This window comes from Bradyrhizobium sp. AUGA SZCCT0222 (assembly GCF_018130205.1).
Classification (GTDB): Bacteria; Pseudomonadota; Alphaproteobacteria; order Rhizobiales; family Xanthobacteraceae; genus Bradyrhizobium.
In genome coordinates this window covers 1-57,203 of sequence record NZ_JAFCLX010000039.1, presented here as the reverse complement: position 1 = coordinate 57,203, position 57,203 = coordinate 1, and the positions used below count along the sequence as shown (strand labels likewise).

At 62.4% G+C, this 57,203-nt stretch carries 53 protein-coding genes and 1 pseudogene (1 of these 54 running past the window's edge); 20 read left to right on the top strand and 34 right to left on the bottom strand.

Translation table 11 applies throughout. From position 1 onward, the window contains the following. Together JQ629_RS27560 and JQ629_RS37275 are read right to left on the bottom strand one after the other, a co-directional pair. A protein-coding gene (locus tag JQ629_RS27560) for a formylglycine-generating enzyme family protein (protein ID WP_502753376.1) crosses the window boundary here: on the bottom strand, positions 1-45 show its start. Its footprint begins 939 nt before the window's first position; the window shows 45 of its 984 coding nt (coding positions 1-45); its start codon is at positions 43-45; the stop codon falls past the left edge of the window. A 24-nt stretch (positions 46-69) separates the two neighbouring features. Continuing rightward, positions 70-561 (bottom strand): hypothetical protein, encoded by a 492-nt coding sequence (locus JQ629_RS37275; protein WP_249135308.1) that lies wholly within the window; start codon positions 559-561, stop codon positions 70-72. A gap of 457 nt (positions 562-1,018) precedes the next feature. On the opposite strand from JQ629_RS37275, the gene JQ629_RS27550 reads away from it, so the two are divergent. Both JQ629_RS27550 and JQ629_RS27545 read left to right on the top strand, forming a co-directional pair. Continuing rightward, entirely contained in the window at positions 1,019-2,023 is a 1,005-nt protein-coding gene (locus tag JQ629_RS27550; RefSeq protein ID WP_212415291.1) for a SphA family protein, read from the top strand. A gap of 17 nt (positions 2,024-2,040) precedes the next feature. Continuing rightward, positions 2,041-3,060, top strand: coding sequence for an AraC family transcriptional regulator (locus JQ629_RS27545; RefSeq protein ID WP_212415290.1), 1,020 nt, complete (start codon positions 2,041-2,043; stop codon positions 3,058-3,060). Here the strand turns inward: JQ629_RS27545 and JQ629_RS27540 are convergent. Continuing rightward, positions 3,057-4,937: pseudogene (locus JQ629_RS27540) on the bottom strand (putative bifunctional diguanylate cyclase/phosphodiesterase); the annotation flags it as partial. The gene JQ629_RS27545 and the pseudogene JQ629_RS27540 overlap by 4 nt on opposite strands. Before the next feature lie 455 nt (positions 4,938-5,392). On the opposite strand from JQ629_RS27540, the gene JQ629_RS27535 reads away from it, so the two are divergent. Continuing rightward, entirely contained in the window at positions 5,393-7,138 is a 1,746-nt protein-coding gene (locus JQ629_RS27535; RefSeq protein ID WP_212415289.1) for an ATP-binding protein, read from the top strand. A gap of 333 nt (positions 7,139-7,471) precedes the next feature. Here the strand turns inward: JQ629_RS27535 and JQ629_RS27530 are convergent, their stop codons facing one another. Continuing rightward, positions 7,472-8,809, bottom strand: coding sequence for a carboxymuconolactone decarboxylase family protein (locus tag JQ629_RS27530; RefSeq protein WP_212415288.1), 1,338 nt, complete (start codon positions 8,807-8,809; stop codon positions 7,472-7,474). Between the two features lie 105 nt (positions 8,810-8,914). Here JQ629_RS27530 and JQ629_RS27525 point away from each other — a divergent pair, with 105 nt between their 5' ends. The 8 genes from JQ629_RS27525 (at position 8,915) to JQ629_RS27490 (ending at position 15,716) form a co-directional block, all read left to right on the top strand. Beyond that, positions 8,915-9,844, top strand: a complete 930-nt coding sequence (locus JQ629_RS27525; RefSeq protein ID WP_212415287.1) for a LysR family transcriptional regulator — start codon at positions 8,915-8,917, stop codon at positions 9,842-9,844. A 214-nt stretch (positions 9,845-10,058) separates the two neighbouring features. Beyond that, positions 10,059-10,637 carry a peroxidase-related enzyme gene (locus tag JQ629_RS27520; protein ID WP_212031709.1) on the top strand — a complete coding sequence of 193 codons (579 nt, stop codon included), beginning with the start codon at positions 10,059-10,061 and terminating at the stop codon, positions 10,635-10,637. 130 nt (positions 10,638-10,767) lie between these two features. Next, on the top strand, positions 10,768-11,130 hold the full coding sequence (locus tag JQ629_RS27515) for a hypothetical protein (protein WP_212415301.1): 363 nt from the start codon (positions 10,768-10,770) through the stop codon (positions 11,128-11,130). A gap of 180 nt (positions 11,131-11,310) precedes the next feature. After that, positions 11,311-11,604, top strand: a complete 294-nt coding sequence (locus JQ629_RS27510; RefSeq protein WP_192740419.1) for an acyl carrier protein — start codon at positions 11,311-11,313, stop codon at positions 11,602-11,604. A 9-nt stretch (positions 11,605-11,613) separates the two neighbouring features. Further along, positions 11,614-12,087 (top strand): 3-hydroxyacyl-ACP dehydratase FabZ family protein, encoded by a 474-nt coding sequence (locus JQ629_RS27505; protein ID WP_212415286.1) that lies wholly within the window; start codon positions 11,614-11,616, stop codon positions 12,085-12,087. Further along, entirely contained in the window at positions 12,080-13,282 is a 1,203-nt protein-coding gene (locus tag JQ629_RS27500) for a beta-ketoacyl-ACP synthase (RefSeq protein WP_212415285.1), read from the top strand. Before JQ629_RS27505 ends, JQ629_RS27500 begins: the two co-directional genes overlap by 8 nt. Positions 13,283-13,385: 103 nt before the next feature. After that, positions 13,386-14,663, top strand: coding sequence for a beta-ketoacyl-ACP synthase (locus JQ629_RS27495; RefSeq protein ID WP_212415284.1), 1,278 nt, complete (start codon positions 13,386-13,388; stop codon positions 14,661-14,663). A gap of 117 nt (positions 14,664-14,780) precedes the next feature. Beyond that, entirely contained in the window at positions 14,781-15,716 is a 936-nt protein-coding gene (locus tag JQ629_RS27490) for a lipid A biosynthesis lauroyl acyltransferase (RefSeq protein WP_212415283.1), read from the top strand. Between the two features lie 276 nt (positions 15,717-15,992). Here the strand turns inward: JQ629_RS27490 and JQ629_RS27485 are convergent, their stop codons facing one another. The 15 genes from JQ629_RS27485 to JQ629_RS27415 form a co-directional block, all read right to left on the bottom strand. Then, positions 15,993-16,667 (bottom strand): hypothetical protein, encoded by a 675-nt coding sequence (locus JQ629_RS27485; protein ID WP_212415282.1) that lies wholly within the window; start codon positions 16,665-16,667, stop codon positions 15,993-15,995. Positions 16,668-16,886: 219 nt separating this feature from the next. Next, positions 16,887-17,807 (bottom strand): pyridoxal-phosphate dependent enzyme, encoded by a 921-nt coding sequence (locus JQ629_RS27480; RefSeq protein WP_212415281.1) that lies wholly within the window; start codon positions 17,805-17,807, stop codon positions 16,887-16,889. A gap of 143 nt (positions 17,808-17,950) precedes the next feature. Continuing rightward, complete coding sequence (locus tag JQ629_RS27475) at positions 17,951-19,057, bottom strand: polyamine ABC transporter substrate-binding protein (RefSeq protein WP_212415280.1); 1,107 nt, start codon at positions 19,055-19,057, stop codon at positions 17,951-17,953. A gap of 5 nt (positions 19,058-19,062) precedes the next feature. Continuing rightward, a complete protein-coding gene (locus tag JQ629_RS27470) occupies positions 19,063-20,232 on the bottom strand; it encodes an aminotransferase (protein ID WP_192740427.1) in 1,170 nt (389 codons plus the stop codon). Between the two features lie 25 nt (positions 20,233-20,257). Beyond that, complete coding sequence (locus JQ629_RS27465) at positions 20,258-20,605, bottom strand: rhodanese-like domain-containing protein (RefSeq protein WP_212415279.1); 348 nt, start codon at positions 20,603-20,605, stop codon at positions 20,258-20,260. Between the two features lie 150 nt (positions 20,606-20,755). Next, entirely contained in the window at positions 20,756-21,211 is a 456-nt protein-coding gene (locus JQ629_RS27460; RefSeq protein WP_212415278.1) for a GNAT family N-acetyltransferase, read from the bottom strand. Between the two features lie 64 nt (positions 21,212-21,275). Continuing rightward, positions 21,276-23,207 (bottom strand): potassium transporter Kup, encoded by a 1,932-nt coding sequence (locus JQ629_RS27455; protein ID WP_212415277.1) that lies wholly within the window; start codon positions 23,205-23,207, stop codon positions 21,276-21,278. Between the two features lie 153 nt (positions 23,208-23,360). After that, complete coding sequence (locus JQ629_RS27450) at positions 23,361-25,259, bottom strand: potassium transporter Kup (RefSeq protein WP_212268906.1); 1,899 nt, start codon at positions 25,257-25,259, stop codon at positions 23,361-23,363. 160 nt (positions 25,260-25,419) lie between these two features. Then, complete coding sequence (locus tag JQ629_RS27445) at positions 25,420-26,247, bottom strand: OmpA/MotB family protein (protein WP_212031722.1); 828 nt, start codon at positions 26,245-26,247, stop codon at positions 25,420-25,422. 33 nt (positions 26,248-26,280) lie between these two features. Continuing rightward, positions 26,281-27,054 (bottom strand): motility protein A, encoded by a 774-nt coding sequence (locus JQ629_RS27440; RefSeq protein WP_212031723.1) that lies wholly within the window; start codon positions 27,052-27,054, stop codon positions 26,281-26,283. A gap of 285 nt (positions 27,055-27,339) precedes the next feature. Continuing rightward, complete coding sequence (locus JQ629_RS27435; RefSeq protein ID WP_212415276.1) at positions 27,340-28,308, bottom strand: tripartite tricarboxylate transporter substrate-binding protein; 969 nt, start codon at positions 28,306-28,308, stop codon at positions 27,340-27,342. A gap of 53 nt (positions 28,309-28,361) precedes the next feature. Further along, a complete protein-coding gene (locus JQ629_RS27430) occupies positions 28,362-29,081 on the bottom strand; it encodes an RraA family protein (RefSeq protein ID WP_211996613.1) in 720 nt (239 codons plus the stop codon). 142 nt (positions 29,082-29,223) lie between these two features. Further along, positions 29,224-30,108 (bottom strand): CDP-alcohol phosphatidyltransferase family protein, encoded by an 885-nt coding sequence (locus JQ629_RS27425; RefSeq protein ID WP_212415300.1) that lies wholly within the window; start codon positions 30,106-30,108, stop codon positions 29,224-29,226. Between the two features lie 79 nt (positions 30,109-30,187). Next, positions 30,188-30,892: a phosphatidylserine decarboxylase gene (locus JQ629_RS27420; protein ID WP_212269531.1), complete on the bottom strand. Its 705-nt coding sequence runs from the start codon at positions 30,890-30,892 to the stop codon at positions 30,188-30,190. A 58-nt stretch (positions 30,893-30,950) separates the two neighbouring features. Then, positions 30,951-32,897, bottom strand: a complete 1,947-nt coding sequence (locus tag JQ629_RS27415) for an ABCB family ABC transporter ATP-binding protein/permease (protein ID WP_212415275.1) — start codon at positions 32,895-32,897, stop codon at positions 30,951-30,953. A gap of 213 nt (positions 32,898-33,110) precedes the next feature. Between JQ629_RS27415 and JQ629_RS27410 the strand changes: the two genes are divergently transcribed. Both JQ629_RS27410 and JQ629_RS27405 read left to right on the top strand, forming a co-directional pair. Continuing rightward, positions 33,111-33,716: an LOG family protein gene (locus JQ629_RS27410; protein ID WP_212269529.1), complete on the top strand. Its 606-nt coding sequence runs from the start codon at positions 33,111-33,113 to the stop codon at positions 33,714-33,716. A gap of 21 nt (positions 33,717-33,737) precedes the next feature. Continuing rightward, positions 33,738-34,139 (top strand): RidA family protein, encoded by a 402-nt coding sequence (locus JQ629_RS27405; RefSeq protein ID WP_212415274.1) that lies wholly within the window; start codon positions 33,738-33,740, stop codon positions 34,137-34,139. A gap of 45 nt (positions 34,140-34,184) precedes the next feature. On the opposite strand, the gene JQ629_RS27400 is transcribed toward JQ629_RS27405, so the two are convergent. From JQ629_RS27400 to cysS, 4 genes are all read right to left on the bottom strand, one after another. Then, on the bottom strand, positions 34,185-34,562 hold the full coding sequence (locus JQ629_RS27400; RefSeq protein ID WP_212415273.1) for a VOC family protein: 378 nt from the start codon (positions 34,560-34,562) through the stop codon (positions 34,185-34,187). 105 nt (positions 34,563-34,667) lie between these two features. Next, the gene (gene cimA, locus JQ629_RS27395; RefSeq protein WP_212415272.1) at positions 34,668-36,266 is read right to left on the bottom strand and encodes a citramalate synthase; all 1,599 of its coding nucleotides are present in this window, start codon (positions 36,264-36,266) and stop codon (positions 34,668-34,670) included. Continuing rightward, positions 36,263-36,772: a GNAT family N-acetyltransferase gene (locus tag JQ629_RS27390; protein WP_212415271.1), complete on the bottom strand. Its 510-nt coding sequence runs from the start codon at positions 36,770-36,772 to the stop codon at positions 36,263-36,265. The genes cimA and JQ629_RS27390 overlap by 4 nt, the downstream gene beginning before the upstream one ends. Before the next feature lie 114 nt (positions 36,773-36,886). Further along, entirely contained in the window at positions 36,887-38,515 is a 1,629-nt protein-coding gene (gene cysS / locus JQ629_RS27385) for a cysteine--tRNA ligase (RefSeq protein ID WP_212415270.1), read from the bottom strand. Positions 38,516-38,802: 287 nt separating this feature from the next. Here cysS and JQ629_RS27380 point away from each other — a divergent pair, with 287 nt between their 5' ends. Further along, entirely contained in the window at positions 38,803-39,111 is a 309-nt protein-coding gene (locus JQ629_RS27380; RefSeq protein ID WP_212415269.1) for a hypothetical protein, read from the top strand. Positions 39,112-39,279: 168 nt separating this feature from the next. Continuing rightward, on the top strand, positions 39,280-40,482 hold the full coding sequence (locus JQ629_RS27375) for a DUF2865 domain-containing protein (RefSeq protein ID WP_212415268.1): 1,203 nt from the start codon (positions 39,280-39,282) through the stop codon (positions 40,480-40,482). On the opposite strand, the gene JQ629_RS27370 is transcribed toward JQ629_RS27375, so the two are convergent. The 3 genes from JQ629_RS27370 to JQ629_RS27360 are packed head-to-tail and all read right to left on the bottom strand — an operon-like array spanning position 40,483 to position 44,022. After that, positions 40,483-42,234, bottom strand: coding sequence for an NAD+ synthase (locus tag JQ629_RS27370; RefSeq protein WP_212415267.1), 1,752 nt, complete (start codon positions 42,232-42,234; stop codon positions 40,483-40,485). A gap of 44 nt (positions 42,235-42,278) precedes the next feature. After that, entirely contained in the window at positions 42,279-42,632 is a 354-nt protein-coding gene (locus JQ629_RS27365; protein ID WP_212207353.1) for a diacylglycerol kinase, read from the bottom strand. 1 nt (position 42,633) lies between these two features. Next, the gene (locus JQ629_RS27360) at positions 42,634-44,022 is read right to left on the bottom strand and encodes a class II 3-deoxy-7-phosphoheptulonate synthase (protein WP_192740448.1); all 1,389 of its coding nucleotides are present in this window, start codon (positions 44,020-44,022) and stop codon (positions 42,634-42,636) included. Between the two features lie 221 nt (positions 44,023-44,243). On the opposite strand from JQ629_RS27360, the gene JQ629_RS27355 reads away from it, so the two are divergent. The 3 genes from JQ629_RS27355 (at position 44,244) to JQ629_RS27345 (ending at position 47,765) form a co-directional block, all read left to right on the top strand. Then, positions 44,244-45,146, top strand: coding sequence for an alpha/beta hydrolase family protein (locus JQ629_RS27355; RefSeq protein ID WP_349631329.1), 903 nt, complete (start codon positions 44,244-44,246; stop codon positions 45,144-45,146). A gap of 950 nt (positions 45,147-46,096) precedes the next feature. Beyond that, positions 46,097-46,540 (top strand): hypothetical protein, encoded by a 444-nt coding sequence (locus JQ629_RS27350; protein WP_212415265.1) that lies wholly within the window; start codon positions 46,097-46,099, stop codon positions 46,538-46,540. Further along, a complete protein-coding gene (locus JQ629_RS27345; RefSeq protein WP_212415264.1) occupies positions 46,533-47,765 on the top strand; it encodes an HlyD family secretion protein in 1,233 nt (410 codons plus the stop codon). Before JQ629_RS27350 ends, JQ629_RS27345 begins: the two co-directional genes overlap by 8 nt. Before the next feature lie 65 nt (positions 47,766-47,830). Here the strand turns inward: JQ629_RS27345 and JQ629_RS27340 are convergent, their stop codons facing one another. From JQ629_RS27340 to gatC, 6 genes are all read right to left on the bottom strand, one after another. Continuing rightward, on the bottom strand, positions 47,831-48,094 hold the full coding sequence (locus JQ629_RS27340) for a hypothetical protein (protein ID WP_212266315.1): 264 nt from the start codon (positions 48,092-48,094) through the stop codon (positions 47,831-47,833). A gap of 1,479 nt (positions 48,095-49,573) precedes the next feature. Then, positions 49,574-51,058: an Asp-tRNA(Asn)/Glu-tRNA(Gln) amidotransferase subunit GatB gene (gene gatB, locus JQ629_RS27335; RefSeq protein WP_212415263.1), complete on the bottom strand. Its 1,485-nt coding sequence runs from the start codon at positions 51,056-51,058 to the stop codon at positions 49,574-49,576. Continuing rightward, on the bottom strand, positions 51,055-51,348 hold the full coding sequence (locus tag JQ629_RS27330; protein WP_249135304.1) for a hypothetical protein: 294 nt from the start codon (positions 51,346-51,348) through the stop codon (positions 51,055-51,057). Before JQ629_RS27330 ends, gatB begins: the two co-directional genes overlap by 4 nt. Before the next feature lie 2 nt (positions 51,349-51,350). Continuing rightward, positions 51,351-52,826, bottom strand: coding sequence for an Asp-tRNA(Asn)/Glu-tRNA(Gln) amidotransferase subunit GatA (gene gatA, locus JQ629_RS27325; RefSeq protein ID WP_212415262.1), 1,476 nt, complete (start codon positions 52,824-52,826; stop codon positions 51,351-51,353). Then, on the bottom strand, positions 52,823-53,035 hold the full coding sequence (locus tag JQ629_RS27320) for a hypothetical protein (protein WP_212388221.1): 213 nt from the start codon (positions 53,033-53,035) through the stop codon (positions 52,823-52,825). The genes gatA and JQ629_RS27320 overlap by 4 nt, the downstream gene beginning before the upstream one ends. Before the next feature lie 77 nt (positions 53,036-53,112). Then, positions 53,113-53,400 (bottom strand): Asp-tRNA(Asn)/Glu-tRNA(Gln) amidotransferase subunit GatC, encoded by a 288-nt coding sequence (gene gatC, locus JQ629_RS27315; protein ID WP_212388218.1) that lies wholly within the window; start codon positions 53,398-53,400, stop codon positions 53,113-53,115. 399 nt (positions 53,401-53,799) lie between these two features. Here gatC and JQ629_RS27310 point away from each other — a divergent pair, with 399 nt between their 5' ends. Further along, positions 53,800-53,967, top strand: coding sequence for a hypothetical protein (locus tag JQ629_RS27310; RefSeq protein WP_212415261.1), 168 nt, complete (start codon positions 53,800-53,802; stop codon positions 53,965-53,967). 27 nt (positions 53,968-53,994) lie between these two features. Here the strand turns inward: JQ629_RS27310 and JQ629_RS27305 are convergent, their stop codons facing one another. Continuing rightward, positions 53,995-55,068, bottom strand: coding sequence for an NAD(P)H-dependent flavin oxidoreductase (locus JQ629_RS27305; protein ID WP_212415260.1), 1,074 nt, complete (start codon positions 55,066-55,068; stop codon positions 53,995-53,997). Positions 55,069-55,094: 26 nt separating this feature from the next. Next, positions 55,095-56,078, bottom strand: coding sequence for an NAD(P)H-dependent flavin oxidoreductase (locus JQ629_RS27300; protein WP_212415259.1), 984 nt, complete (start codon positions 56,076-56,078; stop codon positions 55,095-55,097). Between the two features lie 105 nt (positions 56,079-56,183). Here JQ629_RS27300 and JQ629_RS27295 point away from each other — a divergent pair, with 105 nt between their 5' ends. Further along, positions 56,184-57,065, top strand: coding sequence for a LysR family transcriptional regulator (locus JQ629_RS27295; protein WP_212415258.1), 882 nt, complete (start codon positions 56,184-56,186; stop codon positions 57,063-57,065). Positions 57,066-57,203 lie beyond the last annotated feature (138 nt).

Genomic DNA, 57,203 nt, shown 5'->3' with positions numbered 1-57,203 from the left:
CGACGGCTTGTCGCCCTGCCGGACGTCGGTTTGCAGCAGCGTCATGGCACTGACTCCTGACGTGCGCGGTTACGGGCAAACGTCCCAGAAGCCCTGCGTCTTGCTCGGATCGGAGTAGTACCAGCAGTAACCCGGCGCCGGCGGTGAGCCGGCATAGGCTGCTGCGGAGGCCGCGGCGACGAATCCGATCGCCGCACCGGCAGCGATCGCGCCGCCCGGACGCCAATAGTAATTGGCCGGACGGACCCAGCGGCCGGGACGCGCGACACCCGGACCCATCACCGCACCTCCACGCACCACGGTCCGACTGGCAGCGTTGCCTCGCGGACCGACGACGGTGGTCCGGCGTACAGAGCCTCCGGCTCGCGCGCGGACTTCAGTCACCAGACTGTCTTGCGTGAGTTCTTGCTTGAGTTGCTGCTGCAGCGAACCGGAGGGCACGATGACGGTCGCCGTTACCGGCGAAGGCGTCAGAACAACGAAGGCGGAGAAGGCCAGCGCGTAGAGCATTTCGTTGCGAGCGTTGGCCAGATCGACAAAGCGGGTTCTCGTTGAACGCATAGGCGGACCCTTTTCTTATTGCGGCCGCTCGCGTCAGGGTTGCGCGCGGCAGACGTAGATCAGTCAGCCCCTCTTCCCTTTTTCCGCCCAATTTTTGGCGCGGCTCATTGGCGCACAGCCTCAGCCTCTTCAAAGGCTTACGAGACACGAAGCATTGGCGCACTTGCAGGCTAAACGAATCTCGAAGCTCTGTGATGTGCAGTTTGTGCCAATCTGCATCGGCTCGATTTCAGCCTTAATGGACAACTTCGCAAATCGATCAACGCATTGACCGAACTGCATGTCGTACTGTCCAAAACTTTAGACAAATATTCTCGCCGGCTCCCGAGTCTGCGCTGAGCGTCTTTGCATCAGAGCAAACCTGATCACAGCGGATCACTGAAATTCATTGTGATCGCGCGGGAGTTGTGGCTAGATCGAGTCGGGGATGGGGCATCGCTTCCTTGGGGAGTTGTCGATGCGCTATGGTTTGTGTTCGTTGCTTCTCGCTGCGGCAACGCTCCACGCGTTCGAGAAGCGCGCGGAAGCCGCCGAGGCCGCGACCGGCATCTACCTTCTTGGTTCGCGCTCCGTTGGAGCCGGCATCACGCCGCCGCCGGGCCTCTACTTCAACGACGATACTTACTTCTACAGCGGCAAGATCGGCGGCGGGCGTACGCTGCCGCTGGGTGGCCTGCTGGTCGCAAATGTCTCCGCACAGAGCTGGATCAATCTGCCGACCACGATGTGGGTCACGCCGGCGAAGATTTTCGGCGGTGACCTTGCCGTCTCCCTCACCACGCCGTTCGGCGAACCGCGCGTCAACGCCAATCTCCTGGTCAACTCGCCGCGGTTCGGGCCGATCGGCGTCAACGCCACTGATGCACAGCTCGACGTGAGCGATTTCTTCGTGAACTCGTTCATCGGATGGCACGCCGGCAATTTCCACTGGCAGCTCGGTGTCGGAGGCGTCATTCCATCCGGCACCTATGTGCCTGGCCAGTTGTCCAACGTATCCCTGAACCGGCCTGCCATCGACGTGTTCGGTGCGATCACGTGGCTTGATCCCGCGATCGGCTGGGATCTCTCCGCAGCCGCAGGGTTCACGTTCAGCAAGGCGAACACCGCCACCGACTACAAGACCGGCAACGAATTCCACCTCGAATGGGCCGCGACCAAATATCTGACCAAGGAATTCACGATCGGCCTGGTCGGCTACTTCTATCAGCAACTGACGCCGGACAGCGGCACCGGCGCGCTCCTCGGTGCATTCGAAGGGCGCGTGGTCGCGCTCGGCGGATCGATCGGCTATATGTTCGAGATAGGAAAGCTGCCGGTATCGACACGCATCAAGGTCTATCGCGAGTTTGACGTGCGGAACCGCATGGAAGGCACCGCGGGTTTCTTCACCGTGGCCGTCCCGCTCGCGATCGACAGCAGCAGCCAAGCTGCGCCCCTGAAGCCAATCAAGGCAAAGTTTTAGCAGCGGGATGCCGAACCATGAGCGGACAGCTTGCGGTCAACACCTCCAGTCTGGACAGTTTCGAAGGCCTTCACAACGCGATCAGAGGATCGCATGTCGAGGTGACGCAACTCGGCCGCGGAAAGTTTCGAGGCTCATTGAGCCATGTCGGGATCGGAGATTTTTCGCTCAGCATCGGCTCGTTTTCCGTCGGCGTTCGCACCCAGCGCGTCTCGACCGATGACAAGCTCGTTGTCGGGATGCTGCTGAATTCGGAAGACCGGGTCACCCACTGGTCCTTCGATATGCGTCCGGCGGATGTCCTGATCATGCCGCCCAGCACCGAGCATGACGGAATTTTTCATGGCGCCTCATCCTATGCCGCGATCCGTCTCGATCTTGCCGAGGTCATGTCGCTGTTCAAGGGTGAACCAAGATTGAGCGACCCCGCCGCATGGCTCAACAAAAATGTCTATCAGGCGGACCCTTCGATCGGGATTGCGGCGACGCACCGATTGCCACTGATCATTTCCCGGTTGGCACGGCAACAGAGCGCCTTGTCCGATGCCGTCGCCGATTTCTGGAAGCGCTCGATCATCGATGCCGTCACCGGAACCATCGCGCAATCATTACCGCCTGACACCAGAGGGCTTCTGCCCTCGGCGACGCAGCTGGTCGGGAAAGTCGACGACTATCTCGAAGCCGCCGGCCTTCGCCCCGTGCACGTTTCCGAAATCTGCGCCCATCTCAACGTGTCACGACGGACTCTGCATCGCGCATTCTACGACGTTTTCGGTTTGGGACCGATATCGTTCCTGCGTCACAAGCGGCTTTGCGCCATTCATTCCGTTCTGAGGGAAAGCAATCCTGCGACGGTCACCGTCGCGCAGGTGGCGATCCGGCACGGCTTCATCGAGCTTGGACGCTTCTCTCACTACTATCACTCGCTGTTCGGGGAGTATCCTTCGGAAACGCTTGGCGGCCGCGGGTTCCGCGCGCGCAAGGAGATCGATCAAGATTTTTCCGAAGCGGTTCCGATGAGGACTAACACCAATTAACCGGCCGCTTCCGCGAAACCCGCCGGCGTCAAATTCCCAGATACCAGCTTGCCGCGGTGCGAGAGCAACAGCCGCCGTATGTCCGCGGCTGGTATCGCGGGGCTGAACAGAAATCCCTGTATCTCGGTGCAGCCGAGAATGTACAGCAGGTTTCGCTGCTGCTCGGTCTCGACGCCTTCCGCTGTCGTCGTCATGTCGCTCGCGGCCGCAATGTTCACCACCGCCTGGACGATCGACGACGACGCGCCTGCGCCGGCCAGATCCCTGATGAAAGAGCGGTCGATCTTGATCTTGTCGAATGGAAACCGCTGCAGATAGCTCAGCGAGGAATACCCGGTGCCGAAATCGTCCAGCGCGATGCGTACCCCCAGCTTGCGCAACTGATGCAGCATCTGAAGCGCGCCGTCGTCGTCGCGGATCAGCACCGCCTCGGTGATCTCGAGCTCGAGCCTGGATGCGGCGAGGCCCGAGGCAGCAAGGGCCGCCGCCACGTTGAGCGCCAGCGTCTGGCTCCGGAACTGAACCGGTGAAACGTTGACCGCGACGCGGACCTCCGCCGGCCAGCTGGCAGCCTCGGCGCACGCCGTGTTGAGCACCCAGTGCCCGAGTTCGTTGATCAGGCCGGTCTCTTCCGCGACCGGAATGAACTCCGCGGGCGAAATCATGCCGCGTTCGGGGTGGCGCCATCGCAGCAGCGCTTCGCAGGAGGAGACCTTGCCGTCCTCCAGATTGAGCACCGGCTGATAGTAGGCCTCGAGGCCGCCATCTGATATCGCCTGACGCAATTCGAGTTCCAGGACTCGTCGCGCCTTGGCGCGGGCGTCCATGCCGGCCTCGAAGAAGCGGTAGGTCCGCCGTCCGTCGCCTTTGGCGCCGTACAACGCGAGGTCCGCGTTCCGGAGCAACTGGTCGAGATCGAGCCCATCGCCGGAGGCGAGCGCGATGCCGATGCTGGCATCTGTCGTGATCAGGTGTCCCGCGCACTCGAACGGCGCCCTGATCGCCGCGTAAATTCCTTCAACAAGTTGAGTGGTTTCCGTTTGTTTCTTGATACCGGTTTGAATCACGGCAAACTCGTCACCGCCCAGCCGGGCCGCCACATCTGTATCCTTCAGACACAAGCGCAGCCTTTCGCCTACGCCTTTGAGCAACTCATCGCCGATCGCATGGCCAAGGGCATCGTTGACGCTCTTGAATTCGTCGATGTCGATATAGAATACCGCCAGCTGTTCGCCCGGTCGGACCGCCTTCAGCGCCTGCTCCAGTCGCTCGCGAAACAGGAGCCGGTTGGGCAGGTCGGTCAGCCCGTCATAATGCGCCAGGTGGGCGATTTTCTCGTCAGCGCGGGTGCGTTCGGTGATGTCCTCGATCGTGGCCACCCAGCCACCCGCATTCAGCGGCCGGTTGACGATCTCGATCGCCCTGCCGCCGGGCGCTTCCGTGAGTTGCCGCGTGGCTTTGCCGAGCGACACGGTGCGGATGATGGCATTGCAGAACGCGTCGACATCGCCGTCAAAGGAGCCGGTTTCTTTGCGGTGTTCGATCAAGCGATGCATCGTGCAGCCGGGCTTCGCTACATCCGGCGACAGGCCAAACATATCGATATAGGGCTGGTTACAAATGACGATGCGCGCCGATGCATCATAGAGAACAAGACCTTGCGGGATATTGTTTACGGCAATTGTGAGCTGGCGCCGTTCGGCCGCGAGCCGCTGGTCGGACAATCGATGACGCCTCAGCAGCAGAGCGACGACGAGTGCGAGGATCACGACGAGGGCAAGCAGTACGCGTTCGCGAAGCTCCCACGCCGATGTCGCCATCCCAGCCAAGATCGCCACCGCGATCAGGACAGCACAAAGCGCCAGGCGCCTCACCGTCCCGGTCTTCTCTACAGGATTCGCAGAATCGCCCGGCATGCCGCTATCGAAAGTCACCTGGTCCGTCCCAGCGTGACATCGTTACGCACGACAAATGGAAGGCGGGTTACAACATGCGGTTAGCAATCGGTTACCGCGATACGCGGACTGATACTTGATCTCGAGTCCGGTACCGGACGTTGCCGGCCCCAGTCAAATCCGGGCCTCTCCCCCGACGTGGTAAACGAATGATTAATCCAGAGCCGATCGCACGTGCGCGCACAAATGCAGAAAAGCGCTGATTTTCCTGCACAACTGGCGTGTCGTGGCCGTGGCAGGCGCCTGTTGCAAAACGAAGCCCGAGCGGGATGCGACAGATTTAGCCAATCTGGAACGACGCCGGTTTAACCGTTTCGCTAGTCCCGGCCGCCCATAATGCGGCCAGACCAATTTCATGACATGCCAGGTTCAACATCGTGACATCCTTCGGACGTGTGATTTCGGTGCGCGGCTCCCTCGCCCGGGTCGGACTTCTTGCGGTAAGCCAGATGGCTACCTCGGAAGTACGCGCCACTGTCGGCCGCTTCATCAGCATCCGCTGCGCAACTTCCACCATCGTCGCCATGATCACCGACGTAACCTGCGAGGATCTGCCGAGCTCCGATAATTACATTGCCAGCGCGGGCGTCGACCTGCTCGGCGAAATCCTCGGCGGCGATCGCCCGAAATTCCAGCGCGGCGTCACCAACTATCCGACCATCGGCGATGCCGTCGAGCTGATCACCAATCAGGAACTCCGCACGGTCTACGCGCCGACCGGATCAGACCAGATCAATGTCGGCACGCTGCAACAGGACCGCTCGGTCATCGCCTATGTCGACGTCGAGGAAATGCTCTCCAAGCATTTCGCGGTGCTCGGCTCCACCGGCGTCGGTAAATCGACCGGCGTGTCGCTGCTGCTCAACGAAATCCTCAAGTCGCGGCCGAACCTGCGCATCTTCCTGCTCGACGTCCACAACGAATACGGCCGCTGCTTCGGCGACCGGGCGTTGGTGCTCAACCCGCGGAACCTGAAACTGCCGTTCTGGCTGTTCAATTTCGAGGAGATCGTCGACGTGCTGTTCGCCGGCCGCCCCGGCGTGCCCGAAGAGCTCGATATTCTCGCCGAAGTCATTCCGATGGCGAAGGGCATCTACACCCAATACCAGAACGCCGACCGCGTCGGCCTGAAGCGGATCGATCCCAAGGCGATCGGCTACACCGTCGATACGCCGGTGCCGTATCGCCTGGTCGATCTGATTTCGCTGATCGACGAACGGATGGGCAAGCTGGAAAACCGTTCGTCGCGCATCATCTATCACAAGCTGATTTCGCGCATCGAGACCGTGCGCAACGATCCGCGCTACACGTTCATGTTCGACAACGCCAATGTCGGCGGCGACACCATGGCGGAAGTCATCAGCCACCTGTTCCGCCTGCCCGCCAATGGCCGGCCGATGACCATCATGCAGCTCGCCGGCTTCCCCGCCGAAGTCGTCGATTCCGTGGTGTCGGTGCTGTGCCGCATGGCATTCGATTTCGGCCTCTGGAGCGACGGCGTCTCGCCGCTGCTGTTCGTCTGCGAAGAGGCGCATCGTTACGCCGCCGCCGACCGCAATATCGGCTTCGGCCCGACCCGCAAGGCGGTCTCGCGTATCGCCAAGGAAGGCCGCAAATACGGCGTCTATCTCGGCCTGGTCACGCAGCGTCCGGCCGAACTCGACGCCACCATCATCTCCCAGTGCAACACGCTGTTTGCGATGCGCCTTGCCAACGACCGCGACCAGGCGCTGCTGCGCTCGGCCGTCTCGGACGCCGCCGCCAATTTGTTGTCGTTCGTGCCCTCGCTCGGCACCCGCGAAGTGCTGGCCTTCGGCGAAGGCGTGGCACTGCCGACCCGGCTGCGCTTCAAGGAAGTGCCGATCCACCAATTGCCGCGCAGCGAGGCCACGATTGCGACCGCGCCGTCGGTCGCCGCCGGCCACGACATGCATTTCGTAAGCGCCGTGCTGGACCGCTGGCGTGGCGCGACCTCGCATCGCGACGTCCCCAACGATCCCATGATCAGCGAACGGCCGGCCGCACGAACGCTGGAACCGCGCCCGGTCGAGGCGCCGATGCTGCAGCCGTCGCTGGGGCTAGATCCCGATCGGTTCTCGCTGCTGAAGAAGCCGCTGCGCTAACGGCGCTGCGGTGCCGCGAGGCGATGGGTTTCCCAAGCGTTCAACCCATTGGGGCTGATCGGACAGGCGAAGGCCGACCCGGCACCCTCCAAACCAAAATATCGAAAACAACCCCATGCAAAGAAAGGAACCCTATGGAAACAAAAGGGGTTCGCTGGCAGGGATGCTGGCCCACAAAAACATTTTGACACGTCGGGCAAATCACCGGCACTACTGCATCATCACGCAATCTGCAAAAATCATCGTGCGGCGATCCATCATTTCATTTCTTTCTAATTTCCAGTCTACAGCTCGGTGGTGGAAGATGCTCTTGGACTGCTGCCCACTTGCTGGTTAGCCGCGCTTGGCGAACTCCTCGGTTGCGATGCGAACTGCCTGCTGCGTCGTTGGATAGCCGCAATAGGCGGTTAGGTTTATGAGCGTTTCCAATACCTCTTCCCGCGTCGCGCCGACGTTCAAGGCGGCGTTGATATGCACGCGAAGCGGAATCTCGGTCGTGGCAGACCCAATGGCCGCCAGCGCCGCGCAGGCGCTGAGTTCTCGGGACTTCATGTCGATGCCACTCCGTGAAAATATCTCGCCATAAGAATGCTCGACGATCATTCGGCCGAGATCCGGGGCGACATCATCGAAACTGCGGACCACGGCATCGGCCGACGAACCGGAGGTTTTCGCAAGGGTCGCCCGGCCGCGTTGCAACCGGTCGGTGCGGCTTTGGGTCTCAATCGGTAGGGCTATATCCGCCCCCATCCCTTGCGATCCGGCAGCGAAGACAGTTTTGGCGACGGAGAAAGCGTTGAGCGCTGACGGGAAACCCCGATAAACGCTAAGCTGGATCAGTACTTCGATGATTTCCTCCCGCGTCACGCCGTGGGCAAGCGCACCCGCTATATGAAGTCGGAGCGTGGCCGCGCGATTGCCGCTGGCCGCAAGGATGGCGATAATGGCGAGCAGCTTGGCCTTCTGGTCGAGGCCGTCGCGCGCCAGCATCTCGCCAAAAGCGAATTCGATGGAAAGTCGGGCCAAGTCGGGTGAGCCGGCGGCAATGCCGTCGAAATAGGCCTGCACATCGCCGCCACAAAGCCGTTGGATTGCCGCCAATCCGGCCTGTCCGCGAGTCCGCCCATCGTCCGCAGCAGGTTCGATTGGTTCGAACGTGATCTTTCGCTCGGCGAACACGGCGCGAACGATGCCGATCGCGTTGATGGTGGGCGGGAAGCCGAGCAGCGCGACCGACACAAACATCAGCTCGACGAGTGCCCTGGGTTCGCCGCCGGCGTTGAGGAAGCCGGCCACATGAAACTTCAACTGAGGCTGGGCGCTTCCGTCGGCAAGGAGCATTGAGATAGTGCACAATTGTCTTAGCGGCAGTTCGAGGCCCGGACGCGACAGGACGTCTCCATAGGGATACTCGACAGTGAAGCGTGACAGGTCAGCGGATATCTCCGCGAGACTGTTGATCGGTCCGTCGAAGTTCTCTCCGCCAATCCGGCGCAAGATTCCGATCCCGCGCGAAAAACGATCCTCTTTGGATGTTTCGGTCATGGCATAGGCTTTCTGACTGATCGCAGCGAGCAAACCTGCCGTGGCGAAAAGACCTGCCTCAAATAGACTACGGCGAGATCTGCCTGTGCGTTGCATCTCCACTGCTGCGGTAGTGCGATGTGACATCGGCAATCTCTGATTTTAAGCGACCTGAACTAACGGGATGATGATCTTGGGAAGACAATCACGCATAGCTCGCAATGAATCCAATTCATATATATTATGGTCGTTATGAAGGTTCTTCATTTACACAGGATCGATCTCAACCTCCTCGTCGTGTTCGATGCGCTCATGGCCGAGGAACACGCCACGCGAGCGGCCGAACGGATAGGCCTCACACAGCCGGCGGTAAGCCACGCCCTCAATCGCCTGCGCGCTCTGTTCAGTGATCCACTATTTGTCCGCTCGCCGCGTGGCATGACGCCGACGCCCGCGGCTCTGGAGGCTGCTCCGGCGATCCGATCCATCCTTGAGCAAGTTGAAGGTGTCCTGCTTGGCGGCCGGGTATTCGATCCGAAAGAAAGCACACGGCAATTCGTGCTTGGCCTATCGGACTACGCGGCTTTCGTGCTTCTGCCGCGCCTGACGGAGCGCTTGGAGCGGGAGGCCCCCGGCGTGTCGCTCATCGTGCGCAACACCAGCCGAGGCGTCGGCCTCCCGATGCTTGATGACGGGATAGTCGAACTGATTGCCGGAAACTTCCCAGTGCCGCCCTCGCATATGCGCGAGGAACTGCTCTACGAAGAGGATTTCGTTTGCGCTGGCCGGGTCGGAAATCCTGCGCTCGACCGTTCGCTGGACCTCGAACGCTATCTTTCGCTCCGTCATCTTCAGGTGTCGATGAAGGGTGAGCCGCACGGCTATGTGGATGCGGTTCTGCGCGGCAAGAACTTGAAGCGAAACGTAACGGTCACCGTCGGTCACTTCCTGATGGCACCGCATCTAGTCGGCACATCCGACCTCGTGGCAACGGAGCCTCGGCGTTTGTTCGGTCCACTCGCCGGGAGATTACCCCTTCAGCTCTCGCCGCCGCCGATCGATATCCCGTCGTTTCGAGTGGTTCAAGCTTGGCATGCGCGAAACGATGCTGATCCTGGACACAAATGGCTGCGGCAGGTTGTAAGAGAAATCGGACAGTTGGTGGACTGCACCCATAAGTGAGACACGGTAATTTCTGTGACAGGTTATCCTGGAGGGAATTAGGAATTACGGAGACAGCGAACCCACCTGCCGGGATCAAGTCCGGGCATATAGCTCAGCAGGAGACGCTGTGTTTTGACGCGTTTTCTCGAAGCGGTATCCACTTCGCTCGAAAACGCTCTATATGGTTCAGCCATCAGCGCCGCATCACGCGGCCAGAAGCCGGAACCATTCCATGACGCAGCCTGTTGCAAAGCGATTTCCTACCCCCTCCCTCGACAAGCTGCCGGAAGATATCCGCACCCGTATCCTTGCCGTGCAGGAGAAATCGGGCTTCGTCCCCAATGTCTTTCTGACTCTGGCCTACCGTCCCGACGAATTCCGCGCGTTCTTTGCCTATCACGATGCGCTGATGGAAAAGGACAGCGGCCTGACCAAGGCCGAGCGCGAAATGATCGTGGTGGCGACGTCCAGCGCCAACCAGTGCCATTACTGCGTGATTGCCCACGGCGCGATCCTGCGCATCCGGGCGAAGAACCCTGTCATCGCCGACCAGATCGCCGTCAACTACCGCAAGGCCGACATCACACCGCGCCAGCGCGCCATGCTCGACTTCGCCATGAAGGTGAGCCAGGAGGCGAACACGGTTTCCGAACAGGATTTTACCGAGATCGCCGGCCACGGATTCTCCGACGACGACATCTGGGACATCACGGCGATCTCCGCGTTCTTTGCGCTGTCGAACCGGCTGGCCAACGTTACCGCGATGCGGCCGAACGACGAGTTCTACATGATGGGGCGGCTGCCGAAATAGCCCGCGGTCGTCATGCGCAGGTTCCATGACACTCTGCGGGGATAGGCCTGCGGGCATGCGCACCAACATTTTATGTTGGAAGCACGGCCGGCATGCTAAACAGCACCATAACCTTTGCGGACCGACTGCAGTGAAGCCCCAGCTGCCCATACAAAGGGATGACGAGCACGTCGTGGTCAAATTCCGGCCGCGCACCTCGGCCCATCCCCCCAGCCGGCGGGACGAGCCCGCCGCGGCCAATGCCCAGCCGCCCGCCCCGACCAATGGCCAACCGGCGGCAAACGATCTGTCCCGCTACGAACGGTCCCGTGACGAGCCGGACGACTTCCGTCATCGCATGCTGGCCAACATTGCGGCCCTGGCCTTCACGATGGCGCTGACGGTGATCGGTATATGGCTCGCGATCAGCATTGCCGATCTGCGCAAGACCCAGGATTGCGTGCTGATGGGACGCCGGGACTGCGCCCGGATTTCCGCGATGCCGCACAGCTAGAAGGCAGGCCTAAACGGCCGTTTTTGCCTATAAATCGGTCCACGGTGGGGTTGCCAACCTCCATTGAACTCAGGGCTGCGCTCCGATATACGGGCTCTCGACTCCGGCCGGGGGAAAAACGCCGCGCCCGCCTCCTCCTAGCCGTCCCGGATTTATCTCCAGTATATCAAAGGCTTAATGATGTCTTCTACATTCGATCAGATCGCCAACATTATCGCCGAGACTTGCGACATTCCGCGCGACACGATCAAGCCGGAGAGTCACGCTATCGACGATCTGGGCATCGACAGCCTGGACTTTCTCGACATCGCCTTTGCCATCGACAAGGCGTTCGGGATCAAGATGCCGCTCGAAAAGTGGACCCAGGAGGTCAACGACGGCAAGGCCACGACCGAACAGTACTTCGTGCTGAAGAACCTCGCCGATCGGATCGACGAACTGGTCGCAGCCAAGAACGCGGGCACGGGCGCGTAACCGCCCACCATGAATCTTGATTATTTCCAGCTGATCGATCGGATCGTCGACCTCAACCTCGGCGAACGGACGATTGTGGTCGAAGCCCAGGTTCCGGAAAAGCACACCATTTTCGAGGGGCACTTCCCCGGCTTTCCAATCATGCCCGGCGTCCTGCTGACCGAAGCGATGGCGCAGAGTTCGGGCTGGCTTTTGCTCGGCGTGCTGAAGTTCGAGCGCATGCCGTTCCTGGCCATCGTCAAGGAAGCCAAGATGCGGGGTTTCGTCAGCCCCGGTCAGTTGCTGACGATCGAAGCCAAGGTCGAGCACGAAGGTTCCGGCTTTGCGGTCACCAAGGCCAAGGGCCGCATCGGCAAGGATCTGAAGTGCAGCGCTGAAATAACCTTCGGCCTTACCCCATTCCCCGACCCTGCGTTTCGCGTCCACATGGACGCGATGGCCGAAAAGATCGGGTTCCCCATGCAGGTGCTGAAGCATGACTGAACCCACGGCATCGGGTGCCAAGGAAGTCTGGATCACCGGCATCGGCATCGTGTCCTCGCTCGGTGAGGGACTGGACGCGCATTGGGATGCGCTGAACCAGAAGCGCATCAATGTCGACGACAAGCGCTTCGCGCCTTACATCGTCCATCCCCTCGCCCCGGTCAGCTTCGACGCCCAGATCCCGAAAAAGGGCGACCAGCGCCAGATGGAAGCCTGGCAGCGCATCGGCACCTATGCCGCGGGGCTGGCGCTGGATTCCGCCGGCGTCAAAGGCAACCAGGAAATCCTGGGACGGATGGACATGATCGTGGCAGCCGGCGGCGGCGAGCGCGACATTGCCGTCGACCTCGCGATCATGAACGCCGACGCCAAGGGCAATTCGAGTCCGGCCTTCCTCAACGAACGGCTGATGAATGATTTGCGGCCGACACTGTTTCTGGCCCAGCTCTCCAACCTGCTCGCCGGCAACATCGCCATCGTCCATGGCGTGTCCGGAACCTCGCGCACTTTCATGGGCGAGGAAGCAGCCTCCATCGATGCGGCGCGGATCGCACTGGCGCGGATCGAATCCGGGCAGAGCGAGATCGCGCTGGTCGGCGCCGCGCATAATGGCGAGCGCCCCGATCTGCTCATCCTCTATGAATTCGGCGATTTCAATCTGACCGAGAAATACGCCCCGGTGTGGCAGCGCGACGACAAAGGCGGTTTCGCGCTCGGCTCCGCCGGCTGCTTCCTGGTGATGGAATCCCGCGAGCACGCCGAAGCCCGTGGCGCCAAGCCCTACGCCCGGCTGACCAAGGTGGTCGCCGACCTCGCCCAGCGCAAGCAACCCGGCGCGGTGACGAAATCGCTGGAAGCGCTGTGGCCGAAGCTCGGCGTCACCGGCGATGCCGGCAACCTGATTACCGGCGCGACCGGCGTCGGACCGGTGACGTCGGAAGAAAAGGAATTCCTGCGCCAGCATCCCGGCTTTGCCGTGCGCGCGACCGGGACGATGTTCGGCCACACGCTGGAAACGCAGTTTCCGCTGGGACTGGCGCTGGCGGCACTGTCGCTGTCGCGCGGCGCGCTGTTTCCGCCCAACGATCCGACCGGGCTCGAGGTTGAAAAGCCTGGTGTGCCGGACCAGATTGTGGTGCTCGGGGCCGGTCACTGGCAGGGCGAAGGCATGGCGCTGGTCGAGGCCATCAAGTAGCGCGTGATCCGGAGCCACATCGCTGTTCGGGCGGGATCACGCCGAGACCATGAAATGAGCGCGCGAGCGCTTGCAGTTGCGGCGCAGCATCGACGGGGGAAACATGTCAGCACCACGCGATAAATTCGGCAGGCCGATCGTCGTCGTCACCGGCATGGGCGTCGTGACGTCGCTTGGCGCCGGCAAGAAGGACAACTGGACGAGGCTGACCGCCGGCGAATCCGGCATTCGCACCGTGACGCGCTTTCCGATCGACGGCCTGAAGTCGACGATGGCGGGCACGGTCGACTTCGTCAGTGTCGATCCCGTCTCCTCGACGGGACTGACCGAGCAGCTGGCTAAACTGGCGACCGAGGAAGCGCTCGAACAGGCCGCCATCGGCGGCAAGGCCGACTTCCCCGGGCCGCTGTTCCTCGCGGTGGCGCCCGTCGAGGTCGAGTGGCCGCAGCGGCTGGAACTCGGGCGCGCGATCGGAAAGACCGATTTCGGCTATGAAGACGTGCTGCGCGTCAGCGGCGGCGGCCGGTTCTCGGCGTTCCATCACCGTTTCATGTTCGGCTCGGTGGCAAGCCATCTGGCCGAGACCTACGGCACCAAGGGCTCGCCGATCTCGCTCTCCACCGCCTGCGCATCCGGCGCGACCGCGATCCAGCTCGGCGTTGAAGCGATCCGCCGCGGCGACGCCGATGCGGCCTTGTGCGTGGCGACCGACGGCTCGGTCAATCCGGAAGCCCTGGTGCGGTTCTCGCTGCTGTCGGCGCTATCGACCCAGAACGATCCGCCGCAAGCAGCTTCAAAACCATTCTCAAAGAACCGCGACGGTTTCGTCATGGCGGAAGGCGCCGGTGCGATGGTGCTGGAAAGCTATGAGTCCGCAACGGCGCGCGGCGCAAGGATATTGGGCGTCGTCGCCGGCTGCGGCGAACTGACCGACTCCTTCCACCGCACCCGCTCCAGCCCGGACGGCAAGCCGATCATCGGCTGCATGCGCAAGACGCTGGCGGATGCCGGCCTCGAGCCGGAGCAGATCGACCATATCAACGCGCATGGCACCGCGACGCCGGAAAACGACAAGATGGAGTACAACACCACCGCCGTCGTGTTCGGCGATCATTTGCCGAAGATCCCGGTGTCGTCGAACAAGTCGATGGTCGGGCACACGATTTCAGCCGCCGGCGCGGTCGAGGCCGTGTTCTCGCTGCTGACGCTCGAGCATCAGCGGATTCCGCCGACCATCAACTACGAGGTTCCGGATCCGGCCATTTTGTTCGACGTGGTCGCCAACGAAGCGCGCGACGCCCGCGTCACCGCCGTGATGTCCAACTCGTTCGGCTTCGGCGGGCAGAATGCCTCGCTGATCCTGACGCGTGAACCGGCCTAGCAGCTGCGCGAGACTGGTTCTGATTGCATCAGAACCAGTCTTCAGTCATTTGGCTTGACGCGTTTTCTTTACGCGAACCGGTCCCCACTTCACTTGAAAACGCTATAGCTTTTCGTCATGAACCGCCTGCTCCTTCGCACCAAGGCGCGCCTGCGCGACGCCGCCAAGCCAGCCACGGAAGCCGCCGTGGGCGCGCTGACGATCGCCCTGCTGCGCACCACGCGCTATTTCGATCCGGACAAGACCGCCAATTTCTTCGGCCGCGTCACGCGCTTCATCGGCCGCAGGCTGCGTGAGGACCGGATCGGCCGCGAGAACCTCACGGCCGCCTTCCCGGAAAAATCGCCGGAAGAGATCGAGAAGATCCTGGCCGGCGTCTGGGACAATCTTGGCCGCATCGGCGCCGAATTTGCCCATCTCGATCACATCTGGGATTACGACGTCGATCATCCGGACAAGCCGAGCCGCGTCGAGTTCGGCCCGCGGACCAAGCAGATCTTCGATACGCTGCGGGACGACGGCAAGCCGGCCATCATCTTCGCGAGCCATCTCGGCAATTGGGAAATACCGGCGCTCGGTGCCGTTGCGCACGGGCTCGATTGCGCGATCCTGTTCCGGCGGCCCAACAGCGAATCCGCCGATCGCGCGATCGAGCGGATCCGCGCCGTCAAAATGGGCACGTTGATTCCGGCCGGCCGTGAGGCGCCGCTCAAGCTCGCCGAAGCGCTGCAGAACAACCAGCACGTCGCGATGCTGGTCGATCAGTATCTCGGCAATGGCGTCGATGTCACCTTCTTCGGCCGCAAGACCAAGGCCAATCCGACGCTGGCCCGCCTGGTGCGCCAGGTCGAATGCCCGATCCATGGCGTGCGCATCATCCGCCTGCCCAACCATCGCTTCCGCGCCGAACTCTCCGAAGAGGTCAAGCCGGTGCGCGACGCATCGGGGCAGATCGACATCGCCGGCACGATGCAGGCCGTGACCTCTGTCATCGAGGGCTGGGTGCGCGAATATCCGGACCAGTGGCTGTGGCTGCACCGAAGGTGGCGGTGAGTGATCTGCGGTAGCCTGCTTAGCCGCCGAACACCAAGCCGAGGTTCCACGCCTTCATCGCGACGGTCGCCCCCAGGACAAGGATGATCTGCAGCAGCGTGCGCGTTGAAAAGAACGTGAGGATGTTGGTCATGAGATGCTCCCGGCGGCAGCTATAGAATCTGCCTCGGGTTCCGGCAACAGTAGCGCACCAACATCCGGGATCTTACGGCATTGCCCGATATCGCTTTGCTCATCGGGGCTACGGCTGCACCGCCGCTGCCGGCCAGACGGGCCTCAGGCGTTGATGTCCGCATAGACGCCGGACCCCTGCGGAACTGAATAACCCGTGTGCCGCTGCGCGATGGCCTTCTGCCCTTCCGCCTGCATCGCCAGGAAGGCGGCATCCAATTGCTGACGGGTATAGCTTGTCGATGCGCTCTGACGTGGCCGCCATGCGGATTGCGAGATCGCTGTGGAAGCCTTCTCGATCGCTCCGCCTACGGCCTTCGCGATGCGCTCCGCGCGAGATTGCGCCAGATCAGGGCCACCGTTCAGGCCGGGCGGGTCTCGCAAGTCTCCGACCGTTGCCGCGGCGGCGTTCGTCATCACCGACGACCCGCCGTTATAGAGGGTGGCAACCACCTTGCCGTTGACCTTGACGGTCGCATAGATATTTTGCGGCGCATTGTCGGGCACTTCGGTAGCGACGGCAGAGCTAGCGGCTTGCGTCGCCAACCACATCATCGCCATCCGGTCGCGCAGCTCGGGATTGTCCTCGATCGAGACGGCCTTCAGTCCGGATGTGTCGAGCTTCTTCAGGTCCGAAACCGGAATGCCCGGCTTCGCCGTTCCTGTTGCGCTTGAGTCCGCCTCGGGCACGGCTAACGCGTCGGCCCGTGTCAACACCGTCGTCGATGAGGTTTGCGCGGGACGCAAATAGCTCCCGGCACCAGCCATACTCGTAATCATGGATACACCCTTCCGCAGCATTCAGGGTGAAGGCAATCGCTATGCCACGCGGAGATGATTGAAAAGACTGGTGTTCCCACTGCCAGACTGGATCGTACTCCGGAAAATCTTGCCGGCAGCGGCAAGCCTTTCCACCTTGGATGAACCGGTGGCGCCGCCACGTCGAGCTTTCTAAGTTGGGCCTAGCGGCGCTGGCATCCTCTCTCCATCGCCAAAGGTTTACATGTTTCCTCCGCAAGCAATGACCCACACGCGCGAATGCTCGCTGCCGATGGCGCCTGCGAGGACGGCGCCCATCGCCAACCCGCCGCTCGGCTCTGCCCGGATGCCGCATGTCCCGTGAAGCAGCGCGGTTGCGCCCTGCACAAGTTCGTCATTGACCGCGCACACCCGGACGTTCGACTGCTCCAGGATTTCGAATGCGCGCGTCCCGATCTGACGCGAGCGCAGCGCATCGCATATCGTAACGCCCGAAGGTTCGATCCGGACCGGCATCCCCGCTTCGCGCGCCCGGGTATATCGTCGGTGGGTGGCCGGCTCGACAACATAGATCGCAGCGGAAATAGACCGCGACCGCAGGGCAAGAGCGACGCCCGCGGCAAGCCCGCCCCCGCCACAGGCAACGACCACCGCATCGGAAGCCGTACTGCTCGCCTCAATGGCTGCTGCCACCTCAGAACCAAGCGTATAGCTTCCCGCAATCATCTCGATGTCTTCGAAGGCATGCAGGTTACGCCAACCGCGTCCTCGCGCTTCCGCCTGTGCACGTGCAGTCAACTCCGACCGCTCGGCGATCTTTATTTCAGCTCCGGTTCTCCGCGCCTGTTCTCGTTTGAAATCCGGTGCGTCGCTGGGCATAATCAGACAGGCTGGTTTGTCGAGCACCTGAGCCGCCAAACCAACCGCGATCGGAAAATTTCCTGCTCCGGCAGCAACAACACCTCGCTCGGCGTTTCCTACCCCAAGTACGGCACCACGAAACTTGAACGATCCGCTGCGTTGAACGGTCTCGTCCTTGACGTGGATCATCCGCCCGACTTGTGCGTCCAGCACGGGCGAGGATCGCACCGGAGTCTCTAAGACTTGGCGAGCAATGAATTGGAGATCGCCGGGGGAAGGAACGATCAACGGACCAGGCATTTTCGACTTAGCGGCAAATGCGAATGAACATCACCGCTTATCAGGCAGATTCACATATCTGTCTAATCAGCTGTTGTGACGGTCCGATTTTTCTCGTGAAAGCTGACCTGGAATATTTCGCCGCGCGATCGTGCCTGCAGATCCTACTTCCCCGTCTTCACCCGGGTCCAAAGCCGGTTGATGACGCGCTGGGTCGCGGGATCGCGGGCGTTGATCACGAACAGCTTTTTCTGGATCGCCTCGTCCGGATAGATGTTCTTGTCATTGAGGATTTTCGGATCAACCAGCTTCTGGCTCGCCAGATTGCCGTTGGCGTAGGACAGGAAATCCGAGTTCTTGGCGGCGATCTCCGGCCGGTAGAGGTAATTGATCAGCTCATAAGCTTCCGCGACGTTCTTGGCGTCGGCCGGGATCGCGAGATTGTCGAAGAACATCTGCGCGCCCTCCTTCGGAATCGTGTAGCCGATCTCGACATCGTTTTTGGCCTCCGCCGCGCGACTGCGCGCCTGCATGATGTCGCCCGACCATCCCACCACGAAGCAGATTTCACCCGACGCCAGCGCACCCAGATACTCCGACGAATGAAACTTGCGGACATAGGGCCTGATCTTTGTGACGAGATCCGCGGCCTTCTCCAGATCGGCCTGCTTGGTCGAGTTCGGGTCGATGCCGAGATAGCTCAAGGCAGCCGGCAGAATGTCGTCGGCGGAATCCAGCATGTGGATGCCGCAGTCTTTAAACTTGGCGAGGTTCTCCGGCTTGAAGACGATATCCCAGCTGTCGATTTTGGCGTCAGCGCCCAAAATCTTCTGCGCCGTTTTGACGTTGTAGCCGATCCCGGTGGTGCCCCACATGAAATTGGCGCCGTAATTATTGCCGGGATCGTAGGTCGCGAGTTGCTTCGTCACCACCGGCCAGGCGTTGGCGAGGTTGGGCAGTTTCGACTTGTCGAGCTTGAGGAAAACCTTTGCCGTGATCTGACGCTGCAGGAAATAGCCGGTGGGAACGACGACGTCGTAACCGGATTTTCCAGCGAGCAGCCGCGTCTCCAGCGTCTCGTTGGCGTCGAAGGTGTCGTAAGTTACCTTGATGCCGGTTTCCTTGGTGAAATCCTCCAGCACGCCAGGCGCCATGTAGTTCGACCAATTGTAGAAATTGACCGTGCGCTCTTCGGCTCGGGCCGGCGACAACAACAGGATCGCGGCAACCGCGCCAATGAAACCAACAACATTGCGGGTCCGGTCGTGCATCTCGTCTACCTCTTCCGGCGATGCACCGCGTCCGACAAACGCTCCAGCGCCGTGTCCAGGGTGGCGTCCTTCTTGGAGAAACAGAAACGCACCACCGACGTCACGGCATCCTGTTCGTAGAAGGCCGACACCGGAATCGCGGCGACCTTGTAGTCGTTCACGATGCGATGGCAAAATTGCACGTCGGTCTCGTTGAGTCCGAGCGGCGACAGGTCGACGGTCAGGAAATAAGTGCCTTGTGATTTAAGGACGGGAAAGCCGATGCTCTCGAGCCCCTTCGTCAGGCGATCCCTGCTCCGCGCCAGCTCCTTGCGCATGTCGTAAAAATACTCGGCCGGCTTGTCGAGACCGTAGGCGACGGCGGCCTGCAAATTGGGCGCGGTCGTGAAGGTGAGAAACTGGTGCACCTTCGCTGCCACGCGCAGCAGCGGCGGCGCGGCGCAGACGAAGCCGATCTTCCACCCCGTCAGCGAAAAGATCTTGCCCGCGCTGCCCACCTTGATGGTGCGGTCGCGCATGCCGGGGATCGTGATCAGCGGGATATGCTCGCGGCCGTCGAAGGTAACGTGCTCCCAGACCTCGTCGCAGATCGCGATGGTGTCGAACTCCTGGCAGAACCGCGCCAGCAATTCGAGGTCCTCGCGCGGATAGACTACGGCGGCCGGATTGAGCGGGTTGTTGAACAGCACCGCCTTGGTCTTGTGATTGAAGACGCTGCGCAGCATCTCCTCGCTGAGCCGCCAGTCCGGCGGCTCGAGGCGCAACAGCCGCGGGATGCCGCCGGCCTGCCGGATGATGGGCAGGTAGCTGTCATAGACGGGCTGGAAGCAGACGACTTCATCGCCGGGTTCGACGACGGCAAGAATGGAAGAGGTCAACGCCTCGGTGCCGCCCGACGTCACCATCACTTCGCTCATCGGATCAAGCGAGAGGCCGTGCCAGCGTCCATAGTGCGACGCGATCGCCTGCCGCAGCTCCGGAATGCCCATCATCGACGGGTATTGGTTATAGCCGTTGATCGACGCGTCCGCGGCCGCGCGCCTGATATCCTCAGGCCCGGGATCATCAGGAAAACCCTGGCCGAGATTGATGGCGTTATTGTCGCGCGCGGCTTGCGACATCGCCTCGAAGACGGTGACGGGAAGGTCGGCGAAGACCTTGTTCATGGAGGTCATTTTTTCAAAGCAGTCCCTGGAAAACTCAACCGCCGGCCTTGGTCTGCAATCCCGCAGCCTTCCAGCCAATGATGCCGCCCGCCAAATGCTTGTCATAGGGAAGCCCCGCGGCCTGCGCCGCCAGCGACGCCGTCACCGAGCGCTTGCCGGAACGGCAGGCGAAAACCACCTGCTTGCCCTTGGGGTCCGGAATGGCCGCCGGATCGAACGACTGCAGCGGAACCACCACGGCGCCAGGATAGGCTTCCACGGCGACCTCATTCGGCTCGCGCACGTCGACGAGCAGATAGCGTCCCTCCGCCATCCCCTTTGCGACATCTTCCGGCATCAAATCGTGCACCTGATGGTCCGCCACGTAATATCCTCCCGACATCCTGCTTTGAGGGGTCCCGCCCGCCAGCCGGGCGCCAAAGTCGCCTCTGGCGCGGCGAAAATCAAGCGCTGCGAACGGTTTAAAGGGCCATCGAAACGCGGTCACGCGGCCCCCGCGCATGGCGCCATTTATTCTCTCGCGGCGGTGTTTTCAGGTCGGAAGTTGCCTTGCTATCGGCCAGGCCCCGACCGGCGTTTGCGGACCGGTCACCCTGTACCCCCGTCGCAGGTAGAATCCCTTGGCATTTGTGCTTGCTTCGGCGCGAACCACCTCAAAGCCGCGTCCACGCATCAGCGCTTCGAGCCGGTCAAGTAACCCGGCGCCGACGCCCTGCCCGGCATATTCGGGGGCCGTATACAGCCCCTCAAGGACGTCGCCGTGGATGGCGCCCCACCCGGCCACGACGCCATCCAGTTCGGCAATCCATATTTCCAGGTCGCGAAGCTTCCGCTCCATGCCCGCGACGGTGAGCCGGCCCGCCCACGCCTCGGCGTTTGCGACCGGCATTTTCGGCGGCGCCAACTCAAGGATCGATCGTCGCCGAATCTCGAACAGAAGCGCCGCGTCGTCGAACGTAGCCAGGCGGTGAATGGCAGCAGCAGCCATGTGACGTGTGATCCAGCGGCGGGACACGAGTCCCGCGCGCGGACGTTATAGCAGGTCACAGCGCCTAGATCGTCACCTGCGTTCCCACCTCGACCACGCGCCCGGTCGGGATCTGGAAATAGTCGGTGGCGTCGTTGGAGCTGCGGCTCAGCGCGATGAACAAATGATCCTGCCAGCGCGGCATGCCCGAATGCGCGGCCGGCTTGAGCGCACGGCGCGACAGGAAAAACGACGTCGCCATGATGTCGAACTGCCAGCCGAGCTTGCGGGCGAGCGCCAGCGTTCTGGGCACATTGGGCTGCTCCATGAAGCCGAACCGCAGCGTCATCTTGGAGAAGGTCTCGCTCAGTTGCTCCATCCGGATCCGTTCGGAATCATCGATCCGCGGCGTCGGCGCGGTTTCGATGGTGAGAATGACGTTCTTTTCGTGCAGCACCTTGTAATGCTTCAGGCTGTGCATCAGCGCGGTCGGCGCACTCTCGGGGTCGCTGGTCAGGAACACCGCCGTACCGGGGACCCGCTGCGGCGGCCGCTTTTCCAGCATCGCCGCCAGTTCGACCAGCGGGAATTCCAGCTTGCGCGATTTCTCGAACAACAGCCGGCTGCCGCGCCGCCACGTATACATCAGCAGCATCACGATGCCGCCCAGCGCCAGCGGCACCCAACCCCCTTCGAACACCTTCAGCAGATTGGCCGCAAGGAAAGTGAGATCGAGGAACAGGAACGGCGCGATCAGCGCGGCGGCCGCCACCGCCGACCATTTCCAGACCCGCCAGACCACGACAAAGCCCATCATCGCCGTGACCACCATGGTCCCGGTCACGGAAATTCCATATGCCGAGGCCAGCGCGCTGGAGGAGCGGAATAGCAGCACCAGCAGAATCACCGAAATGAACAGCAGCAGATTGATGCGCGGAATGTAGATCTGGCCGGAATGCGACTCCGAGGTATGGCGGATCTCAAACCGCGGCATCAGGCCGAGCTGGATCGCGGTGCGCGTCAGCGAATAGGCGCCGGTGATGACGGCCTGGCTCGCGATCACGGTCGCGAGCGTAGCAAGCGCCACCATCGGGATCAGCGCCCAATCCGGGAACATCAGGAAGAACGGGTTTTCGATGGTCTTGGGATCGCCGATCAGGAGCGCGCCCTGCCCGAGGTAATTCAGCGCCAGCGACGGCAGCACGATGGAGAGCCAGGCGGTCTGGATCGGCCGTTTGCCGAAATGGCCGAGATCGGCGTAGAGCGCTTCCGCGCCGGTGACGGCGAGAAACACCGCGCCAAGCGTCACGAAGCCGATCACGCCATGATGGGTCATGAAGGAAACCGCATGGAGCGGGTTGAGCGCCAGCAGCACTTCGGGATGACGCATGATCTGCGGCAGAGCGGCAACGGCGATGACCGCGAACCAGACGCACATCACCGGCCCGAAGAACGTGGCGACCCGCGCGGTGCCGCGCGACTGAACCGCGAACAGCACGATCAGAATGATCACCGTGAGCGGCACGACGTAGTGGTCGAATGTCGAAGTGACGAGCTTGATGCCTTCGATCGCCGACAGCACCGACAGCGCCGGCGTGATGACGGCATCGCCGTAAAACAACGCGCCACTGATGATCCCGAGCAGCACGATCGCGGCGGCGCCCTTGCTGTTGCTGACGCCGCGCTGCGCCAGCGCCATCAGCGCCAGCGTTCCGCCTTCGCCGTTGTTGTCCGCACGCAGCAGGATGACGACGTATTTCAGCGTCACCACGACGACCAGCGCCCACAGGATCAGCGAGAGAACGCCGAGGACCGCCTGAGGATCGGCGCTGCTTGTGCTGCCGCTCGCCGCCACAATGGCCTCGCGCAGCGCGTAGAGCGGGCTGGTGCCGATGTCGCCATAGACCACGCCGATGCAGCCCAGCATCAGGGCCTTGAAGCCGGCGGTGCAGTGCGCTTCCCCATGCCCGTTGGCCGCGGGCGTTTCCGCCGCGGTAATCGCAATCTGGGATGACATCAGACAGGCCTCGGTTTTTGCCGCACTGCACAATCAGGAAGTGCAGGCCTATACTCCTGTCGTGAATGCATAGGTTAGCCTGAATTCAGGCCTCCGATATGCATTCAGCGCATGGGTTCCAGGGGGCTGGCAGACCGAAATTTCGTCAGGTAATCAGATAGTTACCTGAGTGCCGACCTCGACGACGCGTCCGGTCGGGATCTGGAAGTAGTCGGTGGCATCGTTGGCCGACCGGCTCATCGCGATGAACAGGTGGTCCTGCCATTGCGGCATTCCCGACTGCGCCGACGGCTTCAGCGAGCGCCGCGAGACGAAGAACGAGGTCGCCATGATGTCGAACTGCCAGCCGAGCTTGCGGGCGATCACCAGCGCCTTGGGCACGTTCGGCGATTCCATGAAGCCGAACCGCAGTCGCACGGTGGCGAATTTTTCGCTGATGGTCTCCATCTTGACGCGTTCGGCCGGATCGACGCGCGGCGTCTGTGCGGTCTCGATCGTCACGATCACATTGTGCTCGTGAAGCACCTTGTTGTGCTTGAGATTATGCAGCAGCGCCGTGGGCACGAAATTCGGATCGCTGGTCAAAAACACCGCAGTGCCCTTGACGATGTGCGGTGGACGCTTTTCGAGACTCTTGATCAGGTCGATCAGCGGCACCTCGATGCGCCTCGTCTTGGCGATCAGGATCGCCGCGCCGCGGCGCCAGGTCCAGATCATCACCGCCATCGCGACCCCGAACAGCAGCGGCACCCAGGCGCCTTCAAGCAGCTTCAACAGGTTGGCGGTGAAGAACGCCATATCAACAACTACGAGCGGCAGGATCAACGCGGCCGCTGTCGCCGCGCGCCAGTTCCACAATTTCCAGATCACGACAAAGCCCATGATGCCGTCGACGACCATGGTGGTGGAGACGGCGATGCCGTAGGCCGACGCCAGTCCGCTCGAGGTGCGGAACAGCAGCACCAGCAGGATCACTCCCAGCAGCAGCATCCGGTTGACCCGCGGCAGGTAGATTTGCCCGGCATGGGTCTCGGAGGTGTAACGAACCTCGAACCGCGGCAACAGGCCGAGTTGCACCGCCTGCCGCACCAGCGAATAGGCGCCCGTGATCACGGCCTGGCTCGCGATCACCGTGGCCGCCGTCGCGAGCACCACCAGCGGCAGCAGCAGGATTTCGGGGGCCAGCCGGTAGAACGGGCTTACGATCGCCGCCGGATTGGACAGCACCAAGGCGCCCTGCCCGAAGTAATTGATCAGAAGCGCCGGCATCACCAGATAGAACCATCCGGCCTGAATCGGCTTGCGTCCAAAATGCCCGAGGTCCGCATAAAGCGCCTCGCCGCCGGTCACCGCCAGAAACACCAGGCCCAGCGTCACCAGTCCGATCATGCCGTGCGAAAGCACGAACTGGATCGCGTAATAGGGATTGATCGCCTGCAAAACGGTGGGATCGTCGCTGATGTGGATGAGGCCCAAAATCGTCAGCGTCGCGAACCAGACCACCATGACCGGTCCGAACGCCGACGCGACGCGCGCGGTGCCGCTGCTCTGCACCGAGAACAGCAGCACCAGAATGAAGATCGTCAGCGGCACCACATAATGGTCGAGCGCCGGCGCGACGAGCTTGAGACCTTCGACCGCCGACAAAACCGAAATCGCCGGCGTGATCATGGAATCGCCGATGAACATCGAGGCGCCGACGACGCCCAGCGCCATCAACACCCAGCTGCGCCGGCCCAGCGCCCGTTGACCGAGCGCCATCAGGGAGAGCGTGCCGCCCTCGCCATGATTGTCGGCGCGCAGCAGCAGCAGCACATATTTGGCGGTCACGACGATGAACAGCGACCACAGGATCAGGGAGAGTACGCCGAGCACGATCTCGCGCGACACCGGCCCGCCCGCTGCAGCATGGGTTACGGCTTCGCGGAATGCATACAGCGGCGACGTGCCGATGTCGCCGAACACCACGCCGATGCTGCCCAGTGTCAGGGCCCAAAAGCCTGAGGTGACCTGCCCCTCATGGGCCTCGGTGGATGTGGCGCTGACAGTCATGACGCGGGAAACACGCTCTCAATTATTTGATCCGGGCGGCTATCGACGCTTCTGCGTCGCCTGTCAATCATCGCCGAGCATAGCACCGCTGGGGATGCGGCACCCAAGCAAAGCAAATTTCATCACACTATTGGAGAGGTAAGATGGTAGTTACGGCGAATTACGGCTTCAGACCTGGTGGAAGCGGTGGATTTTCGCGCATTAATGTGATGGTCACGCGACGGTTTGCCGGCAACGTCGGATCATCGGGAAACAGCGGTTGACTGTCGGCCTTGCCGGATACGGCAAAGACGTGCGACGGCGGCAGGCCTTCGCGCTCCAGGATCTGACGCACCGTGTTGGCGCGGTCAGCCGAAAGATCGAATGCGCCATAATCGCTTCGCGCCGGCAGGAAGCCTGCCGCCGTGTGGCCGACGATCGACAATCGCAGTGGCGTCGCCTTCAGCGGAACCGCGAGCTTCTGGATCAGCCGGCGGGTGCGGTCATGGGGCACCTTGGAGCCATCGGCAAACATCGACCGCCCTTCCTGATCGACGATCTCGAGATTGAGGCCCTGGCTGGTCTCCTCGAACATAATGTGTTTGGACATCTCGGTCAGTTCCGGCAGGTCCTGCAACGCCTGCCGCAACGACGCCGAAGCCAGCGCGAATTCGCGGTCGACCGTCAGCTTGGCGCCGCTCTCGCGGGTGCGGTCCTTTTCGTCCGGGGTCGGCGTGGCGGAGGCTTCCTCCGGCGAAATATGAGCGGCGCTCTTCAGCTTCGGCCGCGTCGGCAGACCGTCGGATTCGACGATGCCGGAATAGCGCACTTCAGTCTGCACGCCGAACGCTTCGCGCATCGAGCCGGCGACGATTTTCAGCTTATCCTTGTCCTGGCTCGAGAACGCGACCAGCATCACGAAGAAGGCCAGCAGCAACGCCATCAGGTCGGCGAACGTCACGAACCAGCCGTGACCGCCATGTGCCTCTTCGCGTTTTTTCTTGGCCATGCTCTATGTCCGCGCCTGGATGCTGCCTGAGGATCAGGCGGGAGCCAGTTCGCCTTCCTCGTGGCGATGTTTCTCGGGCAGATAGGCCAGCAGCATTTCACGCACCAGTGCCGGGCTCTTGGAGTCGCGGATCATCAGGATGCCGTCGATGATCAGCGTGCGATTGGTCTCCTCGTCGAGCAGCTTGCCATGCAGCTTGTCGGCGATCGGCAGACAGATCAGGTTTGCGACCAGCGCGCCGTACAGCGTTGCCAGCAAGGCGACGGCCATGAAGGGACCGAGTTTTGAAGGATCCTGCATGTTCGAGAACATCTGCACCATGCCGAGCAGCGTGCCGATCATGCCGAACGCCGGCGCGCAGTCGCCGATGGCGCGATAGATCTTCGAACCTTCGTTCAGGTGCATCAGAAAATTGTCGCGATCGCGCTCGAGGTTGTCGCGGATGAATTCGAGATCGTAACCGTCGGCGACGTAGCGGATTCCCTTGGCGAGGAACGGCTCGTTGGTATCGACCTTTTCTAACCCGACCGGACCCTGCTTGCGGGCGATTTCGGCGATACGGGCGAGTTCATCGACCAGGTCGCGCGCCGACAGACGGCTCATCGTGAAGGCGAATTTGGCGCCGAGCGGCATGCCATGCAGGATCGCGCTGAGCGGAAACCGGATCAGCGTCGCCGCGAACGAACCGCCGAAAATGATGATGACGGCGTGGATGTCGTAGAACATCCGGAAATCGCCACCCATCAGGATCAGCGTGCATAGCACGATGGCGCCGGCGACCAGGCCAATGAGCGTGGTGATATCCATTCTGAACTCCGACGCGTACGCGAACGACCCGCCCGTGCTGGACGACGGCGACGCCCATTCGGGGGCCGCGCAAACTGAACCCTACGTCGGCGCTGTTAAAGACGCGTAAAGGTTAAGCCGAGGCTGTGCCGTACAATTGCGAAGGGCCGGCGTCCCGAACGCTGAAAGACGTCCAGAATCGGCGCCATGTGCCGGATTGATGCCGTGGCGCGACTTCAACCTTTTGCTAACCATAAACCGCCGGCCGTCGCGGGACGCGAGGAGCCTTCAATTCTTCCGGTCGGTTCACTGCGCCTGCACACCGATCCCGGCGGACTTGATGATCGGCCACCATTTGTCGATCTCGGCCTTCTGGAAAGCGGCGAGGCCCTCCGGCGTCTGCTGTGCGCGCGGGGCGACGTCGAGCCCCAGCTCGGTAAAGCGTTTCTGGATCGCCGGATCGGCCAGCGCCTCGACGGTTGCCGCGTTGAGCTTGGCAATGATGTCCTTTGGCGTTCCCTTCGGCGCCCAGAAGCCGAACCAGCCCGACATATAAAGTCCGGGCACGCCGGTCTCGTCCGCCGTCGGGATATCAGGCATCGAGGCGGAGCGCGCCACCGACAGATTGGCCAGCGCCTTGATCGCGCCGGCGCGGATTTGCGGCAGCGCCACCGCACCCTGCACAACCAGAAGATCCACCGTACCCGCGACGAGATCGGTCATCGCCGGTCCTGCGCCGCGATAGGGAATGAACTGCACCTTCTGCCGGGTCAGCTTCTCGAACATGACGCCGGTGACGTTGGCAGCCGCGTTCTGGTTGACGAAATTGATCTTGCCGGGATTGGCCTTCATCCAGGTCACGAGTTCGCCAAGCGTGTTCGCCGGCAGATCTTTCTTGGCGACCATCAGCTGGGGGTTGTTGGAGATCAGCGCGATCGGCTCGAAATCCTTTTCCAGATCATAGTCGAGCTTGTAGATGATGCTGCCGACATGGGTGTCCCATTGCCCGATGTCGAAGGTGTAACCGTCCGGTGCGGCGCGAGCGACACGGCCGACGCCGATGCTGCCGCCGGCACCGCCGACATTTTCGATCACGATCGATTGGCCGAGCGTTGCGCGCATCCGCTCGGCCATGATCCGGGCGGCGGCGTCGGTGGATCCGCCCGGCGGAAAGGGAACGACGAGCGTGATGGGGCGCGACGGATAGGTCTGCGCCTCGACCTCCGCGACGCCGGCAATGACAAGCAATGACAGCGCCGCCCAAAAGGCTCTCATGACGTTTCCCCTCGTCTGTGAACGACCCCGGCTTTTGCCGGTGGCCTTTTTCGTTAGTGGATTTCGGCCGAGCGCTTCAGCGCCGCTTTCAGTTTCTCGAGCGTGAAGTCCGGGCTGCGCGCGATCTCCAGGATCGGCGTCTCGCGACGGGCACAAAGTTCGCAGGCATCCGGCACCTTGGCGGCGATGTCGTGCGGGATCACGATCGCGCCGTGGCTGTCGGCATGAATGAGATCATCGGAACGAACGGTCATGCCGGCGACGCGGACTTCGCCGCCAAAATTTTCCGCATGCACCCACGCGTGCGACGGGCCGATCGAGCCAGCCAAGGCCTGGAAGCCCGGCGCCCATTGCGGGATGTCGCGGATCGAGCCGTCGGTGATGACGCCGAGACAGCCGAGCGCCTTGTGCACGTTGCTTTGCACCTCGCCCCAAAACGCGCCGTAGCCGACGTCGGGGCCGTCGATGTCCTGGATCACCGTGATGCGCGGACCGTGGCCGGTGCCCATATACTCGTAATACTCGATGCGCCGCTTCGATGCCTCCTCGGCCGGCAGGCTGGACTTCAGGACCGAGCGGATCGTCACCGTGCGGGCATAACCGACCATCGGCGGCAGATCGGGAAACGGGCAGACCAGCGGCTTGGTGGTGTAGCCGATCAGCCGGCGCTCAGGCGCCACGATTTCCATCGCATTGCAGATCGTCGGCGTGTCGTAGCGGGCCAACGCCTCAAGCACGGAAGCCGGTAGCGGGGCGGAAGCGGACTGGGTCACTGCGTTTCTCTCCTGATTTTTGGGCCGGAATTCTGGGCAGCCGGATATCGCTAAGCCCTATAGCCGAGATTGGGTTCGAACCCAACTCGGCCGGCGCTCATGGCAGCTATCTTGGCAGATATAACGGAAGTCGCTTGGCGGCTCAGTTCAGCCGCGCCGGCCGATCGTCATGCTCGGCGTCGGCCGGAGCCGCCGGGAATACGGTTGCCGGACCGGCGGGTGCCGCGGCATCGGTGGTCGCAGCCGCCAGCGCGGCAGCGGCGTTTCGCTCATGATCGCGATAGGTTTTCCAGCCCCACGGCAGGCTCAACAGATACAGCACCGTCCCGACCGAGAGAATGTACCAGGGATAGCTCACGAGCAGCGCGATGAAGAACACCACCGAGACGAAAACCGGCAGCACCATTTCCGGCGGCACGCGCATGCGCACGGTCTTGCCGGAAAGCACCGGCAGCCGCGACACCATCAGGAATCCGATCAGCAGCGTATAGAACGCGGTCAGTAGGGCCGGCGGCTGCGGGACGCCCAAAAAGACCAGATAGATCGGCAGCATCACGGTCAGCGCACCGAGTGGCGCCGGAACGCCGGTGAAATAATTTGCCGCGAACGCGGGCTTGTTCGGATCGTCGATGCTGGCGTTGAACCGCGCCAGCCGCAGGCCGCCTGAGATCGCATACACCATGGCCGCGATCCAGCCGCCATTGCCGAGTTCATGCAACTGCCAGAAATACAGCATCAGGCCGGGCGTGACACCGAAATTGACGAAGTCCGCGAGGCTGTCGAGTTCGGCACCGAATTTCGACTGGCCCTTGATCATGCGCGCGACGCGGCCGTCGACCCCGTCCAGCACCGCGGCGAAGACGATCGCGGCAACTGCGAGTTCCATGCGGCCTTCGATCGACAGCCGGATCGCCGTCAGCCCGGCGCAGATCGCCAGCAACGTGATGAAGTTCGGCACCAGCATCCGGATCGGAATCGGACGAAACCGGCGGCGGCGCATTTCCGGAGATTTGGGATCGGGTATCATCATGGCTCGCCAATATATAGCAAGCGCCAGCCTGCACCGCCATTGTGGCGGCCGGCAGGCGCCTCAGCCATTCGGATGGTTAATCGGCGCGGAAGGTCCGCCCCTGCTCGCTGGCGCCGCCGAGATCGGCCAGCACGGTCTCGCCGGCGACCGCGGTTTGGCCCTCGGAAACCAGCGATTTGCCGCCTTCGGGCAAATAGACGTCGAGCCGCGAGCCGAACCGGATCAGGCCGAACCGCTCGCCGGCGCCGATCGTCTGCCCCTCGCGCACGAACGAGACAATACGTCGCGCTACCAGGCCTGCGATCTGGACCACGCCGATGCGGCCATGGCTGGCGGTCGAGATCACCAGCGAGTTGCGCTCATTGTCTTCGCTGGCCTTGTCGAGCTCGGCATTGATGAAGGTGCCGGGCCGGTAGGCAATACGGTCGATCCGGCCTGCCACCGGACTGCGATTCACGTGGCAGTTGAACACGCTCATGAAGATCGAGATGCGCAGCAGCGGCCGGTCGCCGAGACCAAGCTCGGCCGGCGGCAACACCTGAGAGATCATCGAGACCCGTCCGTCGGCCGGCGACACCACGACGCCTTCGCGTACCGGGGTGACGCGCACGGGATCGCGGAAGAACAGCGCGCACCAGACCGTCAGGATCGTGCCGATCCAGCCGAGCGGCGTCCAGATCCAGAACAGGACGAGGCTAGCAAGCGCAAAGCCGCCGATGAAGGGATAGCCCTCGGGATGGATCGGCGGGATTTGCGCGCGGATGGAATTGGCAATCGACATCGAGGCTCACTATTGGCTGGCCCGGTCCCGTTCTTTCGGGATCGAGCTGTATTTCAAATTATTCCGCAGCGGTGACCAGAGGATCCTGGACCGGCGGCGGGGTGCGGTTGGGCGCCTCGTTGTCGTCGTCGATCTGCGCGAGCTTCTCCCGCGCCTCCTCGGCTTCGCGCTGCCTGTTCCACATACTGGCATAAAGTCCGCCGGAAGCCAAAAGCCGGGCATGCGTGCCGCGCTCGGCAATGCGGCCCTGATCCAGCACGATAATTTCGTCGGCGCCGACGATGGTCGAGAGCCGATGCGCGATCACCAGCGAGGTGCGGCCGCGCGAGACGCGCTCGAGCGATTCCTGGATTTCATGCTCGGTATGACTATCGAGCGCCGAGGTCGCCTCATCGAGCACCAGGATCGGCGGCGCCTTCAACACGGTGCGCGCGATCGCGACGCGCTGCTTCTCGCCGCCGGACAATTTCAGTCCGCGTTCGCCGACCTGGGTCTCATATCCCAGCGGAGACAACCGGATGAAGCTGTCGATCTGCGCCAGTTGCGCGGCCTCCTCCACCTCCGCATCGCTGGCGTCCCAGCGGCCGTAGCGGATGTTGTAGCGGATGGTGTCGTTGAACAGCACGGTATCCTGCGGCACCATGCCGATCGAGGCGCGCAGCGACGCCTGGGTGACGTTCCTGATGTCCTGGCCGTCGATCAGGATCTGACCGCCGGAAACGTCGTAAAGGCGGAACAGCAGCCGCGAAATCGTCGACTTGCCCGCCCCCGAGGGTCCGACGATCGCAACCGTCTTGCCCGCCGGCACCTCGAAGCTGAGGCCTTTCAGGATCGGACGCTCGGGGTCATAGGCAAACCGCACGTCTTCGAAACGCACATTGCCCGAACCGACGACCAGCGGCACGGCGCTCGGGATATCCTTGATCTCGGGATTGCGCGACAGCACGCTGAACATCTTCTCGATGTCGATCACCGCCTGCTTGATCTCGCGATAGACCATGCCCATGAAATTGAGCGGCTGGTACAACTGGATCATCATGGCGTTGACCATGACGAAGTCACCGACGGTGTTGGTGCCGTTGCGCACGCCGATCGCGCACATCAGCATGGTCGCGGTGAGACCGAGCGTGAAGATGACCGCCTGCCCGGTGTTGAGCACCGCGAGCGACGTATAGGTCTTCACGCTGTTATGCTCGTAGCGCTCCATCGAGCGGTCGTAGCGCGCGGCCTCGCGCTGCTCGGCGCTGAAATATTTTACGGTCTCGTAGTTGAGCAGCGAGTCGATCGCCTTGGTGTTCGCCTCGGTGTCGGAATCGTTCATCTTGCGGCGGATCTCGATCCGCCATTCGGTCGCGATGTAGGTGTAGTACATATAGATCACGACCGTGACCGCGGTGACCAGCACGTAGCGCCAGTCGAACTGCCACAGCAGCACCGCCATCAACAGCGACACCTCGACGATGGTCGGGATCAGTTGCAGGATCACCATCCGCACGATCACTTCGATGCCGGTGCGGCCGCGCTCCAGCACGCGGGTCAGTCCCCCGGTCTTGCGCTCGAGGTGGAAGCGCAGCGACAGCTCGTGCATGTGTACGAAGGTGATGTTGGCGAGCTTGCGTACCGCATGCATCGCAACGCGCGCGAAGATGCCGTCGCGCCACTGCGTCAGCACCGCCATCAGCACCCGCACCGCGCCGTAGCTTGCGGTCATCAGCAAGGGTGACGCGATCAGCCACAGCGTCCAGTTCGACGGTTCCACCGGCGCGCTGCCGTGGCCGTTGAGCGCGTCGATCGCCCATTTGAAGGTGAAGGGCACCGTCAGCGTCGCGAGCTTCGCGACGAGCAGCAGCACCATCGACCAGACCACACGCATTTTCAGGTCTGCGCGGTCGCCGGGCCAGATATAGGGCCACAAATGCACCAGCGTCCCGATCAGGGTCGCCTTTTCGAGGGAGGAGCTATCGGGCAATGGCGCTTCGTCGGCTCGCGAATCAGTATCGGCCATGGATCAAGCGCCCAAAAGTCTGATGGCGCGCCCGTTCGCCGTTACATGGTTTCCATTGATCGTCATTCTGCTCGTCATATAGAGCGTTTAAACGCCGCGTACAGCCTTGAAAGGCAAAACTTTCTCCGGTTTGCCCGCATTTCGGGTTCAAAACCACTGTGGCAGTATAATCTCGGACTTGAGCTTTCTACGCTGCAGTGCCACATAAATTGCATGAACCAAATCAAAACCGTCTGCGTCTATTGCGGCTCCGGCTCCGGCTCGAACCCCCGTTTCGTCGAAGCTGCGATCGCGCTGGGCAAGGTCTTCGCCGAGAACAGTATCCGCCTCGTTTATGGCGGCGGATCGGTGGGCCTGATGGGCGCGGTTGCCAAATCCGTGCTGGATCACGGTGGCACCGTTACCGGGATCATTCCGGATTTTCTCGCCAACCGCGAGCGCATGAATCCGAACCTTACCGAACTGGTCGTCACGCCTGACATGCACGAGCGCAAGCGGCTGATGTTCGAACGCTCCGACGCATTCGTCGCCCTTCCCGGCGGCGTCGGCACGTTGGAGGAACTGGTCGAGCAGATGACTTGGCAACAGCTCGGCCGGCACACCAAACCGGTGCTGCTCGCCAACATCGACGATTTCTGGGAGCCGCTGATCGCGCTATTGACGCATATGCGCGCCAATCAGTTCATCCGCCCTGCCCTGGACGTCGAGGTCCTGAAGGCCGAACGCGTCGAGGACGTCCTGCCTCGCCTGCGCGCCGCCGCAGCCCTTGCGCCCGCGGGCACCCAGGAGATGGCGCCGGACGTCGCGCGACGGCTGTAGGTAGGTAGAAGGATTCCGGGCATGAGCACGCTGGAGCACCCTCGCCCGCAAGGACTGCTGCACAATGCGGCCTTCTCGCAAGTCGTCGCAGCCACCGGGACGCGCACGATCTACACGGCGGGACAGGTGTCGATCGATGAGCACGGCGAACTGGTCGGCGCCGGGGATCTGGCCGCGCAAACCGAACAGGTGATGCGCAATGTCGGGCTCGCCCTTGCCGCGGCCGGCGCCGACTTCGGCGACGTCGTGAAGATCACCACCTATGTCGTGAATTACAAACCCGAGCATCGGGCGATCATCGGCAAGGCACGGTCGCCCTTCTTTGCCAAGGGTGCCCCACCGGCGAGCACGCTCGTCGGAGTATCCGCGCTCGCACTGCCCGAGTGGCTGGTCGAGATCGAGGCCGTCGCAGTCGTCGACTGAGCTGACGGAGCTTCGTCGCTATCGCTGCCTGGCTTCCGATCATTGCTACAAATCGGGAAACGTCACCGCCTCGATGCGATTGCCATCGGGATCGATGACGAACGCCGCGTAGTATTTCACGCGGTCGTGCGGGCGGACACCTGGCGCGCCGTCGGAGCGGCCGCCGGCGCCGACCGCCGCGGCGTGGAAGGCATCGACCGCATCAGCTGACCGCGCGCGAAGACAGATGTGCACGCCGCTCTCCGGCGCGACCGGCAGCATGCCGGCGCGCAGGTTGATCCAGAATTCGGGATAGGTTTTGCCGAAGCCGATGGTAGCGGGGCGCGTCACCAGCTGCGTCAGGCCGAGCGCCGCAAGTGTCGGTTCATAGAAGCGCGCCGCGCGTTCGAGATCGGCAACGCCGACGGAGACGTGATCGAGCATACGGCACCTTCGATTGCTGCCTCGTCATTCCGGGGCGATGCGAAGCATCGAACCCGGAATCTCGAGATTCCGGGTTCGCTTCGCGCCCCGGAATGACAGTAAGCCTCACACCGGCGCGCCTGACTTCACCAGCTTGTAGACCACCGAATCCATCAGCGCCTGGAACGAAGCGTCGATGATGTTGGGCGACACGCCGACCGTGATCCAGCTATCGCCGTTTTCATCCTCGCTCTCGATCAGCACCCGCGTCACCGCCTCCGTGCCGCCATTGAGAATACGAACGCGATAATCGATCAGCTTCAGGCCTTCGATGTATGTCTGGTATTTGCCGAGGTCCTTGCGCAGCGCGACGTCGAGCGCGTTGACGGGACCATTGCCTTCCGCGGCCGAGATCAGCCGCTCGCCGGCGACATCGACCTTCACCACCGCAAGCGCCACCGTGACGCGCTGGCCGTTGGAATTGTAGCGCTGCTCGACATTTACGTCGAACTGCTCGACCCGGAAATATTCCGGCACCCGCCCGAGCGTACGCCGCGCCAACAGATCGAACGACGCATTGGCGGACTCATAGGCGTAACCGGCCGCCTCGCGCTCCTTCAGTTCCTCGACCAGACGCGCCAGCTTCGGATCGCTTTTCTCGTAAGGGATGCCGGCACGGTCGAGTTCAGCCATCACATTGGAGCGGCCGGCCTGATCGGACACCAGCACCTTGCGATGATTGCCGACCAGTTCGGGCAGCACGTGCTCATACGTGTGCGGGTCCTTCATGACCGCGGAGGCGTGGATGCCGGTCTTGGTCACGAAGGCGCTTTCGCCGACATAGGCGGCGTGGCGGTTCGGCGCGCGGTTCAGCATGTCGTCGAGCGTCCGCGACACCTTCATCAAGGTCGCCATCTTTTCATCGGTGACGCCGATCTCGAAGGCGTTCGAATATTCGTTCTTCAGCCGCAAGGTCGGGATCAGCGAACAGAGATTGGCGTTGCCGCAGCGCTCGCCGAGCCCGTTCAGCGTGCCCTGGATCTGCCGCGCCCCGGCGCGCACCGCCGCGAGCGAGTTGGCGACCGCCTGCTCGGTGTCGTTATGGGCGTGGATGCCGACGTTGCCGCCGGGAATGTGCTTGATCACGTCGCCGACGATGGTCTCGACTTCATGCGGCATGGTGCCGCCATTGGTGTCGCACAGCACCACCCAGCGCGCGCCGGACTCGTAAGCCGCCTTGGCGCAGGCCAGCGCGAACTCGGAATTCTCCTTGTAGCCATCGAAGAAGTGCTCGCAATCCACCATCACCTCGCGGCCGGCGGCCTTGGCGGCACTCACGCTGTCGCGGATCGAGGCAAGGTTTTCCTCATTGGTGGTTTCGAGCGCGACCCGCACCTGATAGGCCGAGGCTTTCGCGACAAAGCAGATCGCATCCGCCTTGGCTTCGATCAGTGCCGCCAGCCCCGGATCGTTGGAAGCCGAGCGGCCGGGACGGCGCGTCATGCCGAACGCGGTAAAGCGCGCATGGTCGAGCTTCAGCTTGGTGGCAAAGAATTCGGTATCGGTCGGATTGGCACCGGGATAGCCGCCTTCGACATAGTCGATGCCGAGTTCGTCGAGCATGCCGGCGATGATCTGCTTGTCATGCAGCGTGAAGTCGACGCCGTTGGTTTGCGCGCCGTCGCGCAGCGTGGTGTCGAACAGATAAAGGCGTTCGCGGCTCATTGTGGCGCTCCCGGCGCGGCCTCGGCCAGCGTCTTCTGCATCGTGGTATTGGCGAGCCATTCACCATTGATGGTGACGGTGTTGCGCTGCATGGCGACGTAACCGCGCTTGAGGAAGAATTCCTGCGCGTTGTCGCTGACGTCAACGGTAAGAATCTTGGCGCCGCGCGCACCGGCAAGCTTTTCCAGCGCATCGCACAGCATGGCGCCGACGCCCTGCCCCACTGCGCCCGGGTGCACGAAGAGCATCTCGATGTGATCGGCGCCCTTCAGGGAGGCAAACCCGACCGGCGAATTCTGCAGCGTCGCGATCAGGGTCAATTCACCGGCCCGCTTCTTGCCGAATTGTTCCTCATCATCGGCCGCCGACGCCCAGGCTTCCTGCTGCGCCTCGCTGTAATCGTCGCCGGTCAACTCCTGAATCGCGGCAACAAAAATCGCTGCCACAACAGAAGTATCCGCTGCAAGGAACGGCCGTAGTGCAGGTTTGGGCAACGACTGTCCCATTGCGTCAAAATACTCCGAACAATCTGAGCACGAGCACGACCGCAGCCACGATCACAGCCCATTTGATGAAGATGTAGTAGCGCCAGTGTTTTGGGAAAGGTGTATCAGGACGACTCATCGTGAGACCTCCCAAGTCGTTATTGGGTTGCCGTCTGCATCCTTACTGTCCTTCAAGACGACCTTCATAGCAGCAAGCTGATCGCGGATACGATCAGACTCTTTGAAGTCTTTCCGGGCACGTGCAGCGGTCCGGTCGGCGATCAGTGCGTCTATCGTTGCCGAATCCAACTCAGAAGATTTATCGAGAGGAACAATATCGACATAAGCATCACGCCGGATCACAGCCTTAATCCCGATAGCTGCTAAATCAGATTCCGCTCGCTGGATAACCTCCGGAATATTGTTGGCCGTTCCCACTCGGAAATTCATGACATACGGGATCGCATCAAATAGGAGGCGAGGCTGAACATTTGTACCTAATACGTGAGTATCCTCCAGAGCACCTATGTTCTCTCCGTTGAGCAATCCAAGAAATTCGCAATTCTGGAAAAACTCCTTGGTAAGACCTGCGGCGGGAGAAAATTGCTTTCTAAGAACGGCCACCCCATTTGGCGTGTTGAGATCATCTTCGAGAGCGTCCACAAGATCTTGCGTAGGCTGCGGCGCTACTTTTCTGAATTTCCTCTGCTGATAGTCATGATGAGCTTCCGAGCCTGAATACATGGCTGCCCAGCTTCCCATTTCTTGACGCGCCTGCTCTAGTCGAGAGACGGTCCAATCAATCGGCTGCCTATAGTGGGTCTGCAACATCGCGTACCTCATGACCGCGCCGGTCCATGAGTTGAGCAATTCCCTGATCGTGACGAAGTTGCCGAGGCTCTTCGACATCTTCTCGCCTTCGACCTGCAGGAAGCCGTTGTGCATCCAGACGCTGGCCATTCGCGGCGCATGGAAGGCGCAGCAACTTTGCGCGAGCTCGTTCTCATGGTGCGGAAACACCAGGTCGATGCCGCCGCCATGGATGTCGAACTTCTCGCCGAGATGTTTCCACGCCATCGCCGAGCACTCGATGTGCCAACCCGGGCGCCCCGGCGCCGCAATGCCTGCCGGCGACGGCCATGACGGCTCGCCAAGTTTGGCGGGCTTCCACAGTACGAAGTCGGTGGTGTCGCGCTTGTAGGGGGCGACGTCGACGCGGGCGCCCGCGATCATCTCGTCGAGCGAGCGGTTAGCGAGTGCACCATAGCGCGGCAACACCGAATTTGCGGCGTTCATCGCCTGCGGCGAGAACAGCACGTGATCCTCGGCTACATAGGCGAAACCTGCCTGCACCAGCTTTTCGATGATCTCGCGCATCTCGGCAATATGTTCGGTGGCGCGCGGTTCGACCGTCGGCCGCAATGCAGCCAACGCATCGACGTCGTCGTGAAACTGCTTTTCCGTCAGTTCCGTGACCTTGCGGATCGCATCGTTCAGCGGCAGGCTCGGAAAATCCCGCGCCGCGCGATCGTTGATCTTGTCGTCGACGTCGGTGATGTTGCGGACATATTTGACGTGGGCGTCGCCGTAGAGGTGCCGTAACAACCGAAACAGCACGTCGAACACGATGATCGGGCGTGCGTTGCCGATATGGGCGAAGTCGTAGACCGTCGGTCCGCAGACATACATGCCGACGTTCGTGGCATCGAGCGGCGTGAACGGCCGCTTTTCCTTCGTCAACGTATCGTAGAGGCGTAATGACATGGGATATCCGTACCTTACGGCCGGGCGTCCAGTGATCTCATTTTGAGAAAAGACGGCCTCAGCCAGCGAATCGCTAGCTAATAATCTCGCGGCAAATGCTGCAGATGGCGAGGAAACCGTTCATGGTTCCACCATGTCCCAGCCCGGGGGATGCCGTCAAGGCCCGCCTGCGGCCGTTTTTGAGCCAAATTCGCCACTAGACGCCCGGCAGCCGGCTCATGGTTAATCATTGTTAAGACTTTGGGCTTATCTGAGAGGGGTGATCCCTTTCCCTTATTGGGTGCCCCATGCGATTTTCATCAGCATTCATTGCCAGCGCATTTCTGCTCGCGGCCCCGTCCGCTTATGCCGACAGCCGCGTTTTCATCATTGCCAACCAGGCCGATGGCTATGGCATCGACCAATGCCTCGCCAAGGGCGACAAATGCGGCGCCCATGCCGCCCGCTCCTACTGCCAATCACGCGAATTTGCTTCCGCCTCCGCCTACCGCCGCGTCGATCCCGATGAAATCACCGGATCGGTTCCGAGGGGCGGAAACGACAAATGTAGTGGCAGCGGCTGCGACGAATACGTCGCCATTACCTGCCAACGCTGAGCCGGATCGCCGCGGCGGGCCGTTGCCGCATTGCCACACCGGCGCCGCGGAAACGACGTGACGCTGCCCCGAGAAGCGGCTATGGGATGCGGCCTTGGCCGCACCATGCCGCCTTGGCCGCGCCTTTTCGGCTATAAAGCCGCGTGGATTCGTTTCTGATGGCTGGATATGCCCCTGACGCTAACTGCTCCCTTCTCCCGTTGGATTTTGACCTGCGCCGTGCTGCTTGCTGGCATCGCCGCGACGAATTCGGCTGCGCTCGCACAAGCCGATCCCGCACAATCCAACATGGACGCGCTCGCACAAATGCCCCCCGGAGCAGCGCCGCCTCCGCAGCAGCAGGGCGCGCAAGCCAATCCGATCTGCATCCGGCTTGAAGGACAATTGGCGGCCGTCGACCGCGGTGCCAGCGGCGGCGATCCCGCCAAGGAAGAACAAATCCGCCGCTATCAGGATGCGGCAACCAAACAGCAGGCCGAGCTTGACCGCGTCACGATGCAAGCGAAGCGGATGGGCTGCGAAAGCTCCGGCTTCTTCTCGCTGTTCAACGGCCAGTCGGCGCAGTGCGCGCCGGTCAATAACCAGATCCAGCAGATGCGCGGCAATCTCGAGCAGATGACGACCAGCCTCGAGCGGTTGCGCTCAGGCGGCATCGGCGGCGCCGACCGCGAAAACCAGCGCCGTTCGGTGCTGACGGCGCTCGCGCAGAACAATTGCGGCCCGCAATACGCCGCTGCCGCGCGCAGCGGGGGCAGCTTCATCGACAATCTGTTCGGCAACAACACCATCCCTCCGCCGAGCGCCGATCTTGGTGCGCCGTCCGGCACGTTCCGCACGGTGTGCGTGCGCACCTGCGACGGCGCCTATTTCCCGGTCTCGTTCGCCACCTACCAGGCGCGCTTCCAGGACGATGAGAAGACCTGCAAGGCGCTGTGCCCGGCAACGGAAGCATCGCTGTTCACCTTTCGTAATCCCGGCGAGGACATCAACCAGGCGGTCTCGGTCAGCGGCCAGCCCTACTCGTCGCTGCCCAATGCCTTCAAATTCCGCACCGAGTTCAATCCGTCCTGCGCCTGCAAGGCCGCGGGCCAGACATGGTCGGATGCGCTGAAATCGATCGACGAGAAAGCCGCCGCCGAACAGCAGGGCGACATCATCGTCACCGAAGAGAGCGCCAAGAGGATGCAGCAGCGCGCGATGCCGCAGCAGAAGACGGCCCCCGTCGCCAAGAAAGGCACGGCACCGGCAGGCACGACGGCCGCCGCGCCCGCTCCTGCAACTCCGGCGCCTGCCGCCGAGTCAACCGGCGCGACGGACGAGAAGAAGCCGATCCGCACCGTCGGGCCGACCTTCATCCCGCCGAAACAGTAATTAGCCGTCGAACACATCAGCCGAGGCGCGCCCCGCGCGTGCGACCAGTTTCTCGTCAGGCGCCGGCAGCGCCTTGCCGTCGTCGCGAAAGCGGTTGGTGATGGGATAGCGGCGGTCGCGGCCGAAATTCTTTTCCGTGACCTTGACGCCCGGCGCCGCCTGACGACGCTTGTATTCGGCGATGTTGAGCAGCCGGTCGATCCGCGTCACCACATCGGCCGGGAAACCCGCCGCGATGATGGAAGCCAGCGGCTCCTCGCGTTCGACCAGCCGTTCCAGGATGCCGTCGAGTATCTCGTAGGGCGGCAGCGAGTCCTGGTCGGTCTGGTTCTCGCGCAATTCCGCAGTGGGCGGGCGGACGATGATGTTGACCGGAATGACCTCGCCCGACGGGCCCAGCGCGCCTTCCGGCTTCCATTCATTGCGCAGGCTCGACAGGCGGAACACTTCGGTCTTGTAGATATCCTTGATCGGATTGAAGCCGCCGTTCATGTCGCCATAGAGCGTGGCGTAGCCGACCGACATTTCCGATTTGTTGCCGGTGGTGACCACCATCGCGCCGGTCTTGTTCGAAATCGCCATCAGCAGCGTGCCGCGGGTGCGCGCCTGCAGGTTTTCCTCGGTGATGTCGCGCGGCAGGCCGGCGAAGGTGCCGGACAGAATCTTCTCGAACCCGTTCACGGCGTCGGCGATCGGCAGCACCTCGTAGCGGAAGCCCAATGCCGTCGCGAGTTTTGCCGCATCGTCGAGTGAGACCTGCGCGGTGAACCGAAACGGCAGCATCACGCCGCGGACACGCTCCGCACCGAGCGCATCGACCGCGATCGCCGCACACAGCGCCGAGTCGATGCCGCCGGAGACGCCGAGCAGCACGCCGGGAAAGCCGTTCTTGCGGACATAGTCGCGCAGGCCGAGCACGCACGCCGCGTAATCGCCCTTGTCGCCTTCGATCAGCGGCACCACCGGTCCCTTGCAGTGCCAGCCGTCAGCGCCCTTGGTCCAGACCAGCGTCGTAATGTTCTCCTCGAACGCCGGCATTTGCGTCGCGACGGACAGATCGGCGTTGAGCGCGAACGATGCGCCGTCGAACACCAGTTCATCCTGCCCGCCGATCTGGTTCAGATACACCAGCGGCAAACCGCTTTCGGTGACACGGGCCACCGCGATCGAGAGCCGCAGATCGTTCTTGTCGCGCGCATATGGCGAGCCGTTGGGCACCACCAGAATTTCCGCGCCCGTCTCGGCGAGACACTCGACGACGTTTTCATATTCCTCGGACTCCTCGAGCCAGATGTCCTCGCAGATGGGGACCCCGACCCGGACTCCCTTCACCGTCACCGGCCCCGCGGCGGGCCCGCGTGCGAACAGGCGTTTTTCGTCGAACACGCCGTAGTTCGGCAAATTGGCTTTGAACCGCAGAGCCGTGATGCGGCCATCGTCGAGCAGCGCGCAGGCATTATAGAGCTTGCCGTCCTCGACCCAGGGTGTGCCGATCAGGACAGCCGGCCCGCCGCCTGCGGTCTCGCGCGCCAGCTCCTCGACCGCCGCGCGGCAGGCCGCCTGGAACGCCGGTTTCAGCACCAGGTCTTCCGGCGGATAGCCGGTGATGAACAATTCCGGAAGCACCAGCAGATCGGCGCCGTCGGCTTTCGCCTGCTCACGCGCGGCGCGCGCTTTCGCGGCGTTGCCCGGGACATCGCCCACGGTCGGGTTCAACTGCGCCAGTGTAATTGTGAATTTCGGTTCGCTCATACGCCAATGGTGCCTTGCACACGCCGAAACTTCAATCGCCGCCTTTAGAACGCGCCTATGCGTTCGGCGATGGCAAACAGCCAGAACGCGCCGGACATCAGCAGCGCCACGCCGACCGCGGCCGAGCCCATGTCCTTGACCCGCCCGATCTGCGGATCATGGTCGGTGGTGAGCCGGTCGGCGAGCTTTTCGATCGCGGTGTTGAGGATCTCGACGACGAGGACGAAGGCCACCGCCGCGACCAGTTCCACCCGGCGCATCACGCTGGCGCCGACCAGCCAGGCCAGCGGCACCGACAGCGCCAGCGCAAACAGTTCCTCGCGGACGGCCTGCTCCGAGCGGATCGCAAAAGCGAGGCCGTTACGCGTATTGATCGTGGCGCGCCAGAGTCGCAGCAAGTCAGAAACCCGCTGCAGCCGGTATCGGTTTGACCTTGCCTGCGCGTTCCTGCTTGAGCAGTTCGGCGATCAGAAAGGCCATGTCGATCGATTGTTCGGCGTTCAGACGGGGATCGCAGACCGTGTGATAGCGGTCGTTGAGATCCTCGTCGGTGATGGCGCGGGCGCCGCCGATGCACTCGGTGACGTCCTGCCCGGTCATTTCAAGATGAATGCCGCCGGCATGGGTGCCTTCCGCCTGATGGATGGCGAAGAACGACTTCACTTCCGACAATATCCGGTCGAACGGGCGGGTCTTGTAGCCTGAATTGGAGCTGATGGTGTTGCCGTGCATCGGATCGCACGACCAGACCACGACGCGGCCTTCCCGCTGCACCGCGCGGATCAAGGGCGCCAGATGATCGCCGACCTTGTCGGAGCCAAAGCGGTTGATCAGCGTGAGCCGGCCCGGCTCGTTGTCGGGATTGAGGATGTCGATCAGCTTCAGGAGTTCATCGGGCTTGAGCGACGGGCCGCATTTGAGGCCGATCGGGTTCTTGATGCCGCGGAAATATTCGACATGGCCGTGGTCGAGCTGGCGGGTGCGGTCGCCGATCCAGATGAAGTGGCCCGAGGTCGCGTACCAGTCGCCGGTGGTGGAATCGACGCGGGTGAAGGCCTGCTCGTAGCCCAGCAGCAGCGCCTCGTGGCTGGTGTAGAAATCGGTGGCGCGAAGCTCGGGGTGGCTTTCGAGATCGAGGCCGCAGGCGCGCATGAAATTCAGCGCGTCCGAAATACGATCGGCCAGTTCCTTGTAGCGGCGTGACTGCGGCGAATCCTTCAGGAAGCCCAGCATCCACTGATGCACGCTGCCGAGATTGGCAAAGCCGCCGGTCGCGAACGCACGGAGCAGGTTGAGCGTCGCCGCCGACTGCCGATAGGCCATCAGCTGGCGCTGCGGATCGGGGATGCGCGCCTCGGGCGTGAACGCGATGTCGTTGATGATGTCGCCGCGATAGCTCGGCAGCTCGACGCCATTGATCTTCTCGGTGTTCGACGAGCGCGGTTTTGCGAATTGCCCGGCGATGCGGCCGACCTTCACGACCGGCAGCGCGCCGGCATAGGTGAGAACGACGGCCATCTGCAGCAGCACGCGGAAGAAGTCGCGGATGTTGTTGGCGCCGTGCTCGGCAAAGCTCTCGGCGCAATCGCCGCCCTGCAACAGGAAGGCTTCGCCGGCGGCGACGCGCGCGAGCGATTTCTTCAGATTGCGGGCCTCGCCGGCGAACACCAGCGGCGGAAACGTAGCCAACTGCGCCTCGACATCAGCCAATACCTTGGCATCGGGATAATCGGGCACCTGCAGCACCGGTTTGGCGCGCCAGCTATCGGGTGTCCACCGCTCGGACATGACGTTAACTCCTGAGCAAAAACCGCGACTTACCCGCGGTTACGAAGGGCCGGGTTATACACAGGGCGATGGCCAACCGCCATGAGATTTCCACCTGCCCCGTCAAGCCCTTGCGGGTGTCCCCGTCAAGCCTTGCGGGTCTCCCCGTCAAGCCCTTGCAGCAAAAGCCGAATTCGCATTTGTTAGGGCCAAATCGCGAAAAGCGAGGAAGGAAATCGCGGGTGGCCGAGCTGGGGCTGGACGACGTATTCATCGACGATATCACGCTTCCCGCGGCGGATGGCTACGCGCTGGGAGCTACGCTGTTCTTGCCGCGCGGGACCAAGCGCCACGCCGTGCTGATCAATTCGGCGACCGCGGTCCACCGCAAGGTCTATCGCGGCTTTGCCGGCTACCTCGCCAGACGCGGCTGCGCGGTGCTGACCTATGACTACCGCGGCACCGGCGACTCGCGGCAGAAGTCGATGACCGGCTACAACCAGCCGAAATCGCTGGTCGGCTTCAAGGCCTCGATGTCGGACTGGGCGGCGCAGGACGTGACCTCCGCGGTGGCCTGGATGCGCGAGCGCTACAAGGCGCTGCCGTTTGCCTATGTCGGGCATTCCTTTGGCGGCCAGGCTTTGGGCTTGCTGCCGAACAACACCGAGGTCTCGCGCGCGCTGTTTATCGCAGCCCAAGCCGGCACCTGGAAACTGATCGCGGTGCCCGAGCGCTATCGCGTCTATGCGATGCTCAATGCCGCGGTCCCCCTCACCCGCGCGTTCGGCTACACGCCAGGCTGGCTCGGGCTCGGCATGGACATGCCGAAGGATGTATTCCTGCAATGGGTCTCCTGGGTGATGAGCCCGCGCTACATGTTCGACGACAAGAATCTGGCAGCCTTGCAAAATTTTCCGAACTACAAAGGCGCGTTGCGCGCGCTGAGCATGTCTGACGATCCTTGGGCGACGCGGCCGGCGGTGGAGTTGCTGTGCTCGGGATTTACGTCGATCAAGCCCGAGATCATCACGGTGACGCCAAAGGACACCGGCGCCAGCCGGATCGGCCATTTTGGTTTCTTCCGCCCTGAGCATCGCGACACGTTGTGGCGTGGGGCGGCGGAATGGATCGAGGCGGCGCAGTAGTTGTTGATGTCGTCCCACTCGTCGTCCTGGCGAAGGCCGGAACCCATACCGCGTGACGCGCATTGTTATAGAAGGCATCTAACGTCAGCGTTCTCACCGATAGGCCGCGGCGTATGGGTCCCGGCCTTCGCCGGGACGACGAAAATTATTCTCGCGACGCGTTGCGCCCGAGCTTTGCCAGAACTTCCTCGCCCTCTCAATAAGAGGGCGCAGGGAAGACCGGGTGCGCGCTGCACCCGCGGTCCCGTGTGCGGTTTGCACTAGGTAGGCTGCACACGAGCATACAGGGCAGCGGAGAACACCCGGCCTTCCCTGCGCAATGGCTTTACGGCTTATGCCGTGATCTCCCCGGAGACGAGTTCTTGGTTGACTCCGTCGCTGCCGTTTCCGCTTGCGCTTCTCCGACAGCTTGACGCCTGCAACGGGCGCCAGGACCACACGGTTTTGCCGTACGCTCGTCCACGCCGTCGTCTCAGCGCAAACAAGCGTCCACCGCAACCCGCCCAACGTCCGTGACGACGGCCGACGCCCTTCTGAGTAGGACGGGATGGGCGAATATATGCACCTGATTTTCATTCTGGTAAACAGAAATATTTTTTATTTCGGGGCTTGACATGATTTCTGTAAAACAGAACTGATTTGCCCGTCGGGTTGTTTTGTCGCACCCTTCGCAAACAGATCGCTGTTGCGCGCGCGGCGACGCAGTTCGCAGCTGGGTAGTCAGCGTGTCCGCGGATCCGCTTCGCTCGGGCCTGACCATCGGAATTGAGCGACGAATTTCGCGTTGCGGAAGAAAAATCAGAGCTGAAACGCTCATCCGAAGCGACACGCTGCGCGCTTGCCAAGGTCCCGCTTTACGTAAAAGATGGCAGCGCCTAGCCGGGCGGCTGTCCATGCCTTCGTTCGCGCATTGCTGGCTATTCGGCCTCCTTTTCGACGTGGAGGATTGCGTGAGTGAAGCCCTTCATCCTGCCGCACCGCATCACCTGCCAGGCTTCATCACCGCACCGGGCGACACCGATGTTTTGATGATCGTTATGGGCATCTTCCTGATCGGCGCCGTCGTCGGGGTCGGCAATCTCTATCTGCACCTGCACACGCTGCCGGAGCGGATGGCGCACCGAACTCACAAGCTGCAATTCGAGATCGTTGCTGTGCTCGGTCTACTGGCACTTTTTACGCACAACCATTTGTTCTGGGTGATCGGCCTGTTCCTCGCGATGATCGACTTGCCGGACTTCATCACGCCGCTACGCAGGATTGCCGGGTCGGTCGAAAAGCTGGCCGGCGTTCCGGCTGAAGTCGAACCGGCCGAGCCGCCTGCTGAAGCTACGGCCCACGCGGCCGGCGTGAACAGCCCCGCCCCCAAGAGCGAGGTACGGAGTCATGCTTGAGATCCTCCTCTGCTCGCTCGTGACGATCTTGCCGGACTATCTCTATCGCCGCTACCGGCAGGGAAAGCGCTTCGGCCAAGAAATCACGCTCTATTCGGTCTGGTTCGAACTGCGATTTGGCATCATCGGCTGCCTGATGCTCACCGTCGCGCTGATCACGATGATCTTCTACTATCATCCGTCGACCACTTCGGCGACGTTGTACTACCGGACGGTCCCGATCATGTCCGAAGTAACCGGCCGGGTCGCGGAGGTCCACATCGAACTCAGTGCGCCCGTCAAGCAAGGTGACGTGATTTTCAGGCTCGACAGCGCCAAGCAGGAGGCCGCGCTGCTGACGGCCAAACGCAAGATCGCCGAAGTCGATGCCGCCATGCTGGCGGCACAGGCCGATGTCATGAAGGCGGAAGGCCAGCTTCAGGAGGCAAAGGGCGCGTTGCAGCAGGCGCAGGACGAACTCGACACCAAAAGCGAACTGCAGCGACGCAATCCCGGAATTGTGCCGCAGCGCGACATCGAAAAGCTCGGTGTGGCCGTTGCAGGCCGCCAGGGCTCCCTCGACGCCGCGACCGCTTCAAAGCAATCCGCGGCGGTCCGCGTCACCGCCCTCCTTCCCGCCGAGAAGGCGAGCGCAGAGGCGGCGCTGGCCGAAGCGCAGGTCGATCTGGACAAAACCTTTGTTCGCGCCGGTGTCGACGGGCGGGTCGAGCAGTTCGGGCTGAGGCCGGGCGATATCGTCAATCCAATGATACGGACGGCCGGCGTCCTGATTCCGGAGGGCGCGGGACGGATTGCTCTGTCGGCAGGGTTTGGGCAGATCGAGGCTCAGGTCATGAAAGTCGGAATGGTGGCCGAGGCCACCTGCATCTCCAAGCCGTGGACGATCATTCCGATGGTGGTGACCAATGTGCAGGACTACATCGCGGCCGGCCAGTTCAGGGGCGGCGAACAGCTGATCGAGGCGCAGAGCACCGTGCGTCCTGGCACCATTCTCGTTTTCATGGAGCCGATCTACAAGGGCGGGCTGGAAGGCGTGACGCCCGGCAGCTCTTGCATTGCCAACGCCTATACCAGCAATCACGAACGGATCGCGTCAGGCAAGCTCAGCGCGTTCAAGAGCTTCGCGTTGCACGTCGTTGACGCCACCGGCCTCGTGCATGCGATTCTGTTGCGGATTCAGGCCCTGCTGCTGCCCATCAAGACGCTGGTGCTGAGCGGGCACTGAGGGTTTGTCCGGATGCTCCCGGTGTCGGGTTAACTGACACCAGGCACTCCAGGCGGCCCGCCGGCTTAGTGCGAGGTCATCCAGGCGCGGGCTTCGCGCTGCGCCGTAGCGATCTCGACATCCGACATCATCTCGGCGACTTCTCGGCGCATCGAGATTGCGTCAGTGCGGCCCTTCAGGGCGGCGAGATTGAACCATTTATGGGCGGCGACCAGGTTGACGACGCCGGAACGGCCGCTCGCCCAGTACAGGCCGCGCTCGAACAGCAGGTCGGGGATCGCGGTTTCCACCGGTGTCGCCGTCTCCAGATCGAATTGTCCCTGAAACATCGTAGTCTCCCCTTTTTATTGTTGCCGCCCTCCCCCGAGCGCGGCCCCTGTCCACTGTCTAACGTCCCGTTATGCCCCACGCCGTTTGCCGGCTTGTTGGGATGATCATGGCCCATCAAATTTGAAGGGCAGTTTAAATATCGCGATGAACGGGGTGTAAACGCGAAGCGCCCCGGCGCCGGTGAGGAATCGCAGAAGTCCCTGTGCCGCAGCAACAAGTGCGGATTCGTGAAGACCGGTTTACCCTGCCGCTTCGCACAACGATAACCATTGCGACGTCTCGCATCTCGCGCGCGTCGTCATCGGCGCGAACGGAAGACCTGGTATTGCAAAAGTTCCCGCAATGGAGCGACGGGGTGTGCGCCTGACCGATGCGCGGCGGCGCGCGGGCGCGATCTGCGACCGCCCGGCGCAGGCCGTCGGCGGTCAGGACAGGAACCCAAAGGATTTGGAAAGATGGAATGCCGGGCACCAAGGGCGCGGCGATCGGAACGCAAGACGTTCCGGGGAACAGGAGACGTTCCGGGGAACGAGGGCGTCGGCGAACACGTCAGGACCAGATTTCAGTCGGGCTTTGGGCCCAGTGAAATTGCGGAGCAAAGATTCCGCACCGAACGAAGAAAACCTGTTTCTTCTGCCGGACCGGTTTTGGGAAAGCGAACTCTCCCGAAAGTCGATCCAGCCGTTTGACCTGATGTCTCGCCGACACCCTCTTTCGTCGACCAGAGCCATCGGAGTTATGTTTGCTTAGAAGCAAACCGTCTGATGGCTCGTGTGACGTGCCGGCATCAAGCCGCCGGCAATTTTTTCAAGACGAAGTTACTTCTTCTTCTTGGCGACCTTGCGGGTCTTCTTCGCAGTCTTCTTCACTGCGCTCTTCGCCTTCTTTGCCTTCTTAGCTTTCTTGGCCATGTTGCCCTCCTAATGTAAGTGAGATGGCTTAGTTCGCTGCGTGCACTCGGGAATCGATGTGCACTACATCCCGAATACACCAACACGTTCAAAAAAACAGCGTCCCGCTTAAGGAAGTGTTGACGCAGCAATCTGGGAGCGCGCGCAAAGCGCCCCTCGACGACATCGCAACATGCCCGCGCAACGACGCAAAAAGTGCAGCAACGATCGGCATCGGCGTTTGTCAATATTGAAGGAAACACTAGTTTTTCAGATGTTTTCGTGATTCACGCATGTGATGATTAGTGCGCAAACGACGTTATCGCGACTCATCGAGACCGCCCAAAAGCCGCTTGCGCGGACTCTGAGTCGCAAATTTTGGCAATGAAAATATTTTCGTGGATACAGCCTCCACGTCTCATCGGCGCTCGCCAGAACCGAATTTTTGGACGAATCGCTGCGACCGATTCGCAAGGCCCGTTGTCCGTCGTGACGATGATTTTTGATCCGCGATGCGCGATCGATGCACGCTTGCGCGCGTCGATCGCAACGTCAGCTACCGCGAAAAGCGTCCCGTTACGGGACGCTTCAGATGCCGAGCTTCGCCTTCAAGAGATCGTTGACGGCTTGCGGATTGGCCTTGCCGCCGGACGACTTCATCACCTGGCCGACGAACCAGCCGGCGAGTTGCGGCTTGGCTTTCGCCTGCGCGACCTTGTCCGGGTTGGCGGCGATGATGTCGTCGACCACCTTCTCGATCGCGCTCAAGTCCGTGACCTGCTTCATGCCGCGCGTCTCGACGAGCGCGCGAGGGTCGCCACCTTCCTGCCAGACGATCTCGAACAGGTCCTTTGCGATCTTTCCGGAGATCGTGCCCTCGCCGATCAGGTCGACGATCGCCGCGAGTTGCGCCGCCGACACCGGTGAGCCCGCAATATCACGGCCTTCCTTGTTGAGACGCCCGAACAACTCGTTGATCACCCAGTTGGCGGCAAGCTTGCCGTCGCGCGCCTTGTCGGTGAGCCCGGCCAGCACGGCTTCATAGAAGTCCGCGCTCTCGCGCTCGGCCACCAGCACGCTGGCGTCGTAGGGCGACAGTCCGAAACCTTCGATGAAGCGGGCCTTCTTCTGGTCCGGCAATTCCGGCAGCTCGGCCTTCAGGCCGGCGACATAGGCTTCGCTGAACTCGAGCGGCAGCAGGTCGGGATCGGGGAAGTAACGGTAGTCGTGCGCCTCCTCCTTGGAGCGCATCGAGCGCGTCTCGCCCTTGCCCGGATCGTACAGCCGGGTCTCCTGATCGATGACGCCGCCATCCTCGATGATTTCGATCTGGCGCCGCGCCTCATACTCGATCGCCTGGCCGATGAAGTTGATCGAGTTCATGTTCTTGATCTCGCAGCGGGTGCCGAGCGGCCCCCCGGGCTTGCGCACGGAGACGTTGACGTCCGCGCGAAGCGAGCCCTTCTCCATGTCGCCGTCGCAGGTGCCGAGATAGCGCAGGATCGAACGCAGTTTGGTCACATAGGCCTTGGCCTGCTCGGCATCGCGGATGTCCGGTTTCGAGACAATCTCCATCAGCGCCACGCCGCAGCGGTTGAGGTCGACATAGGACATGGTCGGGCTCTGGTCGTGCAGCGATTTGCCGGCGTCCTGCTCCAGGTGCAGACGCTCGATCCCGATCGAGACGCTGTGGCCGCCGTCAAGTTCGACCTCGACCACGCCCTCGCCCACGATCGGCGACTTGTACTGGCTGATCTGGTAGCCCTGCGGCGAATCCGGATAGAAATAGTTCTTGCGGTCGAACACCGAGCGCAGATTGATCTGCGCGTTTAGCCCAAGGCCGGTGCGAACTGCCTGACGAACGCATTCCTCGTTGATGACAGGCAGCATGCCCGGCATCGCGGCATCCACCAGCGAGACATGGGTGTTCGGCTCGCCGCCGAACTCGGTCGAAGCGCCCGAGAACAGTTTTGACTGCGAGGTGACCTGGGCATGGACCTCCAACCCGATCACCATTTCCCAATCGCCGGTGACGCCCTTGATCAGTTTGGCCGGTTTGACTGTCGCGTTCATGCTTTTCCACTCCCGAGCAGCGCGGACACGATCCGCTCCCATTCGGCTTCCAGAGAATCCTTGGCCACAGGCTGGCCCGCCTGCCGGTACCAATAGCCGGCATTGCCGAGATCACCCTCGACGCGATGCAGATAGGCATGCACCCAGGCGGCGTCGCGCGTGTTTTCGTCCTGGACGATCTTGTGCGCCTCGTCCCATTGGCCCTTGGCTGCCCACCACAATGCCGCCAGCGGCGGTTCCGGGCTAGGTGTCGGGGACGTCCCCGACAGGCTGGCGCGGAAGTCGCCCATCGCTACCACCAGCGCTCGGGCGTGAAGCGCCCGGCCGCCTGCTCCACCACTTCGCCGAGCGAGAACAGCGTCTCTTCGTCGAAAGGCCGGCCGATCAGTTGCAGGCCGAGCGGCAACCCCTGCGTATCCTTGCCGGCGGGAACGGCGATGCCCGGCAGTCCCGCCATGTTCACGGTCACCGTGAAGATGTCGTTGAGATACATTTCCACGGGATCGGCGCCGCCCTTTTCCCCGATGCCGAAGGCCGCCGACGGCGTCGCCGGCGTCAGGATTGCGTTGACGCCTTTGGCGAAGCAGTCCTCAAAATCCTTCTTGATCAGGGTACGTACTTTTTGCGCTCGCAAATAATAGGCGTCGTAATAGCCGGCGGAGAGCACATAGGTGCCGATCATGACGCGGCGGCGCACTTCGTCGCCAAAACCTTCGGCGCGGGTGTTCTCGTACATTTCGCCGATGGAGCCGCCGGGCACGCGCAGGCCATAGCGCACGCCGTCGTAGCGCGCCAGGTTAGACGAAGCCTCGGCAGGCGCCACGATGTAATAGGCCGGCAGCGCGTATTTGGTGTGCGGCAGCGATATCTCGACGAGCTCCGCGCCGGCCGCCTTCAGCCAGGCCGCGCCTTCGGTCCAGAGCTTTTCGACTTCGGCCGGCATGCCGTCGAGGCGGTATTCCCTGGGAATACCGATCTTCATGCCTTTGACCGATTTTCCGATCGCGGCCTCGTAGTCCGGCACCGCGCGATCGACGGAGGTCGTGTCCTTGGGATCGTGACCGGCCATCGAGCGCATCAGGATCGCGCTGTCGCGCACGGTGCGCGCAATGGGCCCTGCCTGATCGAGCGAGGAGGCAAAGGCGACGATGCCCCAGCGCGAGCAGCGGCCGTAGGTCGGCTTGACGCCGACGGTGGCGGTGAACGCCGCCGGCTGGCGGATCGAACCGCCGGTATCGGTCGCGGTCGCGCCCATGCAAAGCAGTGCGGCCACCGCGGAAGCCGAGCCGCCCGACGAGCCGCCCGGCACCAGCGTGGTGTTGGAGCCTTCGCGCCGCCACGGATTGACCACCGGGCCGAAGCACGAGGTCTCATTCGAGGAGCCCATCGCGAATTCATCGTTGTTGAGCTTGCCCAGCATCACGGCGCCGTCGCGCCAGAGCTGCGAAGTGACTGTCGACTCATAGGGCGGCACGAAATTGCCGAGGATCTTTGAGCACGCCGTGGTGCGTACGTCCTTGGTCGCGAACAGGTCCTTGATCCCGAGCGGGATGCCGGCCAACGGACCGCCCTCGCCTTTGGCGATCTTGGCGTCGATCGCGCGCGCCATGGCTCGGGCCTTGTCCGGCGTTTCCAGCACGAACGCATTGAGCGCGCGCGCCGCCTCTATCGCGGCTAGGTGCGCGTCGGTCAGTTCAAGCGAGGTGAAAGACTTGTTCGCGAGGCCATTCCTGGCCTCGGCGATCGTCATCGAAATCAAATCGGTCATTTATTGATCGGGCTGCAGAAGAATGGAGAAAGGGTCTTGTCGCTCGCGGGGTCGTCTTGCTTGGGCCGCGTCAGCTCGGACGCCTCGAGCGCGTCGAGCACGGCGTCCATCGCCTTGTCGGGATCGGCGACCTTGCCCTGCCGCTCCATCGCGTCGAGATAGTTCATGTAGGCCGCATAAGCCTTTTCATCGTCGCAGAGCATGCACATCGCGGATCTCTAAGACTCTTTTGTTTGACGCGTTTTCTTCACGCGAACCGGTATCCACTTCGCTCGAAAACACGATGTTACTCGACGACCTTCGGCACCAGAAAGAAATGGTTCACGGTGTCGGGCGCGTTTCTGACGACATCGTCGGCGATCTCGCCGTCATTGATCACGTCAGGACGTTTCTTCATTTCCATCGGGGTCACCGAGGTCATTGGCTCGACGCCGTCGACGTTCACCTCCGAAAGCTGCTCCACGAACGCCAGCATGGCGTTCAGTTCGCCCTGCAGATGGGGAACTTCGGCCTCGGCGACCGCAATTCGCGCAAGATGCGCGATGCGGCGAACGGTAGCGGCATCAACGGACATTAATATAAGGCCTCAATCGGGGGATCGCACCCGCCGTATAGCAGAGCCCGGTTTTGCGCCGCAACCACGGGGAACCGCCCCGCCGGCATTTTGGGGCCAAAATACCGCCAAACGGGGCTCAAAGGCCGCATCAAAGCGCCGCCGTTGCGGCCCGCGCCGGGAGTCCGGGGTTTCGACAGGGAAAAGCCGCCGACGAAACCAATTTAGCGGGCTGACGCAGTCGTTTTGAAACAGTCGCGGCGTGTACTCGGCCATCACCTTGGAGGCCGTGCGATGTGGACAACGGAACACGACAGTGTAACGGAAAGTTGGGATCCTGCTCTGTGGTCGATCGGTGGCGTGCTTGGCGTCGCGATCTTATATCTGGCGTGTCTAGCCTGACGAACGTGAGGCAACGCCATGTCCAAAGCGAAAGACCTTCAGGAAAAAGCCGAGATGTTCGAGCGGCGCGCAGAAAGCGCCGCCGATCCCATCTCGCAACGTCATTACAAAGAGATGGCCGCGCATTATCGATCGCTCGCCGTCGAGCACCTGGACGTCGTCAAACGCGACGAGCCGGCGCATTAGCACAATGACCCCGGCAGCCGCCGGACGCTAAGCCAGCGAACCCAGCCTCGCCAACGCCGCGCCCGCCAGCGCCCGCGTCAGTTCTGCGGCCGGCATCTCGCGGCCCATCCGCACCGCCTGCCCGGCCCAGAGATTGGTGAAATCGACCTTGCCGAGCTTTTCGGCGGCCGCCTTCAGCGAACCGAGTGCGGTCGTGGCGTGCGGAAAATCAGGCGCATCCGGCGAAATCGGTCCGACCTCGCGCATCACGCGGTTGGCGACGCCGCGCGCGGGCCGTCCCGTCATGACGTTGGTGATCACGGTGGCATCATCACTCGCCTGGGCAAGCGCTACCCGCGCCGGCGTGGAGACCGTCGATTCCGGGCAGCGCAGATAGGCCGTGCCGATCTGCACGCCCGCAGCTCCGAGCGCAAAGGCCGCCGCGATCCCGCGCCCGTCGGCAATGCCGCCGGCCGCGATGACAGGCACCTTCACGGCGTCGACGACCTGCGGCACCAGCGCGAAGGTGCCCGGCTGCTGGGCGATGTTCTCGGTCAGGAACATGCCGCGATGGCCGCCGGCTTCGGCGCCTTGCGCGATGATGACGTCGGCGCCGTGCTCCTCGAGCCATATCGCCTCTTTCACGATCGTGGCTGACGACATCACGATGGCGCCCGCCGCCTTGACGCGCCTCACCAAAGCCTGATCCGGCAGGCCGAAATGGAAGCTGACCACTTGCGGCTTCATCTCCTCGACCAGCGCGCACATCGCCTCGTCGAACGGCGCGCGATTGGCAGCTGCGACCGGCGCCGCGGGATCGAGGTCCAACTCCTTGTAATAGGGAGCGAGCCGCGCCTTCCATCCGGCCTCGCGCGCGGGATCGGCTGCGACCGGCGTATGGCAGAAAAAGTTCAAGTTGATCGGCGCGGAGACACGCTGGCGCACGATGCTGATCTGTTCGCGCGCCTTCTCCGCCGTGATCATCGCGCATGGCAGCGAACCCAGCGCGCCACCCTGAGCCGCCGCGATCACCAGCTCCTGGTCCATCACGCCGGCCATCGGCGCCAGCACGATCGGAAATTCGGTCTTGAAGAGATCGAGAAGTCGGCGGTCTGGCCACATGGGTCTGCTCGCTTGAATGAGTGGAATCAGGTTCTTGATGCTGCGGAAGAGTTGCGCCGTCCAGCCAGTATCTGGTCGGCCTCCGTGGCGATCCTGTCAACGATCACAGCCGCCGGCGGAATGTCATGGATCAGGCCGACGGCCTCACCGGCGATCACAGCAGCGACGTCGTAATTTCCGGCGGCTCTCGCGGCGGCATATTCGGCCGCGACAGCGGTGACATTTTGCATCAGTTCGACCTCGCGCCCGATCCAGCGGCGCGCGTGATCATTGATCAGGCAGCGGCCGTTGAACGGCGCCGGCCAGACGTTGTTACGGGAGATATCGAAGATGATGCTCCTGATGCTGCTGCCGCTGGTCGCGTTACAGATGCGCTTTTTGGCTTCATCGGCGCCGTCGCATTCCTGGCTGGCGTAAAAGCGCGTGCCGAGCAGCACGCCAGACGCTCCCAGCATCATCATTGCCGCCAGCCCGCGGCCGTCACCGATGCCGCCCGCCGCCGCAACCGGCACCCGGCCCGCCACGAGATCGACAATCGCCGGCACGATGTCGATGGTGGTGCGGGAGGCACCGTGTCCGCCGGCCTCGCTGCCTTGCGCAATCAGCAGATCGGCACCGGCGTCGAGTGCCATCAGCGCCATGCCCTCGTCCTGCACCTGGCAGATCAGCAGCGCGCCGCTGGATTTGATCTTGGTCGCAAAGGGTTTTGGATCGCCGAACGAGAGCATGATGGCGCGCGGCCGTGCCGCGAGCGCGATGTCCATCAGCTCCGGCCGTTTGGCGAGACTCCAGGTGATGAAGCCGATGCCAAAGGGAGCGGATACGCCTCTGAGCTTGGCGGTCTCCTGCTCCAGCCAGGCCTTATCGCCATAGCCACCACCCAAAATGCCAAAACCACCGGCGGCGCTGACTGCCGCCGTCAGTCGTGCGCCGGCGATCACGTCCATTGGCGCCGACAGGACCGGATGCGTGATGCCCAGGAGAGCCGTCAATGGCGTGCTGATCGACATGTCCAAACCCTTCTATCTGGACAGACACGATAAGCCGACGTACCATTCTCATAAAATGAATACTATAGAACGCTGCCATCGTTATAATGAAACGGAGACCGGTCCATGGAATTGAGCGATCTCGTGACGTTTTCGACGGTGGCGCGCCTCGGCGGCATCACCCGCGCCGCGGACGAACTCAACACCGTGCAGTCCAACGTCACCCAGCGCGTCAAAGCGCTGGAGACCGAGATCGGCACCGCACTGTTCGAGCGGCATAGCCGCGGCATGACATTGACCGGCGCCGGCCGCCGCTTGCTCCCCTATGCGCAGCGGATGGCGGCGTTGTCGCGCGAAGCCGTGCTGGCCGCGCGCGACGACGGTGAGCCGAAGGGGCCGTTGTCGATCGGCTCGATGGAAACCACCGCCGCGGTGCGGCTGCCTCCCTTGCTTGCCGAATTTCACCGCCGCTTTCCGGCCGTGCGCTTGAGCCTGCGCACCGCGCCGACCGCAGACCTGGTCGCGGCCGTGCTTGACGGATCGCTCGACGGCGCCTTTGTGGCGGGTCCGATCGACCACGCTGAACTCCATTCCACAATCGCCTTCACCGAAGAGTTGGTGCTGGTGACGGCGCGGCGCTGGACCAGCCTTGCGGCCTTGCGCGCGGGTACGCCGGAATCCGGACCTACCGCGCTGGTATTCCGCACCGGCTGCAGCTACCGGCAGCGGCTCGAACAGGTGTTCTCGGAATTCGGCTGGCCGTCGTCGGCGCGGTTCGAACTGGGCACGCTCGACGGCATGATCGGCTGCGTCGCCGCCGACATGGGCGTGACGCTATTGCCGCGCGCGGTCGTCGGGCGAAACGAGACCGTCAAGATCCACAAGCTGAAGGCCGCTCAGTCCGATGTCGACACCCTTTTCATCCAGCGCCGCAGCGCGCACCAATATAGCGCGCTGCAAGGCTTCACCACCTGCCTGAACAATAACGGCGAGGTCATTGCCGCCTGACGTTGCAGCACGATGCAAAACGTTAGAGCCTTTTCCGTTCCGATGGAATCGGAACGGGGCTCTAGTGTCCTGAACCAAAAGTTCGGGGCATTTTAGACCTTCGCAGGCGAGTTGTAAGCGCAGAAGCGTTCGATTGAG

Excerpts from the sequence above, each read along its gene's own strand:
- JQ629_RS27450 (WP_212268906.1), bottom strand. The coding sequence starts at position 25,259 with ATGACTGTCAGCGCCACATCCACCGAGGCCCATGAGGGGCAGGTCACC.
- JQ629_RS27405 (WP_212415274.1), top strand. The coding sequence starts at position 33,738 with ATGAGCACGCTGGAGCACCCTCGCCCGCAAGGACTGCTGCACAATGCG.
- JQ629_RS27495 (WP_212415284.1), top strand. The coding sequence starts at position 13,386 with ATGTCAGCACCACGCGATAAATTCGGCAGGCCGATCGTCGTCGTCACC.
- JQ629_RS27370 (WP_212415267.1), bottom strand. The coding sequence starts at position 42,234 with ATGAGCGAACCGAAATTCACAATTACACTGGCGCAGTTGAACCCGACC.
- JQ629_RS27410 (WP_212269529.1), top strand. The coding sequence starts at position 33,111 with ATGAACCAAATCAAAACCGTCTGCGTCTATTGCGGCTCCGGCTCCGGC.
- JQ629_RS27550 (WP_212415291.1), top strand. The coding sequence starts at position 1,019 with ATGCGCTATGGTTTGTGTTCGTTGCTTCTCGCTGCGGCAACGCTCCAC.
- JQ629_RS27530 (WP_212415288.1), bottom strand. The coding sequence starts at position 8,809 with ATGTCACATCGCACTACCGCAGCAGTGGAGATGCAACGCACAGGCAGA.
- JQ629_RS27490 (WP_212415283.1), top strand. The coding sequence starts at position 14,781 with ATGAACCGCCTGCTCCTTCGCACCAAGGCGCGCCTGCGCGACGCCGCC.
- JQ629_RS27520 (WP_212031709.1), top strand. The coding sequence starts at position 10,059 with ATGACGCAGCCTGTTGCAAAGCGATTTCCTACCCCCTCCCTCGACAAG.
- cimA (WP_212415272.1), bottom strand. The coding sequence starts at position 36,266 with ATGAGCCGCGAACGCCTTTATCTGTTCGACACCACGCTGCGCGACGGC.
- JQ629_RS27425 (WP_212415300.1), bottom strand. The coding sequence starts at position 30,108 with ATGATACCCGATCCCAAATCTCCGGAAATGCGCCGCCGCCGGTTTCGT.
- gatB (WP_212415263.1), bottom strand. The coding sequence starts at position 51,058 with ATGAACGCGACAGTCAAACCGGCCAAACTGATCAAGGGCGTCACCGGC.
- JQ629_RS27440 (WP_212031723.1), bottom strand. The coding sequence starts at position 27,054 with ATGGATATCACCACGCTCATTGGCCTGGTCGCCGGCGCCATCGTGCTA.
- JQ629_RS27415 (WP_212415275.1), bottom strand. The coding sequence starts at position 32,897 with ATGGCCGATACTGATTCGCGAGCCGACGAAGCGCCATTGCCCGATAGC.
- JQ629_RS27470 (WP_192740427.1), bottom strand. The coding sequence starts at position 20,232 with ATGACCTCCATGAACAAGGTCTTCGCCGACCTTCCCGTCACCGTCTTC.
- JQ629_RS27390 (WP_212415271.1), bottom strand. The coding sequence starts at position 36,772 with ATGGGACAGTCGTTGCCCAAACCTGCACTACGGCCGTTCCTTGCAGCG.
- JQ629_RS27445 (WP_212031722.1), bottom strand. The coding sequence starts at position 26,247 with ATGGCCAAGAAAAAACGCGAAGAGGCACATGGCGGTCACGGCTGGTTC.
- JQ629_RS27460 (WP_212415278.1), bottom strand. The coding sequence starts at position 21,211 with ATGGCTGCTGCTGCCATTCACCGCCTGGCTACGTTCGACGACGCGGCG.
- gatC (WP_212388218.1), bottom strand. The coding sequence starts at position 53,400 with ATGTCCGTTGATGCCGCTACCGTTCGCCGCATCGCGCATCTTGCGCGA.
- JQ629_RS27510 (WP_192740419.1), top strand. The coding sequence starts at position 11,311 with ATGTCTTCTACATTCGATCAGATCGCCAACATTATCGCCGAGACTTGC.
- JQ629_RS27310 (WP_212415261.1), top strand. The coding sequence starts at position 53,800 with ATGTCCAAAGCGAAAGACCTTCAGGAAAAAGCCGAGATGTTCGAGCGG.
- JQ629_RS27545 (WP_212415290.1), top strand. The coding sequence starts at position 2,041 with ATGAGCGGACAGCTTGCGGTCAACACCTCCAGTCTGGACAGTTTCGAA.
- JQ629_RS27455 (WP_212415277.1), bottom strand. The coding sequence starts at position 23,207 with ATGTCATCCCAGATTGCGATTACCGCGGCGGAAACGCCCGCGGCCAAC.
- JQ629_RS27485 (WP_212415282.1), bottom strand. The coding sequence starts at position 16,667 with ATGATTACGAGTATGGCTGGTGCCGGGAGCTATTTGCGTCCCGCGCAA.
- JQ629_RS27330 (WP_249135304.1), bottom strand. The coding sequence starts at position 51,348 with ATGGGCGACTTCCGCGCCAGCCTGTCGGGGACGTCCCCGACACCTAGC.
- JQ629_RS27525 (WP_212415287.1), top strand. The coding sequence starts at position 8,915 with ATGAAGGTTCTTCATTTACACAGGATCGATCTCAACCTCCTCGTCGTG.
- JQ629_RS27360 (WP_192740448.1), bottom strand. The coding sequence starts at position 44,022 with ATGTCCGAGCGGTGGACACCCGATAGCTGGCGCGCCAAACCGGTGCTG.
- JQ629_RS27305 (WP_212415260.1), bottom strand. The coding sequence starts at position 55,068 with ATGTGGCCAGACCGCCGACTTCTCGATCTCTTCAAGACCGAATTTCCG.
- JQ629_RS27505 (WP_212415286.1), top strand. The coding sequence starts at position 11,614 with ATGAATCTTGATTATTTCCAGCTGATCGATCGGATCGTCGACCTCAAC.
- cysS (WP_212415270.1), bottom strand. The coding sequence starts at position 38,515 with ATGTCATTACGCCTCTACGATACGTTGACGAAGGAAAAGCGGCCGTTC.
- gatA (WP_212415262.1), bottom strand. The coding sequence starts at position 52,826 with ATGACCGATTTGATTTCGATGACGATCGCCGAGGCCAGGAATGGCCTC.
- JQ629_RS27380 (WP_212415269.1), top strand. The coding sequence starts at position 38,803 with ATGCGATTTTCATCAGCATTCATTGCCAGCGCATTTCTGCTCGCGGCC.
- JQ629_RS27420 (WP_212269531.1), bottom strand. The coding sequence starts at position 30,892 with ATGTCGATTGCCAATTCCATCCGCGCGCAAATCCCGCCGATCCATCCC.
- JQ629_RS27465 (WP_212415279.1), bottom strand. The coding sequence starts at position 20,605 with ATGTCGGGAGGATATTACGTGGCGGACCATCAGGTGCACGATTTGATG.
- JQ629_RS27480 (WP_212415281.1), bottom strand. The coding sequence starts at position 17,807 with ATGCCTGGTCCGTTGATCGTTCCTTCCCCCGGCGATCTCCAATTCATT.
- JQ629_RS27340 (WP_212266315.1), bottom strand. The coding sequence starts at position 48,094 with ATGTTTCAGGGACAATTCGATCTGGAGACGGCGACACCGGTGGAAACC.
- JQ629_RS27300 (WP_212415259.1), bottom strand. The coding sequence starts at position 56,078 with ATGTCGATCAGCACGCCATTGACGGCTCTCCTGGGCATCACGCATCCG.
- JQ629_RS27295 (WP_212415258.1), top strand. The coding sequence starts at position 56,184 with ATGGAATTGAGCGATCTCGTGACGTTTTCGACGGTGGCGCGCCTCGGC.
- JQ629_RS27320 (WP_212388221.1), bottom strand. The coding sequence starts at position 53,035 with ATGTGCATGCTCTGCGACGATGAAAAGGCTTATGCGGCCTACATGAAC.
- JQ629_RS27435 (WP_212415276.1), bottom strand. The coding sequence starts at position 28,308 with ATGAGAGCCTTTTGGGCGGCGCTGTCATTGCTTGTCATTGCCGGCGTC.
- JQ629_RS27500 (WP_212415285.1), top strand. The coding sequence starts at position 12,080 with ATGACTGAACCCACGGCATCGGGTGCCAAGGAAGTCTGGATCACCGGC.
- JQ629_RS27400 (WP_212415273.1), bottom strand. The coding sequence starts at position 34,562 with ATGCTCGATCACGTCTCCGTCGGCGTTGCCGATCTCGAACGCGCGGCG.
- JQ629_RS37275 (WP_249135308.1), bottom strand. The coding sequence starts at position 561 with ATGCGTTCAACGAGAACCCGCTTTGTCGATCTGGCCAACGCTCGCAAC.
- JQ629_RS27375 (WP_212415268.1), top strand. The coding sequence starts at position 39,280 with ATGCCCCTGACGCTAACTGCTCCCTTCTCCCGTTGGATTTTGACCTGC.
- JQ629_RS27345 (WP_212415264.1), top strand. The coding sequence starts at position 46,533 with ATGCTTGAGATCCTCCTCTGCTCGCTCGTGACGATCTTGCCGGACTAT.
- JQ629_RS27475 (WP_212415280.1), bottom strand. The coding sequence starts at position 19,057 with ATGCACGACCGGACCCGCAATGTTGTTGGTTTCATTGGCGCGGTTGCC.